The sequence below is a fragment of the Specibacter sp. NPDC078692 genome, assembly GCF_040686835.1.
GTDB lineage: Bacteria > Actinomycetota > Actinomycetes > Actinomycetales > Micrococcaceae > Specibacter.
Genome location: NZ_JBFBLV010000014.1, coordinates 1 through 57,671, shown reverse-complemented (window position 1 = coordinate 57,671; position 57,671 = coordinate 1). Strand labels below are relative to the sequence as shown.

Here is a 57,671-nt window from a genome sequence, read left to right as displayed (position 1 = left end):
TGGATCGCGCACGGTAGTGAGTTGTGCCACTTGCTCCTTGGGGGCCTCCCCCACCATGCTGCCGCGGAAAATGAACTCGGCATTGACAAAGCTTTCCTTGATGGCGGCGTTGCTCTTCCCGGGCCAGGGACAGCATGTGGCGTCAGTGCATTCAAGCGATCGCCAATGATCGGTGCCCACAAACCAAGCGTCCCGCACTGGGAGCCCCTGCGCTGCAAACTCCTGACGCAGGTGTCTGTAGAGCTTGGCGTGAGGAAATTTCTTGGGTCCGAGCCAGTCGCAGCGGCCAAAAATGGCGATGAGACAGCCGTCCGATTCCGTGTCGCAGGCCAACTGCGTTGCCGCAATGCTGGCAAAGTGGACCGTCTCCCTGCTGGTGGCATCATCGGGGGGAAGGTCCAACCGCATGGTGGCCCGAAGCTTTTTACCCTTCATGGCGATGCATACAATACTGGTCTCTGGCCAGTACCCCACCATATGGGGAATGAATGCCAGGAGGTCCTCACCGGCACTAACTTTGATCTTCTCTGGTTCTGTATTCATGTCCCAAGAGTGCTGCCCTCTCGCCCCGGAATCTAGAGCAATTTCCGTAAAAGGCGATATCTGTGGATAACGGGGGCCTGCATCCGCATGAAGAGGGTCAAAAACTTTCCTAGAGCCGGGCGGTCGTAGTCAGGGCAGCTCAGGGCCCAAGGGCCAGCAGAGCGCAGTCACAGCTGAAATTTATTGCCTTCGCTTAAGCTTTTCAGCGCGCAGCTCATCCCGGTATTGCTGCTGGCGCCGGCGTCTGTCCGAGAGGACATCGCGCAGCGGCAGAATCCCTTCACCCCGGGCGGCCATAGAGCCGCGAATAATACGCCGGGTCCTGATAACGGCGACAATCCCGATACCCAGAACCAGGAACTGGAAGCTGAACGCCACACGGAAGGCATCCAGTGAATACAGGCCCTCGGAAGAAAAGCCCGTTCCGTTCAGCAGGTCAAGCACCAGTCCAACCATGTACATGGTCACCAACGCGGCAAAGAATCCGCCCACGTTCACGATGCCGGTGGCTGTTCCTACCCGGTGGGAGGGGTTGAAGGTCCGCGCGAAATCAAAGCCGATCATTGAGGCAGGCCCGCCCAAGGCTAGGACTAAGACCAGCAGCGCCAACAACCAGAGCGGAGATGGCCCTGCCTGAACCAATACCGCTGCCCACGCCGCGACTATGGCAAAGGAAACGGCGAGCACCATGGTGGATCGTCGCAGCGGATGTTTGCCCACCCAGCTGCCAAGGAAAGGTCCACAGACGATTCCCACCACCACAAACATGCTCAACAAGAGACTCGCAGTGGAGCTATCTAAACCTTGACCGGAGACCAGAAAGGGGTAGCCCCACGTCAGCACAAAGACAGTTCCGGAGAATTGTGTGGCGAAGTGGCTCCACATGCCCAGCCGGGTTCCTGGTTGCCTCCACGCAGTAGCAAGGTCGGCGGCAGTTTCTTTCATGCCATGCCGCACCACGGGTGAGACTGAACCGGCGGGCGCATTTCGCAATAGCGCGGCGGACAAGACACAAGCCAGCACACCCAGCGCCGCAAGCCCCAAAAATCCTTGGCTCCAACCCTGATGGTGCAGCACCCACGCAAACGGGGCAATGCTGATGAGCTGGCCGATCTGGCCTAACTGCCCCGTCAACTGGGTCAGGACCGGAACCCTACGCGAAGGAAACCAGAGAGGGATGAGCCGGATCACGGCAATAAACGTCATGGCGTCGCCTGCGCCGACAAAAACGCGGCCCACTACACCGGCAGGGATGGAGGAAGCGGCCGCCAGTTGCAGCTGCCCCACGGCCATCAACCCGGCACCGGCGGCGATCATGAAGCGTGGACCGAATCGGTCTACGAGCATGCCCACAGGGATTTGCAGCGCCGCGTAAACAACAAGCTGGATGACGGTGAAAGCCGACAAAGCCGCCGCAGTGGCGCCAAAACGGTCGGTAGCTACCAGACCGGCAACACCAAAAGAGGTTCTCTGGGTGATAGCAATCAGATAGGCGAAGACACCGATACCCCAAACCAGCCATGCACGCTTACTATCCACCTGTTTAGCTTATGCCACCTTCAGGCTCGTTCTGGTTCTGGGCGCCGCTGTCACGGCTGGCCAGGTAAGCCTCAACGGCGGCACCGAGCTCATCGGCGTCGGGCAATTCATCGTTATCCCCTGCCAAGAGGGAGCGTCGAGCAACGCCGTCGGTGTGTTCGTCGTAGCGCTGCTCTAGGTTCGTCACGACCGAGGCCACCTCACTGGAGGCCGCCACCTGTTCAGTAATTTGACGTTCCACAGCCCGTCCGGCCTCACGCAGGCGTTCGCTGGGCAGCATCAGCGAGGCTGCTGCGCCCAGGTATTCCAGACCGGCGACGGCGGCGGGCGGGTACTCGGCGTCGGACAGGTAATGCGGGACGTGGATGGCGTAACCCACCACGTTGCGCCCTGCCGCAGCGAGCTTGACCTCAAGCACGTGACCAATCGCGGCCGGAATCTCCATGGTGGCCTTCCACGCCGAAATGCCCTCGATCAGATCCGGACGGTTGCCGTGTACCGTAGCCCCAATCGGGCGGGTGTGCGGCACCGGCATGGGCACCGAATGCACCCAAGCCACCAGATTCACATCGAAGCGTTCCACCAAACCCAAAACGGCATCACTGAACCGCTCCCACTGCAGATCGGGCTCGCTGCCGTTCAAGTACAAGAACGGTGTTCCCAGAGCATCGACCATGCGGTGCAACACTAGCGAGGGAGCTTGGTAGTCGCTGAGCCGGTCTTCGGTGAATGTCACCCGGGGCCGACGTGAACGGTAGTCAACAAGTTGGTCAATATCGAAAATGGCCACGGGCTCGTGGGCCAGATGATCATGCAATTCGCCGGCGATCTGAGTCACCACGTGGCCTGCGTCGGAGAATCCTGTGAAGGCCATGACCAGGTTGACGCCGCTGAGGTCTTCGGCGGCCAGCAACTCCTCATTCAGGGCGTAGAGGGACTCAGGGGCGTGAAACGGGGCGTACTCGAAATTTTTCATGGACTTCCTCAGCAGCTTATGACTCTAAACAGCACAACACCGCAGGCCCCCCGAAACATTCCGCGAACATCTTATGTGGCGCGTAATGCTGCGGACTCTTTGCAGTTCCGTGACGCTAGGACTTTACCTTGAGCGCCTCAACGGACCGAACCCTGCGGTAACGGATGGTGCGCAAGGTGAACCGAAAAAGCAGCCACTTCACTGGCGGTTGACACCAACCGGCAGGCAATCGATTTGCGTTGGGGCTACGATCGAAAGCAGCGACATAGTTCATCAACACCCCACAGTGAGGACAGTAATTCCGTGAGTGCAAAAGAAACCATCAGCTTCCGCGTCATCAACACCGACCTGGCGAAAGCCACCTCCGACGCTCTGGTGATAGCCGTGGCCAAGAGCGCCGACGGCCCCGTCATCCTCGACACGCCACTATCTCCGGCAACCCTCACCTCCTTGAAAGCCTCACTTTCCGCCCTCGGCGTGACAGGTGCAGCCGATCAAATTGTGCGCCTGCCTGGCCTTCCAGACACCGGCGCCAAGATCCTGGTCCTGGCCGGAGTAGGACCGGCCAAGGGCGCCACGGTCAGCGAAGAAGCCCTGCGCCGACTAGCTGGAGCCACTACCCGCCAGCTGGCCGGGACTAATCACGTGGTCTTCGCGGTACCTACGACGGCGGTCACTCACGTTGCCGCTTTGGCCGAGGGTGCCGCTCTGGGCGCCTACCAGTACGCCAGTATGCACACCAACACGGCAGCTAAGCAGGCCCCCGTGTCCAAGGTCACCATCTATTCAACACTGGCTAAAGATCCTGAACTGGCCGCAGCTTTGGAGCGGGCCTCTGTTGTAGCCAAGGCTGTCAACGCGACCCGCACTCTGGTCAATGAGCCGCCGAGTAAGTTGTTTCCGGCGACCTTTGCTGACGCGGCACGCGAACTGTCTAAGGGCTTGCCCGTCAAGGTCACCGTCTTCGATGAGAAGAAACTGCTCAAGGACGGCTGGGGCGGCATCATGGGTGTGGGCCAAGGCTCCTCTCGCCCTCCGCGCATGGTCAAGGTTGAGTACAAGTCCGAGCGTGCCGTAGCCAGCCTTGCCCTGGTGGGCAAGGGCATCACTTTCGATAGCGGTGGAATTTCGATCAAGCCCGGCGCCGGCATGGTCACCATGAAGTGTGACATGGCCGGGGCCGCCGCCGTACTCAACACGGTTTTGGCAGTCGCCGCGCTGGGGCTGCCGGTCAACGTCACCGGTTGGCTCTGTATTGCCGAAAACATGCCTTCCGGCACGGCAATCCGGCCCTCCGATGTCCTCACGATCCTTGGCGGCAAGACTGTGGAAGTGCTCAACACCGATGCCGAAGGTCGTTTGGTCATGGCCGATGGCCTCGTCGCCGCCTCCGCCGAATTCCCGGATGTGATCATCGATGTCGCTACCCTGACCGGCGCCCAAGTGGTGGCCCTGGGCCACCGCACCGCAGGTGTCATGGGCGATGAAGGCGTCAGCGCCGCACTGAAGGCTGCCGCTGATCGGGCCGGCGAACTGGTGTGGCCCATGCCGTTGCCGGAAGAACTGCGTCCTTCATTGGACTCGCCGGTGGCCGACATGGCGAACATTGGCGAACGGATGGGCGGCATGATGACCGCTGCCGTCTTCCTGCAGGAGTTCATCGGCAAGGGTAAGGATGGGGAAACCATCCCCTGGGCTCACCTCGACATCGCTGGCCCTGCCTTCAACGAAGGCGCACCGTACGGTTACACCCCCAAGCAGGGAACCGGAATGGCTGTCCGGACCTTGGTGAGCTACGTGGAAGACGTCGTGGCTCGCAGCGCCTAAGTTTTTTTCAGTCACCCCATCCTGCACCACCTCCACCGTCACAGCGGAAGTGAGTATGACCACATTCGCCATAGTGTGACAGCTGTGACGGTGCAGGGTGGGACAACTGACGTAAGGTAAATCCTGAAAGTATTTGTCTTTGACTTCGAAGAAGTCTGGGACGTTCCCAAAGAACTCTCAGACTTCTTTCAATAAATGATGAGATGACGCGACAAAGTGTGCGCGTCACCCGAACGCGAGGGAGCGTCTAAGTGGCCGAACAGGCAGCTGGGCAAGAATTCGATATTTTGGTTCTCGGCGGTGGCAGCGGCGGTTACGCAACTGCTCTGCGCGCAGTCCAATTGGGCATGACCGTTGGTCTTGTGGAGAAGGGCAAGTTGGGTGGCACCTGCCTGCACAACGGCTGTATCCCCACCAAGGCGCTGCTGCACGCAGCTGAGGTCGCTGATCACGCACGTGAAGGCGCCTCCATTGGTGTCAACAGCCAGCTCAACAGCATTGACCTGGTGGGCGTGAACAAGTACAAGGACGGCATCATTGCCGGCAAGTACAAGGGATTGCAGGGTCTCATCAAGGGCAAGGGCGTCACGGTCATCGAAGGTGAAGGCCGCCTGACCGCAGCTAACACCATCACCGTGAACGGCGTGAACTACACCGGCAAGAACATTGTTCTGGCCACTGGTTCATACTCCCGCAGCCTGCCCGGCTTGGAAATTGGTGGCAAGGTCATCACCTCAGACGAGGCACTGAGCATGACTGAACTGCCCAAGAGCGCAATCGTGCTCGGTGGCGGCGTCATCGGCGTCGAATTTGCTTCCGTTTGGAAGTCCTTCGGCGTAGAGGTCACCATCATCGAAGGCATGGCCTCACTGGTTCCCAACGAAGATGCCGCCATCATCAAGGTGCTTGAGCGCACCTTCCGTAAGCGTGGCATCAAGTTCAACACCGGTACCTTCTTCCAGGGCGTTGAGCAGAACAACGACGGCGTCAAGGCCACCTTGGTTGATGGCAAGACGTTCGAAGCTGACCTCATGCTCGTTGCTGTTGGCCGTGGCCCGTCCACCGCCGGCATGGGCTTTGAAGAAGCTGGCGTCACGATCGACCGCGGCTTCGTCATCACCAATGAGCGCCTCCACACCGGCGTTGGCAATATCTACGCAGTAGGCGACATTGTCCCCGGCGTTCAGTTGGCTCACCGCGGCTTCCAGCAGGGCATCTTTGTTGCTGAGGAAATTGCTGGCTTGAACCCGGTCATCGTCGAAGACATCAACATCCCCAAGGTCACCTTCTGTGACCCGGAGATTGCTTCCGTTGGTTTGAACGAGAAGCAGGCCAAGGAAAAGTTCGGCGACAGCAATGTCGAGACCACCGAGTACAACCTCGCTGGAAACGGCAAGAGCGCCATCCTGGGCACCGGCGGCATCATCAAGTTCGTCCGCGAAAAGGATGGCCCCGTGGTGGGTGTTCACATGATCGGCAGCCACATTGGCGAGCAGATTGGTGAAGCACAGCTCATCGTGAACTGGGAAGCCTACCCCGAGGACATCGCGGGTCTGATTCATGCACACCCCACGCAGAACGAAGCTTTGGGAGAAGCGGCAATGGCTTTGGCCGGACGCCCGCTCCACGGCTAGCAACAAAAAATGGTGCACCCGGCGTTCGCGCCGGGTGCACTAAGCTACAAATACGACCTATTTCTAAGAATTTCAGGGCCCTGCAGCATCGTGCAGGCCCAGACAAATGCAGCGCATTAGAAGGAGAACGGGGACGAAATGTCTGAATCCGTGAACTTGCCCGCCTTGGGTGAAAGCGTCACCGAAGGAACCGTCACACGATGGCTCAAGCAGGTTGGGGAACGCGTCGAAGTAGACGAGCCCTTGCTGGAAGTATCCACCGACAAGGTTGACACCGAGATCCCGTCGCCCTTCGCTGGCATTCTGGAAGAGATCCTCGTTCCCGAGGACGAGACCGCTGAAGTTGGCGCCACTTTGGCCCGCATCGGCACCGGCGAAGCAGGCAGCGCGCAAGCGCCTGCAGCCGCTGAGGCTCCGGCCGAGCCGGCTGCTGCACCTGCTGCTCCGGCCGAGCCGGCTGCTGCACCTGCTGCTCCTGCCGAAGCACCCGCAGCCGCACCGGCTGAATCAGCCGCTCCTGCTGGCGATGCCCACGAACTGGTTCTGCCGGCTCTCGGTGAGTCCGTCACCGAAGGTACCGTCACCCGCTGGCTCAAGGCCGTTGGCGACTCCATCGAGGTCGACGAGCCGCTACTGGAGGTTTCCACCGACAAGGTTGACACCGAGATCCCCTCCCCCGTGGCTGGTGTCTTGCTGGAAATCCGTGTCCCTGAAGACGAGACCGCTGAAGTAGGTGGCGTGCTGGCACTGATCGGCGCCGCTGGCGCAGCCGCTCCGGCTCCGGCCGCTGCTCCTGCTCCTGTTGCCGAAGCTGCAGCTCCCGTTGCTGCTCCGGCCCCGGTCGCCACCCCCGCTCCGGCTGCACCTACTGCCGCACCGGCCGCTCCGGCTCCCGTCGCTGCCCCTGCAGCTCCGGCCGCCGCACCTGCTGCTCCCGCGGCCGCTGCATCGGGAACAGAGTCCAACTACGTGACTCCCCTGGTTCGCAAGTTGGCCAAGCAGCACAACGTTGACATCGCCACCGTCACCGGTTCCGGTGTTGGTGGACGCATCCGCAAGGAAGATGTTGTCGCTGCCGCAGAAGCCGCCAAGGCTGCTGCAGCCCCGGCCCCGAGCGCATCCGCCGCTCCCGCTGCCAAGGCTGCCGCCGCCGTCGTACCGTCTTCATTGCGCGGCACCACTGTCAAGGCACCTCGCATCCGTCAGGTCATCGCCCGCCGCATGCGCGAGTCGCTGGAAGCTTCCACGCAGCTCACGCAGGTTCACGAGATCGACATGACGCGCATCGTCAAGCTGCGCGCCAAGGCCAAGAACCAGTTCCAGGCCACGAACGGCACCAAGCTGACCTACCTGCCCTTCATTGCCAAGGCAGTCACCGAAGCGCTCAAGGTGCACCCCTCGGTCAACGGTGAATACAACGAGGAAACTCAGCAGATCACCTACCATAACGCCGAGCACCTTGCGATCGCTGTGGACACCGATAAGGGCCTGCTGGTTCCTGTCATCTCCAACGCAGGCGATCTGAACCTTGCTGGCCTGGCCGGCAAGATCGCCGATGTTGCCGCACGCACCCGCAGCGGCAAGATCGGTCCGGACGAGCTCTCCGGTGGCACGTTCTCCATCACGAACATCGGTTCCGTTGGCGCCCTGTTCGACACCCCCATCATCAACCAGCCCAACGTTGCCATCCTGGGCACCGGAGCGATCGTCAAGCGCGCCGTGGTTGTTGCTGACGCTGACGGCAATGACAGCATCGCCATCCGTCACATGATGTACCTGTGCCTGACGTACGATCATCGCCTGGTGGACGGCGCGGACGCCGGCCGCTTCCTGCAGACCTTGAAGGCTCGCCTGGAAGAGGGCGCATTTGCGGCTGACCTGGGCCTTTAACACGTTCCTTTTATGAATGTTCGACGGCGGCCGGCGGCTTGGATTTTTCAAGTCGCCGGCCGCTGTTGTTGTGTCGGGCGGCGCTGTATGCCTGTCATGTTTTTGCCGCCGTGTCATATTTGCCACATAAGGCAGCCCTTGATAGACACTGTGTCAGTAAATTGCATAAGCTGGGGTCATGGACTTTTTACGCTTAGTGCTCGTGTTTTTGCATATTCTCGGTGCCGCTGCGATCGTTGGCGGTTGGCTAGCTGCGTTCAAGACGCCGACCGTGACTCAGTGGCAGTGGATTGGGGCGTTGACGCAGCTCATCACCGGAATTTTGCTGGTTGGCCTGGCCTCCATGGGAGATGGTGATGGCCCCAACAACACTAAGGTGGCCGTCAAGCTGATCATCGCCCTAGTTGTTGCTGTGGCAGCCTTCATTGGCCGCCGCAAGGCCAAGAACAACGAGGACGTCCCCAAGGGTCTGGCGCACGCAGTGGGTGGCATGGCGTTCATCAACATCGCTGTCGCTGTTTTCTGGGTCTAATCTTCACGCTTAAGTACGGCGCCTTTCGCCGTGAGCGCAGTTTCTTCACTGTTCTCACTGTGAAAGGCGCCGTGCGGCATTTAAAGCAATAGGGTGGAGGTGGATGTTCAGATGAATCCATCTGAACCCGTGGATTTGAATACACCTCAAGGAGTTAACATGGCAGCAACTCGTAACGCCCATGCAGGCTGGGTCGGCGACCTTCCCACAGGCAAGGGTCAAGTCACCTTGGACAGTTCAGAACTGGGCACCTTTGACATCACGTGGAGGGCTCGCACCGAAGCCTCCGAGGGCAAGACCAGCCCAGAAGAACTCATCGCCGCAGCACACTCATCGTGCTTTGCCATGGCCTTCTCGCATGAGCTGGCTGGCGCAGGCTTCGCCGCTGACTATGTCAACACCAGCGCCGCCGTCACGTTCGTCCCCGGCACCGGCATCACCGGCAGCCACCTGACGCTCGCAACGAAAATCCCGGGCATCACCCAGGAACAGTTCGACACCATTGCCAACGGCGCCAAGGCAGGCTGCCCCGTGTCAGCCGCACTGGCCGGCGTCGAGATCACCCTCGAGGCAACGCTGGAGGCATAAGCACCTCCCAGAACCACAGAACCTGAAGAGTAAAGGCATGGGCGGTAACTGCTATGGCGGTTGCCGCCCATACTTATGCCCGGCAAGTCTTCAGCGATGACGTCCTGCCGCACCTTACCCGTGCTGTACTTTATTGCCACTAGGCGTCACCGTTCATTGACCACCTCGGCAGGCAAGGGTGCGGCCTCGAGAACTTGCTGGATCTGCCAGCGGGAATCCACTCTGATGAGGAGAATGGTCAGCTCTTGGCGTTGCTCCGAAGGATAATTATGCACCAACAAACCATCAGCATCCTGTTCTGCAAAGGAACTTGTGAGGATAGTTGCCTGCAGGGTTGCTGTGCCGTTCCCGTCCACATCACCGCCAGCTAATGGAGACGCACTCGCGCTCCTGTGGACCTGCTCTACCGCAAACTCCAATCCCGTAAATCCATGTCCGTTGGCCGACAAGGCAGTCACAATAGCCGTATCTGCTGCCAACGCCGGCGAACCCTTCCCATTGATGTGGTCCAGCAGGCCCTGATCTACGTGGGACAGCGCAAAAGATCTGGCCCAGGCCAACGACCGAAAGGCTACCTCCGGTTCTGGCGCGAGCAGTCCCTGCTGGATTTCAGAGGGAAGCGCCCCAGCCCAGGGCAGTGACGCTCCATTGCTTTCTAGGGCTGGAAGTTCTCGTGCGGGAGCCGCCGATGACACTCCCTGGTGAAGCACTTCCGCTCCGTCAACGATTGGAGCAAGCCGCCCTCCGTTCATCACCACGACCCCTACTACGGCCGCTGCCAGTCCCAGCAGCGCTAACACCCACGCCACTGCCCGTCCCCGCGCTCGATCCCGCGCTCGGTCCCGGCTTTGTCCCCGCGCTCGGTCCCGTTCCCCGTCCCGGACACTGCCGGGGACGCGTGACGCTCCGGGCCCGCTTCTCGGTGCAACCCTCCGACCAGCCGCGGTAGCTTGGGTGCCAGATGGGATCCCCAACCGGGGTGGCGCCTCGGCGTTCCCCCATAGTGAATCGAGGCTCTTGATCTTCCTGCGACGAGAAAACCAGTGAGCACTCTTCATTGGCTCCCCATCGGCAAGACCGGCACCGCGTCGCCCCAGAACTCTAAGCCTCCTGCCATGCAGCGCCCGGCTAGGTGCTTTTCTTTTAACGTTCACAGCGCGCCGGGTGGGTAATTCTGGGAGCACACTGGGGTGCACGGCATGCGCTAACATCACAGATTCCGCTTTGGCACTTCGATACACCGCCTGGGCAAAAGCCGCGGCCGTGGGACGTTGCACGGGGTCTTCCTGCAACCCCGCTTCCAGGGCAGCCACCAGCTCGCCCGGAACAGTGGGAACCAGACTGGACAGTGGCGGACGATCCCTGGTTGGCGGAGGGGTCCGGCCGGTCAAAGCAAACCAGCCCACGGCGGAGAGCGCATACACGTCGGAGGCTTCATTCCGCTGCCCATCGGAGGGACAAAAATACCCGGGTGTCCCAGCTGGCTGCTCCGCCGCTTGACCCAACACCCGGCTAAAGCCAAAGTCCGCCAGGAAGGGCTTTCCGCTCGCGCTGAGCAAAACGTTACCGCTAGAAACATCGCCATGGATAGCTCCACGTCCATGCAAAAACGCCAATACCTGACCCATCGGCGTCAGGATGGTCACCACCTCCCCTACAGACAGCGGGCCGCGTGCCCGCACAATTTGGCTCAAGGAACCACCTGCCGCGAACTCCATGATCAAAACCAGTGAGCCGTTACTATCAGCCACGAGCCGGTGCATCGGAATGAGGTGTTCGTGTTTGAACTGTGCCAGTAGCCGCCATTCTTGCGTGATTTGGCTCTCATTGTGACGACCGGATTCGCTGGTGTGAGCTCCTCGTACGAGGGCCGCTTCAGTGGACAGGAACTTTGCCGCCACTGGGGCGGAACCATCATGCGCGGACATGAGCCACACCTGACACTGCGATCCACCGCCCAAACAGCGCACGGGGTCATAACCAGATATGCGGGGAGGCCGTTCCGGAATCTGTGGCTTGACGGGTTTGGCGATGGAGTCCATACATAAGTAGTAGTCCTCTTTCGAATTTCCTGCTCGAAGTTATCCACAGGGCTGCGCGTCATGAAGAATTCTGATTTAGGCGAATTTGCATCGTCCTCTAAAGTGACCACTATGAGTGTTGAGTTCACCGAAATTGGATTAGCCCCAAATTTTATTGACTACGCCAGTGCCTGGGATCTGCAGCGTAGCGTCCATGACGGCGTCGTTGCAGGCAACGTGCCAAACACGGCGCTGCTCTTGGAACATGCGCCGGTGTACACAGCCGGGAAACGGACCGAGGAGCATGAACGTCCCTTCGACGGCACCCCTGTGATCAATGTTGATCGCGGTGGCAAGCTCACCTGGCACGGCCCAGGCCAGCTCGTGATGTACCCGATCGTTCGCTTGGCCGATGCCCACAGCATCCGCGCTTATGTCCACGCCCTCGAGGACATCATCATCGAGGTTTTAGCTCATTTCACGATCGATGGCGTACGCGTCGAGGGACGCGCTGGTATCTGGCTTCTAGCAGATAACAAAGGCCCCACACGGAAAATTGCTGCGATCGGCATCCGCGTCCATGACGGAGTCACGATGCATGGCATTGCCATCAATGCCAACAACAGCCTTGAACCGTACAACCAGATCATCGCCTGCGGAATTCAGGACGCCGGCACCACCACAATGGCGGCCGAGACTGGCGAGGACATCACGCCCCGGGACCTGCTTTCCCATGTGCAGCTGGCCACTGAAAAATTCTTAGCACCACTTATCACCGAATTTGCGCCCCATGAGGCCACAACCGCCGATGCCGTTGACACGGCGCGGCCAGAAGGAGCATTGCCGTGACGTTGGCACCTGAGGGACGGAAGTTGTTGCGGATTGAGCAGCGTAATGCTGCGGTTCCGGTTGAGCGTAAGCCGGAGTGGATGAAGACGAAGGTCGAGATGGGGCCGGAGTTCATCGCGATGAAGAATCTGGTTAAGGGCCAGGGCCTGCACACGGTGTGTGAAGAGGCCGGGTGTCCGAACATTTTTGAGTGCTGGGAAGACCGTGAGGCCACGTTCCTCATTGGTGGCTCCGAGTGCACGCGCCGCTGTGATTTCTGCCAGATCGATACGGGCAAGCCTTCCCCGATTGACATGTTTGAGCCCACGAAGGTGGCCCGCTCAGTGGTGAAGATGAATCTGCGCTACGCCACGGTCACGGGTGTGGCTCGTGATGACCTGGCCGATGAGGGTGTGTGGTTGTACGCCGAAACGGTCCGGAAGATTCATGAATTGAACCCGAACACGGGTGTGGAATTGTTGATCCCGGACTTCTCGGGCAAGCCTGAACACATCACCGCGATCTGTGACTCCAAGCCTGAGGTGTTCGCGCATAATGTGGAGACCGTGCCGCGGATCTTCAAGCGCATCCGTCCGGCGTTCCGGTACGAGCGTTCCTTGGATGTGTTGACGCAGGGCCGGGATCAGGGCATGGTCACCAAGTCCAACCTGATCCTGGGGATGGGTGAGACGCGGGAGGAAATCTCGGTCGCGTTGCAGGATCTTCATGATGCTGGCACGGACCTGATCACCATCACCCAGTACTTGCGTCCTTCCGAGCGTCACCTTCCGGTGGATCGTTGGGTCAAGCCGCAGGAGTTCATGGAACTCTCCCAAGAAGCAGAGGAGATCGGCTTCCTGGGTGTCATGTCCGGACCGCTGGTGCGTTCTTCGTACCGTGCCGGTCGTCTCTGGGCCACTGCCATGCGCAAGAAGGGCTTGGACATTCCCGAACACCTCGCCCACATCGCTGAAGGTATCGAAGATTCCGGCCACACCCGCCAAGAAGCCGCCTCCCTGCTAGCCGCACAATAATTCCGTCAGAACCCGCTAGAATTGAATCACTATGGCCAAAACAGACTCCGCATCCAGTAGCACCGACGACACCAAGCGCTCCTTGTTCTCGCGCAAGCCCAAGGCTGAGAAGCCGAAAAAGAACAAGAAGCCCAGCCGCGTCAAGCAAATGGTGGACATCTTTAAGATGACCCGTAAGCATGACCCGATGGTTACTTGGCTGATGATTGGCGCATTCTTGCTGCCCATCGCCATCGCCCTCGGCATCGGTCTCTGGTTGGATAACTGGATCACCGGCTTGCTGATCGGTATTCCTTTGGGCTTGCTGTGTGCGCTATTGATCATGTCTCGTCGGGCCGAGCGTGCTGCTTACTCCCAGATTGAGGGCAAGGCTGGTGCCGCCGGTGCCGCGCTGAGCTCGCTGAAGAAGGGCTGGATCTTTGACGAACAGCCCGCCTCCGTGAACCCACGCACACAGGACGTTGTCTTCCGCGCCATTGGCAAGCCCGGCATCGTGCTGGTCACCGAAGGCCCTACTAACAGGGTCAAGGGTCTGGTCGATGCAGAACGACGCCGGCTGAGCCGCATCCTGCCCAATGTCACCATCACGGTGCTCGAAAGCGGACGCGGTGAAGGCCAGGTCCCCATTGCCCAGATCACCAAGAAGATGGGCAAGCTCAAGAAGGAACTGACCAAGGTTGAGGTCAGCGCCGTCAACAAGCGCATCACCTCGATGGGCAACAAGCTGCCCATCCCCAAGGGCATCGATCCGTACAAGGCTCGTCCTGACCGCAAGGCCTCACGCGGACGGTAAGTCAGTGCACATGTGAACTAGCAGTAAAACCAAGAAAGGGCCCGGCAGGATCAACTCCTGCCGGGCCCTTTCGTATCTGCCAAACCCTATCTGCCAAACTCACCCATCGCCATCGATCCGTGAGCTAAGGCTGTTTAGAACCTGCTAAGCAGCCTTAGCTCACGGATCGATGAAGTCAGCAGCGATGAAGTCAGGCGCGATGAAGTGATGAAGTGAAGTGCGGAGCCATGAAGGTAGCGTGTCGGTGAATGGAACAAAAGATCACGGTGACACGCCGAATCAGCGACGAATTAAAATTGACTTGATGGCCCGGTCGTGGAGTCCACGATGATCGGCGTCGACGATGATGACGGGGATCACCAAGCACACCAAGAGGGAGCGAATCACGCCGTCGAGCAAACTTGGCTGCCTGCCGTTGAGCTGAACCACCTCGATCCCCATGATTCGGTGACCCACGCTGTAACCCAGCATGCCTACCAGAAGCATTTGTTCGATCGCAAAAATAGCTAGAATAGCGTTCGGATTACCCCCGAAGAAGGCAGCCGCGATCAGATATGACAGCCCCCAGTCGATGCAGATGGCAAGGATGCGCCGCCCTGCTCGGGCCATTGATCCGGGGCCAGATTCAGGCTGCCCCAAACGCTCGCCCGGGAATTTGGATATATTAGAAGTGTCCGGCCCACTGAGCCATGAACCTATGTCTTTACGATCTACCACCCCTCCAGCCTACCGTTGCCGGGAAAAAGCCGGGCATCGGGCATCGCCAGACGGGTTGTAACATGCCGGAAACATTTCTGACACTGTTGAGTAATGGCGTGGTTCTAGGCTTATGCCAGTTAGACATGCACCACGGTCGCACCAAGCCGGCCAAAACCCCCAGCGCCAAGGAGCGTAGATGTTCAAGAACGCCGAAGAAGTACTCCAGTTCATCAAAGATGAAGACGTCAAGTTCGTCGACATCCGATTCACCGACCTGCCAGGAGTCCAGCAGCACTTCAATGTCCCGGCCAAGACCGTCGACCTTGACTTCTTCGTCAACGGCCAGCTGTTCGATGGCTCCTCCATCCGCGGGTTCCAGGGCATCGCCGAGTCGGATATGCAGCTGATCCCGGATCCCAAGACGGCATTCGTCGACGCTTTCCGCAAGGAAAAGACCCTGGCGTTGAACTTCTCCATCGTCAACCCGCGCACCGGGGACCCCTACCACCGCGATCCTCGCGGCGTGGCCGAAAAGGCCGAGGCCTACTTGGCTTCCACCGGCATTGCCGACACCGCCTTCTTCGGCGCCGAAGCCGAGTTCTTTGTCTTCGACAACATTCAGTACGAATCTTCCCCTCAGGGCTCCTTCTATAAGATCGACTCCGAAGAGGCCTACTGGAACACCGGGCGCAAGGAAGAAGGCGGCAACCTCGGCTACAAGACCCCTCAGAAGGGCGGCTACTTCCCGGTTGCCCCGATTGACCACCAGGCCGATCTGCGCGATGCCATGTGCCTTGAAATGGATGCAGTCGGCCTTGAGGTCGAGCGCTCCCACCACGAAGTTGGCGCGGCCGGTCAGGCAGAGATCAACTACAAGTTCAACACGCTCACACACGCGGCCGATGACATGCAGAAGTTCAAGTACGTCATCAAGAACACCGCCTGGGCCTGGGGTAAGTCAGTGACGTTCATGCCCAAGCCCGTCTTCGGCGACAACGGTTCCGGCATGCACTGCCACCAGTCACTGTGGACCGGCGGAGACCCGCTGTTCTACGACGAGAAGGGCTACGCAGGACTCTCTGACATGGCCCGCTGGTACATTGGCGGTCTGCTCAAGCACGCCGACGCCGTACTGGCTTTCACCAACCCGACGGTGAACTCCTACCGCCGTTTGGTCAAGGGCTTCGAAGCTCCCGTGAACATGGTCTACTCGCAGGGTAACCGCTCCGCCGGTATCCGCATCCCGATCACCGGTTCCAACCCGAAGGCCAAGCGCCTCGAGTTCCGCGCACCGGACCCCTCTTCCAACCCCTACTTGGCCTTCGCAGCTCAGCTGATGGCCGGCCTTGACGGCATCAAGAACCGGATCGAACCCCCGGCCCCCATCGACAAGGACCTCTACGAGCTGCCCCCGGAAGAGGCCAAGGACATCCCGAAGGCTCCGGAATCACTCGACGAGGCACTGATTGCCCTCGAAAACGACAACGAGTTCCTGCAGGCCGGCGGCGTCTTCACCCAGGACCTGATCGACACCTGGATCGAGTACAAGCGCGAGAACGAAATCAAGCCGCTGCAGCTGCGCCCGAACCCCTACGAGTTCGAGCTCTATTACGGCTGCTAGTCCCCACTCCCCGGATCCTGATAGACCGCTGAAGCGATGTATCAGGATCTGGGGCGTGTGGGCCCAACGCGTCAGCGTGTGCCCACCATCTGGACAAGCCACTCTTTAACTACTGCGGGGCCGGAACATTATGTTCCGGCCCCGCAGTAGTTAAACTCTGGTTCAAAAACTCATTGAGTTAGTTGCCGAAAACGTCCTTGGCAGCGTCCTTGACGTGCTCGCCGGCCTGCTTTGCCTTCGCAGCGGCCTGATCGGCTGCGCCCTCGGCCTGAAGCTTCTCGTTGTTCACAGCATCGCCAACGGCTTCCTTGGTCTTGCCAGTCATTTCCTGTGCCTTGTTGCTGATCTTATCTCCGAGTCCCATGAGGACCTCCTTCAATATGAATCCAACGGGTTACGTTTTTCACGCTACAAACATAAGCTGAGTGTTTCCTGAGAACCGCGACTACCGATGTACCACAAGCATCCATGCCCTAGAAGATGGACCAACCGGTCTTGGCAGTGAATTCATCCAGCGCCGCTATACCGGCCACGGAGTTACCGTTGGGACCCAGCGCCGGACCCCACACCGAGACAGAACAGCGGCCCGGGACGATGGCGACGATGCCACCACCTACACCGCTCTTACCCGGCAGACCCACCCGGTAGGCGAACTCCCCCGCAGCATCGTACGTACCGCAAGTGAGCATCACCGCGTTCACGCGCTTGCTCTGATTAGGACTCAAGAACGGTGACCCACCCGCTGCGACTCCGTGGCGGGCCAAGAAGAGCGAGGCTTTGGCCAGGTCCTCACAGCTCATCGCCAGGGCACACTGCTTGAAATAGCTCTCTAGCACCTCGTCAACAGGATTCTCGAGGTTCCCGTAGCTAGCCAAGAGATGCGCCATGGACGCGTTGCGATGACCGTGATCAGCCTCAGACTTTGCCACTTCCGCGTCAATATCAATGGTGGGGTTGCCAGACTCCAGACGCAGTAGACCACGAATGGAGGCTGCCGCGTCCCCCGTCAGTGTCAACAACCTGTCCGTAACCACCAGCGCACCGGCGTTGATGAACGGATTCCGGGGAATGCCACCGTCTGCCTCCAACTGCAGCATGGAGTTGAAGGGCGTTCCCGACGGTTCCCGGAAAACGCGCTTCCAGATTGAGTCGTAATCGTAAGACATGACCAAAGCAAGCGAGAATACCTTCGAAATACTCTGAATGGAAAACGACTTCTGCCAGTCCCCCGCCCCATAGACCTCACCGTCGGCCATGGCCACGCAAATGCCAAACTGTCTCGGGTCGACCTCACCCAAACTAGGAATGTACCCGGCCACTGAGCCCTGTCCGCTCAAGGGCGTCACATGCTCAACGATCTCATCCAGGATCCCCTGCATATCCTCCACCCGCGCTCCCAACTGTCGTGCCGCCGTCGTACTTCTGAGAAAAAATGTGCTCAAGGAAAAAGGGCGGCAGCTTCATAGCCGCCGCCCTTCCCACTGATAAAGCTAGAGAACCTTGGCGAGGAACTCTTGGAGTCGCGGCTGCTGCGCGTTGGTGAAGATGGCCTCCGGGGTGCCCTCTTCACAGATGTAGCCGGCGTCCATGAAGATCACACGGTCGGCTACCTCACGGGCGAAGCCCATCTCGTGCGTGACCACAACCATGGTCATGCCCTCGGCGGCGAGGTCGCGGATAACCTGCAACACCTCGCCCACCATCTCGGGGTCAAGGGCGCTGGTGGCCTCGTCAAAGAGCATGATGCCGGGGTTCATGGCCAGCGCGCGGGCAATGGCCACACGCTGCTTCTGACCACCCGAGAGCGACGCCGGACGGGCATCGGCCTTTTCCTCCAGGCCCACGCGCTTGAGCAGTTCCATACCCTTGGCTCGGGCACCAGCCTTGTCCAGTTTCTTCAGCTCAACCGGAGCCAACATGATGTTCTGGAGCACCGTCATGTGCGGGAACAAGTTGAAGTGCTGGAACACCATGCCAATGTTTTGGCGCACGGCGTTCAGATCCACCTTTGCATCGGTGAGGTCGAAGCCGTTGACGGTGACCGTTCCGGCGGTGATGTCCTCGAGCTTGTTCAGGCAGCGCAGGAACGTGGATTTACCCGAACCCGAGGGCCCAATGACACACACGACCTCGCCCTCGGCAACGTCCACGTCAAGGCCCTTGAGAACCTCATTGGAGCCGAAGGTTTTCTTCAGGTCGCGGACACTGATTTTCGCTTTTTTCACTTTTGCACTGGTTTCGCTCATTTGTTGAACTTCCTGTCAAGGACGTTGGAAAGCTGGGTCAAGATGGAGATCACGATGAAGTACAACGCCGCCACGATCAACAGTGTTTCACCCGTACGGAAGTTGGACGCGTAAATCTGCTGGCCTTGGTAGGTCAATTCCGCGAAGCCAATAACGGCCAGCAAGGAGGTGTCCTTCAAGGTGATGACGAACTGGTTGATGAACGACGGCGTCATGATCTTTACCGCTTGCGGCACCACTACACGGCGCATGGAGGTGACGTAGCTCAGGCCCAGGCTGCGGCTGGCTTCGAGCTGGCCGGTGTCCACGGACTGAATGCCGCCACGGACAATTTCAGTCATGTAGGCACCAGCGTTAAGGCTCAAGGTGATCACACCGGCGGTGAGGACGTCGAGCGGCTGACCCGTCATCTGCGGCAGACCGAAGTAGAAGAAGAACGCCTGAACCAGCAAGGGGGTGCCACGGAAGATGGCCACATAGGTGCTGGCAATCCCGCGTAGAAGCTTGTTTTCGGCGACCTTGAAGAAACCGAAGATGACGCCCAAGACAAGGGCGATAGCCAGTGAAAGGACGGTGGCGACCATGGTCAGCCAGAGGCCCTTCATGAGTGCGGGGAAGCTGTCCTTCACGAGCTGGAAGAAGCTTCCTTGCTCGACAGTTTCGGTCTTGGCTAGGTACTTATCCAGGATCGCGTCGTACTCGCCGTTGGCCTTGAGCTCAGCCAAACCGGTGTCAAAGGCGGCCAGCAGTTCTGCGTTCTGCCCCTTGTTGACGGCGAAGCCGTAGGAGCTACCCTGTTCCTTGTCGGTGACAATTTTCAGGCCGTTGTTCTGGCTCACGCCGTAGGCAAGCACCGGGTAATCGTCAAACACAGCAACCGAGTTGCCAGCCTTGACGTCGTCGTACATGGTGGCCGAATCGGCAAGGGCCTTAACCGTGAAACCGTACTCCGCCTTGATGGAGTTGGCGAAGGTTTCGCCTTCACTGCCGCGCTTGGCGGTGACGGTCCTGCCCTTGAGGTCGGCGTAGGTCTTGATCTCTTGATCGTTCTTAGCCACGGCCATTTGTACGCCGGAGTCAAAGTACGGGGCGGAGAAATCGAAGATGTTCTTGCGCTCATCGGTGATGGACATACCAGCGATGACCCCTGCCACCTGGTTTGACTGCAGAGCCTGCAGTGCCGCGTCAAAGCCGAGTGACTTGATGTCCACTTCGAAGCCCTGGTTCTTGGCGATGGCCTGGATCAAGTCCATATCAATGCCAACGAGGTTTCCGCTGCTATCGCGGAATTCGAATGGGGCAAAGGTGGTGTCCGTGGCAATCGCGAACTTCTTGCCGTTCACATCGGCGTGCTGAACTACGGAGTTCACGGAGGCCGGGCTGGGCACACTCAACGCTGAGGCGCCACCGATCCCGAACAACATGAACAAAACGGTAAAAAGGGCGGCGAGGGCGGCAAATTTGCCGCCACTGCGCCGCCGTAGGGGTGAAAGCCTGAGCATAGATTTCCCTCGCAACGGTGTCGCGCCCCTCTCGGGGCGTTTGAAGTACCTCTCGACGGTACAGCTTTTAGTCCAAGGATGCGAGATCAGTCACGATTGTGTATCAGTTCCAGCCGCAGAGCACCAATTCCAGATCACTCATTACGGCTCCAAGGCGGCTCCAAGGCGGCTCCAGGGCGGCTCCAATTAGCCGTAATACAGCCGCTCAAAAACCGCTCGGGCCCTGCGCGTCAGGCCAAGATAATCTTCCTCGAAGGCAGCAGCCTGGCCAGGTTCATAGCCGCACCATCGGGCCACCGCTTCCAAGTCATGCCGGGCAGACGGCAGTAGATCAGAATTCTTCCCCGTCCACATGACATTGGCGTTGCGGATTTTTCCAGCGAGGCGCCACGCGCCCTCCAAGACGGCTGCATCTTCATCCTCAACAAGCCCCAAGACGCGGGCTGCTTCCAGCGCTGGCAGTGTCTGAGTGGTCCTCAACGACTCATGTTCATGGGCGTGTTGGAGCTGCCAGAACTGCACCAACCACTCGACGTCGCTGAGCCCACCACGACCCAACTTCACGTGCCGAGCAGGATCGGCTCCGCGGGGCAGCCGTTCACCTTCCATGCGGGCCTTAATCCGTTTGATCTCGCGTTGATCCTCTTCGGAAAGTCTGACCGGGTAGCGAACCGGATCTGCCATGGCCACGAAATCCTCGGCTAGCTTGTCAGAGCCGGCGAGGGGACGTGCTCGCAGCAGGGCCTGTGCCTCCCACGCCGAAGACCAGCGGCTGTAGTACTCGGTGTAAGCATCCAGCGAACGGACCAGCGGCCCGTTGCGGCCTTCAGGGCGCAAGTCCGCATCAATGCTCAGGACACGTTCTGCCTGGATGGCTGGGCGGACCGGGGAGGTAAGCAGCGAGGTCAATTTCTGCACAATGGCCTTGGCCTGCTGATTCGCAGCATCCATGAGCTCATCGGCCAGGCCCGGTACCGGCTGGTGCACAAAGAGCACATCTGCGTCGGAGCCGTAGCCAATCTCTCGCCCACCTTGGCGCCCCATGGCCACCACAAGCACGTTGGTGAGCGGTTGGGAGTCCGCGTAGACGGCTGTCTCAGCGATCATCAGCGCACCCAGGACCGCGGCCCGATCGGCGTCGCTGAGGGCCTCCGAGACTTGGTCTTGTTCCAGCAGGCCCGAACTGTCGGCAATGCCAATGCGCAGAATCTCGCGCTGCCGCAGCAGACGCAGCAACCGAATCGCGTCACCGGAGTCACTATGGCGGCCCAATTTCGAGCGAATTTCCGTCCACTGAGCTTCAAAGCTCAACGGAACCAATTCCCGTGAGTTGCCCAACCAGGCAGTCGCCTCCGGGGAAACCTCTAACAAGTCACTGACCAACCGTGAACTTGAGAGCAGATGACACAGTCGTTCGGCTGCGGCTTGGTGGTCACGCAGCATGCCCAAGTACCAGTGGGAGGTGCCTAAAGCGTCACTGACGCGGCGGAAGGCGAGGAGTCCGGCGTCGGGGTCTACACCGTCAGCCAGCCAGCCGAGCAGGACAGGCAAGAGTTGGCGCTGCAGGGCAGCACGACGACTAACCCCCGCGGTGAGGGCTTCAATATGGCGCACGGCTCCAGCCGTATCCCGGTATCCGAGCGCGGCCAAACGCGCCCGGGCGGCGTCGGAGGTCAGAGCGGCATCCGCCGCGCTGAGATTAGCGGCCGTCGCCAGGATGGGGCGGTAGAAAATTTGTTCGTGCAGGGACCGTACAGATCGTTTGACCTTGCTCCAGTCGGCCTCGAGGGAATCGGCGCTGGGCCGCTTCATGCTCAAGGGCCCCTCCAAGGCTCTGGCGAGGGCTCGTAACTGCTCCGGCGCCGTTGGCATGGTGTGCGTGCGGCGCATCTGCACCAGCTGGATTCGGTGTTCAAGTACGCGCAAATACGTGTAGTGATTGAGTAGCAGCGCGGCATCGGTGCGGCCAATGTAGCCGGCCATGGTCAGCGCCTCGATCGCGTCCGTAGTGGCTCGCAACCGGACCGTGGGGTCAGTTTTCCCATGCACCAATTGCAAAAGCTGAACAGTAAATTCAACGTCACGCAGGCCGCCCTTGCCCAGTTTAATCTGGCGCTCGGCATCGGCGTCACGGATGCTCGCTGTCACGCGCCGGCGCATGGCCTGCACGGACTCTACAAAGCCGTCCCGTTCGGAGGAGTTCCAAATCAGAGGCTCCACAGCCTTCTCAAAATCCTGCCCCAGCGATCGATCCCCGGCAATGGCACGAGCCTTCAGCAGAGCCTGAAACTCCCAGCTTTGCGCCCATCGGTGATAGTAGGCCAAGTAGGAATCGAGCGTGCGCACCAGCTGACCATCTTTACCTTCGGGACGCAGATTGGCATCAACTTCCCACAGGCCAGGCTCCCTTTCGGGGGCATAGATGGTGCGAGAAATGGCTCCCGCCAAGGCATTGCCTATCCGAACAGCCTCGCCCTCATCCAAGCTGACGGCAGTGCTAGCGGCGGCCACTCTAGTGGCAGGGCCGCCGGCGGCACCTTCGGCACCTTCACCGGCGTCGGGCGCGTTCTGACTCTCAGGCAACGGCTCGGGCTCACTGTCCAGAGCCACCACGTACATGACGTCGACGTCGGAAATATAGTTCAGTTCCCGGGCCCCGCATTTACCCATCCCCAACACGGCTAGGCGCAACGCGGCAACTTTTTCCACCCCCATGCTCGCGCCAACTTCGCACCGAGCCACGGCCAGGGCGCCGTCAAGGGCGGCAGCGGCCAAATCGGCCAGCTCAGCACCGACCTGCGGCATCGCCGCCATGGGCGAGGGCGCAGCCAAGTCGCGTAACGCCAGCTCGCACAGATGCCTGCGGTATTGGGTGCGAAGCGCGATCCGCGCCTCGGTGCCGGTCACCGCCGCCACGGGACGGTTCGACGCCGGGTCCGCACCCACCGCGCGCAGCAGCGAGGCGCGCAGTTCCTCAGCTCCAGAGATTGCTGGACTGGACGCAGCCCCCGGATCCACCACCTCCAGATGCTCCGGGTGGCGCATCAAGAATTCTGCCAACGCCTCTGAGGCACCCAACAACCTAAACAGCGAATCGTTAGAGACCCGTGCACCCGTTTTTGGATCCGTTATCGCCAGCAGGCCCCGGCTGGCTGGAACTGCGCTCAGCAGGCGCACCAGCGATTGCAGGGCCATGTCCGGGTTGTCGGCAATGGCCAAGGCATCGAGCAACTCGGCTTGGTCCACGTCTGCAAGTTCGGTGAAACCTAGGAACCTCTCACAGGTTTCAAGGTCGGAGAAGCCACGGGAGATCAGGGTGCGCGTCAGGGAGCTCATAGCAGTTGGTTAGAGCACCCCCAGGTAGCGGTTGATTTCATAGGGTGTGACTTGGAGGCGGTATTCCTGCCACTCGGCGCGCTTGTTGCGGAGGAAGTTTTCAAACACCTGCTCGCCCAGGATCTCGGGCATGAACTCGGATTCTTCCATTTGACGCACGGCATCGTGGAGGCTGGAGGGTAGCGGATCGTGGCCCATCAGGCGGCGTTCTGCACTGGTCAGCGCGCTGATGTCCTCCACGGCTGCCGCGGGAAGTTCATAGCCTTCTTCAATGCCTTTGAGCCCGGCGCCGAGCAGCACCGCGTAGGCAAGGTACGGGTTGGCTGCCGAGTCGATGCCCCGGTATTCCAGCCGTGCGGCTTGGCCCTTACCCGGCTTGTACAGCGGCACCCGCATGAGAGCCGAGCGGTTGTTGTGACCCCAGGACACGTAGCTGGGGGCCTCTCCCCCACCCCAAAGGCGCTTGTAGGAGTTGACGAACTGGTTGGTCACGGCGGTGAATTCCGGCGCGTGCTTCAAGATTCCGGCCATGAACTGGCGGGCCGTTTGGGACAACTGGAATTCGGCGCTGGGATCGTAGAAAGCGTTCGTGTCGCCTTCAAAGAGGGAAAAGTGGGTGTGCATGCCGGAGCCGGGGTGGTCGGAGAACGGCTTCGGCATGAACGTGGCGTAGGTGCCCTGCTGGATGGCAACTTCCCGGATCACAGTGCGGAACGTCATGATGTTATCGGCAGTCTGCAACGCATCGGCGTAGCGCAGATCGATCTCATTCTGGCCGGGGCCGCCTTCGTGGTGGCTGAACTCGACGGAGATTCCCACGTCTTCGAGCATGGTGACAGCTGTGCGCCGGAAGTCCTGGGCAACGCCACCTGGGACGTGGTCAAAGTAGCCGGCCTGGTCCACGGGGACGGGAATGCCATCAGGTCCGGGCCGGTCAGACTTCAGTAGGTAGAACTCAATCTCAGGGTGGGTGTAGCACGTGAAGCCCATGTCAGAGGCTTTGGCCAAAGTGCGCTTGAGGACGTTGCGCGGATCGGCTGCGGATGGTTCGCCGTCGGGGGTGAGCACATCACAGAACATGCGTGAGGTCTGTTCCGATTTCCCGTTTCCACGCCACGGCAGGATCTGGAAGGTGGAGGGGTCCGGCTGCGCCAGCATGTCCGACTCAAAGATTCGTGCCAAGCCTTCGATGGCTGAGCCGTCAAAACCCAAGCCCTCTTCAAAGGCGCCTTCCACTTCGGCCGGGGCCAACGCCACTGATTTAAGGCTGCCCACCACGTCAGTGAACCACAGGCGCACAAACCGGACATCGCGCTCTTCAATGGTGCGCAGCACAAATTCCTGTTGACGGTTCATGTACGGGCCTCTTCCTATGACATCAACACCCCTGGCTCCATTTGAGGGCAGGCGGTGGACGGGATTGCGGCAGGTGTAGTGCCTGCAGAGTTCACTCTACTAACTAGTGTGGCGCGCTGTGCCCAACCCGCGCGTCGAATCGTAATAAGCTGGTGCCTATGTCACCCACAAGCAACCCTGACTCCCCCGTGTCCGCAGAGATCGCGGCCCCCTACGGTTCTGGCGCAGCTGCCCGGAGCGCAGCCATTGGCGGCGTTCCAGCCACTGCGGCCAAGGTCCGAACCCACCACCTGCTCGCGGCAAAACAGGCGGACCAAAAATTCGCCATGTTGACTGCCTATGACCAGTACACGGCACAAATTTTTGACGAAGCTGGCATTGAAGTGCTGCTCGTGGGCGACTCCGCCTCGAACAACGTCCTGGGCAACGAGACCTCTCTGCCCATAACGCTCGATGAGATGATCATCTTCTCCCGCGCCGTAACGGCCGGTGCTAAGCGTGCCTTGGTCGTGGCGGATCTTCCCTTCGGCAGCTACGAACAGTCCCCCGAACAGGCCATCGCCTCCTCGGTGCGCCTCATGAAGGAAGGTCTGGTGCACGCCGTCAAGATGGAAGGCGGCGCCTACTACGCTCCCACCGTGCGTGCCCTGACCCAGGCTGGCGTGCCGGTCATGGCGCACATAGGTTTCACCCCGCAGAGCGAACACATGCTGGGTGGCTACCGGGTTCAGGGCCGGGGCGAGATGGCCCAGACCATGATTGACGACGCCGTTGCCTTGGCTGAGGCCGGCGCGTTCTGTGTGTTGATGGAAATGGTCCCAGCCGACACGGCAGCCGCCGTGGAAGCCGCAGTTTCCGTGCCCACCATTGGTATTGGTGCAGGAAACTCCACCACGGGTCAGGTTTTGGTGTGGCAGGACATGGCCGGACTGCGCACCGGCAAGATGGCCAAGTTCGTCAAGCAGTACGCCCAGATACGCACTATTTTGGCCGATGCCGCCCGTGAATATGGTGAGGAAGTCCGTTCCGGCGTCTTCCCGGGGCCAGAGCACACCTTCTAGGCGGTCTGCACTCACGGACTCGGGTTTATGCGCACGGCGCCGAGCTACAGGTACGTATAAACACACTCGACTTTAATTATGCGGAGCTGGATGCGGCAGGGTTGCGGTGGAATGAAAGTATCGCAAGCCGCCCGGGCGTGTCGTGCGCATAAGTAAAGTGGCCACGTGGGTCCACCCAACATGAGTCAAACGGGTCCTGCCGACAGTGGGCCCGGACTACACAGCGGTGCAGCCGCGAGCAACACGAGGTGAGCTATTCGTCGTCGTCCTCATCGAGCGCATCGGCAACGGCGTTACGCTGCTGGACTTTCGCTAGGGCCTGCTGGGCTTCTTCGGCAGTTTCATAGGGACCGATCAGAGAGTTCCAGCCGGACTGTGGGCCCTTCTCTACCGTGTGGGTTTCGACGTTGTACCAATATTCCGCCATGACGGCCTCCAGGTTTTGTGGGTCAAATGTTGCAACTGCTGCCATCATAGAACTTTTCGGCAGGCAAAAACTTATAGGATGGTGGCATGTCTTCAACAGCAACCTCAGCACCCATTGGCAAGTTGGTCCCTGGCACTATCAGTGGGCAGTTAGCCGTCCCCGCCTCCATCCCCCGCCCCGAATACGTGGGCAAGGCCGGTCCGGCACCGTTCAAGGGCTCGGAAGTCAAGGACGCTGAAACGCTGGAAAAGATCCGCATCTCCAGCAAGATTGCCGCTCAGGCCATTGTAGAAGTCGGCAAGCACATTGTTCCCGGCGTAACTACCGATGCGTTGGACCGTGTGGGTCACGAATTTCTCTTGGACCACCAGGCCTACCCGTCCACACTGGGTTACCGCGGATTCCCGAAGTCATTGTGCTCCTCCATCAATGAAGTGATCTGCCACGGCATCCCGGACACCACGGTGGTGGAAGACGGCGACATCATCAACATTGACATCACCGCTTTCAAGAACGGCGTCCACGGTGACACGAACTGGACGTTCACGGTGGGCAATGTTGATGAGGAATCCCGGCTGCTGGTGGAACGCACTCAAGAATCACTTAACCGCGCCATCCGCGCCGTCGCACCAGGCCGTGAAATCAACGTCATTGGCCGCACCATCGCGTCCTACGCCAAGCGCTTTGGGTACGGGGTTGTGCGGGACTTTACCGGACACGGCGTGGGCGAGGCCTTCCACACCGGTCTGATTATTCCGCATTATGACGCGGCTCCGGCCTACAACACTGTGCTCGAAGAGGGAATGGTGTTTACTATCGAACCCATGCTCACCTTGGGAACCATCGACTGGGACATGTGGGCGGATGACTGGACTGTGGTCACGCGTGACCGTAAGCGTACCGCCCAGTTTGAACACACCATGGTTGTTACGCCCACGGGTGCAGAAGTTCTGACACTGCCGTAGCATTACCCGGTCACCATCTCTGCGCCAGCCGTGGCACTTGTACGCTAAAAATCAACTATCTTTGGAGCCTGCATGACTAAGAAGCACTCTTCCCGCACCACCGTCATTGGCATTGACATTGGCGGCACCGGCATCAAGGGCGGCATTGTCGACCTCGATACAGGTGAGGTTGTAGGTGACCGCTTCCGGATCCCGACCCCCAACCCGTCCACCCCGCAGGCGGTGGCCAAGGTAGTCAAGGAGATTGTTGATGAGCTCTCCGGACGCAAACACGCTCCCAGCAAGGACGCCCCGGTAGGCATCACGTTCCCGGCCATCGTTTCGCACGGAATCTCCCGTTCAGCAGCAAATGTGGACAAGTCCTGGATCGATGCCAATGTGGATGATATCTTCACCAAAGAATTGGGACGCGACGTCCAAGTCATGAACGACGCCGACGCTGCAGGCTTGGCTGAAGCCCGCTACGGCGCTGGCAAGGGCATCAAGGGCACCGTTCTGGTCATCACATTGGGCACCGGTATCGGTTCCGCGTTCATTTACAACGGCAAGCTCATCCCGAACGTGGAACTGGGCCATCTGGAGCTTGACGGCTTCGACGCCGAAACGAAGGCTTCGGCCAGCGCCCGTGAGCGTGACGACATCAGCTGGGACGAGTACGCCGTTCGTCTACAGCGCTACTTCTCCCATGTGGAGTTCTTGTTCTCCCCGGAACTGTTCATCATTGGTGGCGGCATCTCCAAGCGCAGCGAAGACTACTTGCCGCAGCTGGATCTGCGTACCAAGATCATCCCGGCCGAGCTGGCCAATAACGCCGGCATTGTGGGCGGCGCCTTGCAAGCCGCCGTGCACTTCAAACTGACGAAGTAGCCTCAGCACTGGCGAAGTAGCCTCGACTGGGTAGCTAGCGGCTCTGCAGCAGCTCCAAAACTATGGGTGTGTGCCCAATCTTCACGATTGGGCACACACCCATAGTTATTACGAAAAGACTATTAGCGCTATTGCTCGGTCGCGGCCGACTTCTCGGAAAGTTGCTGTTCTTCGCTGCGTAAGCTGGCAATGGACGCTTCAAAGTCTTCGAGTGATTCAAAGGCTTGATAAACACTGGCAAAGCGCAGATAGGCCACCAGATCCAGCCGGCGCAAGGGCGCCAGGATGGCCAAGCCGACGTCATTAGCGTCAATCTCAGCCGCACCGCTGGCACGGATTGACTCTTCCACTTCTTGAGCCAATTTGGCGAGGTCATCGTCGGTGACAGGCCGCCCCTGGCAGGCCTTGCGCACGCCACTGATGACCTTACTGCGGCTGAAGGGCTCTGCCACGCCGGAGCGTTTGCTCACGGAAAGACTGGCAGTTTCCATGGTGCTGAACCGCCGTCCGCACTCCGTGCATTGCCGCCGACGCCGAATGGAGGAGCCATCGTCGGACAGCCTGGAATCTACCACTCGGGAATCGGCATTACGGCAAAATGGACAATACATGCAACCCCCTTCAGGTCAGGATCATCTTCAGTCTAGTTTCTCGTCCGAACGAATTACAATCGTGTGATTACCACGGCGACAACCCCGCTGTCTAGAGCAATTCCCTAGGGAAAGCGAATGGCTACCGCGTCGCCGTGAGCCGGCAGACCCTCAGCCTGTGACAGCGTGATGACGTGAGTGGCAACTTCGGCCAGGGCATCCTTGTTGTAGTTGATGAGCTGCACGGCCCGTAGGAACGTGGTCACGTTCAACCCCGAGGAGAACGCTGCCGTGCCGCTGGTGGGCAACACGTGATTAGAGCCAGCGCAGTAGTCACCCAAACTCACAGGGCTGTAATCGCCCACGAAGATGGCCCCGGCATTGGTGATCTGCGCCGCCACCTCCGAGGCGTTCTCGGTGACAACTTCCAGGTGTTCGGCCGCGTAAGCGTTGCAGACCGCCACACCCTGAGCTAGACCATCCACGAGCACGATGCCCGACTGCACCCCGGCCAGTGCCGTTTCCACTCGCTCGCGGTGGGTTGTGCGGGCCACCTGATCCACCAATTCACGTTCGACGGCGTCCGCCAGCTCGGGCGATGTGGTCACCAATACCGAGGCGGCGTTGGGATCATGTTCGGCTTGGCTGATGAGGTCAGCGGCAACAAAAACAGGGTTGGCGGTGTGATCTGCCAAGACAGCAATTTCCGTGGCTCCGGCCTCAGAGTCGATGCCAACAACACCCTTGACCAGACGCTTAGCCGTAGCGACGAAGATGTTGCCGGGACCCGTGACAACATCAACTGGCTCGATGGCTTCTCCCCCGCCGTCAGCTGAACTGCCAGCTGCTACACCGTAGGCGAAGGCAGCAATGGCCTGGGCGCCACCCATGGCGTAGACCTCACCAATGCCCAGCAGTGCGGCGGCCGCCAAGATGGTTTTGTCCGGCAGGCCACCATTGTTCTGCTGCGGAGGCGAGGCCAGGGCAACAGAGGGAACACCTGCGGCAAGTGCAGGAACCGTATTCATGATGACTGAGGATGCGAGAGGGGCCAGGCCACCGGGCACATACATGCCCACACGTGTGACCGGCAGCCAGTGCTGGGAAACAACGGCGCCGTCGGCAATGGGGTAGTCAACGTTTGCGGGCTTCTGGGCCTGTGCGAAAATCTTGGCCCGAGCGATGGATTCTTCCAAAGCAGCACGCACAGCGGGATCCAAGTCGGCCAGCGCCTGCGTAAGGGCCGCGGTGGGGACTCGGGGATGTTCCTGACTCACGCCGTCGAACTTCAGAGCAAGATTGGCCAGGGCCGCATGGCCGTCACGACGAACATCGGCAATGATGGCCTTCACGGCGTCCTCGGCCGTGGTCACAGCGGACGCGGCGGTTCGAGGAACGGTGTTTTTCAGCTCGGCAAGACTCAAGGTTCGCCCGCGCAAATCGATGCGGCGCAGGGTCACGGAAGTTTCGCTGGGGGTGGAGGTTGTGGACGCTGAAGTTTCAAGATTGCTCACAACAATGAAGTTTACCCGTTGGTTAGCCGGTGGGTACGCCGTAACTACCGGGCTTCCACCTGCTGGACACCAACCGCAACGACGCTGGGCTGTTGGAGGTCAGGCGCATGGCCGGTGGATCCGTCGAGGGGGCGGGCAAAATAATAGCCGATGAAGTGGACCACAAACAGCACAGCAGCACTAGCCAAGGGCCACAACAAAAGCATCGACGGTGAACGGAGCGAGAAAATCATACTGGGGCTGGGCAGATTCTCAGGCACCGTTTGGAAGAGGTCCCCGGCGAAAACTCCGATCCGCCACGCAAGCACGGATCCGGCGAGCCCGCCGACGAGCAGAGCCAGCATTGGCGTTGCCGAAGCCCAGACACGCCGATTCTTGCCGCCCTGACGCAGTAGCAGCAACGCTGACAACACCCCGGCCACCAGCATGAGCGCCGCCAATGTGGCGTCCCGCGGGAACCAAGTGGCAAAGTCCGTGCCTTCTCCGTAGATGGCGCCACCGGGCGCCAGCACAAACCAGGCCGCACCCATTATGGCGCCCAGTGAAAGCGTCACCGCCAGCCACTTCCGCCAGATGACGGCTGTAGCGTTAGCCGCGACCGCTTCGGTCCCATTCTTGGTGCTAAGCGCTGCGCCTGTATCTGTGCTGCTTGTCTTGACTGCCTGGCGACGTCGATCGGCTCGCCGCCCCGAGGGAGCTGTGGTCGAGGGGCCAGCGCCCTCGGGGTCGGCGGCGGAAGACCCCGGGTAGCTGGGTAAGGTGGTGGCAGCGGGAACCGGAGGCGCCAGAGTCTTTGGCGCTGGCACGGGCACGGCCTCGGTGTTCGTGGGAGCTGTTGCAGCTTCGGCGTGGTCAGTCATTCTCAGCCTTCCAAGCAGTTGGGGCCTAGCAGCACCTTGAGATCACCGAAGAGCGATGGTGTGGGATTGACCCGGTGATGCAGTGGCAACTTCATAACCTTCATGGAACGGGTGCCGGCTAGGTGCATCTTCACTTCGGTGTTGCCCCGGTGATCGTTGAGAACTGATTTCAGCGCCTCGAGGACCTGTTCGTTGGCCTTATGCTCCGGCATGGAAATGACCAGCGGACCGGACATGCCTTCGGTGAGATCCGGGACAGTCATTTCCATGGCGTTCAAGGTGATGGCGCCGTCGTCGCGCTTTTGTAGACGTCCCTTCACCACCACAATCAAATCCTCCGCCAACACATTGGCGATGGGGCCGTAGGTCTGGCCGAAGAACATGACTTCCACCGAGCCACCCAGATCCTCGATCTCGCAGCGGGCGTAGGGATTGCCGCTGCTCTTGGCGATGCGGCGCTGGAGGTTGGTGATCATGCCGGAAATGGTCATGATGTGCCCGTCCTGGGGACCGTCGTCGCCCAAGAGCTGGGTGATGGACATGTCCGCGTTCTGGCTCAGAATCCCTTCCAACCCGCGCAGCGGGTGGTCAGAGACGTAGAGCCCCAGCATGTCGCGTTCAAACGCCAGCTTGTCCTTCTTTTCCCACTCGGGCAGATCCGGGATCTCTGTAATGAGAGCAGATTCGGGCTCTTCTTCCCCACCCAGGCCGGCAAAGAGGTCAAATTGGCCCACCGCCTCATTGCGTTTAATACCGATGACCGAGTCCACGGCCTCTTCGTGAATCATGGCCAGGGCACGCCGGGCGTGGCCCAGCGTGTCGAAGGCTCCGGCCTTGATGAGCGATTCAATGGTGCGCTTGTTACATACCACGGCGGGGACCTTCATGAGGAAGTCGGAGAAACTCTCAAAGCTCCCCTTCTCCTTACGGGCCTCTACCAAACCGTTGACCACGTTGGCGCCCACGTTGCGGATGGCGCCCATACCGAACCGTATGTCCTTGCCAATAGGGGTGAAGTTCAAGGCGGACTCATTGACGTCCGGGGCCAGAACGGTGATTCCCATACGGCGGCACTCATTGAGATACAGCGCCAGCTTGTCCTTGTCATCACCCACGCTGGTCAGCAGGGCGGCCATGTATTCTGCCGGGTGGTGGGCCTTCAAATAGGCAGTCCAGTAACTGATGACACCATAGGCTGCCGAGTGGGCCTTGTTGAAGGCGTAGTCGGAGAACGGGAGCAGGATGGCCCAGAGTGTTTGGACGGCGGCATCCGAATAGCCGTTGTCCAACATGCCCTGGTGGAAGCCCGCGTACTGCTTATCCAGCTCAGACTTTTTCTTCTTACCCATGGCACGGCGCAAAATATCGGCCCGGCCCAGCGAGTAGCCGGCCAGCTTCTGCGCAATGGACATCACCTGCTCCTGGTACACGATCAACCCGTAGGTACCGCCCAGAATTTCCGAGAGTGGCTCCTCCAACTCAGGGTGAATCGGTGTGATCGGCTGTAGACCGTTCTTACGCAACGCATAGTTCGTATGCGAGTCGGCACCCATGGGGCCGGGCCGGTACAGGGCCAGCACAGCGGAAATATCTTCAAAGTTATCGGGGCGCATGAGCTTGAGCAGACCGCGCATGGGTCCGCCGTCGAGCTGGAAAACGCCCAGCGTGTCGCCGCGCGCCATGAGCTCATAGGAGGGTGCGTCGTCGAGCTCCAGGCGTTCAAGGTCCAGGTCAATGCCCTTGTTGTCCTTGATGTTCTCCAACGCGTCGGTGATGATGGTGAGGTTTCGCAACCCCAAGAAGTCCATCTTGATCAGCCCCAGGCCTTCAGCGGTGGGGTAATCGAACTGGGTGATCACCTGACCGTCTTGGATACGGCGCATGATCGGGATGACATCGATGATGGGATCCGAGCTCATGATCACACCGGCGGCGTGGACACCCCACTGGCGCTTGAGCCCTTCCAAGCCCTTGGAGAGTTCGAAGACTTTGGCGGCTTCGGGATCGGTGTTGATCAGGTTACGGAAGTCTTGGGCCTCGCCGTAGCGCTTCGCTTCCGGGTTTTCGATGTCATTGAGGAGGATGTCCTTGGCCATGACGGCCGGTGGCAGCGCCTTGGTCAGCATTTCACCCATGCTGAAGGGGTGCCCCAGCACGCGTGAGGAGTCCTTCAGCGCCTGCTTGGTCTTGATCGAGCCGTAAGTGACGATCATGGCAACACGTTCGTCACCGTACTTTTCGGTCACATATTTGATGACCTCATGGCGGCGACGATCATCGAAGTCCACGTCAAAGTCAGGCATGGAGACACGTTCAGGGTTGAGGAATCGCTCAAAGATCAGGCCATGGCGCAGCGGGTCAAGGTCGGTGATGCGCATGGCGTATGCCACCATGGAACCGGCACCAGAACCACGGCCGGGGCCTACACGGATGCCCTGGCTCTTGGACCAGTTGATGAAGTCGGCCACCACGAGGAAGTAGCCGGGGAAGCCCATGCGAATGATGACGTCCAGCTCGTAGTCCGCCTGCTTGCGGACGTCATCGGGGATCCCGTTCGGGTAGCGGTAGCGCAGACCCTCATCCACTTCCTTGACCAGCCAGGAGGTCTCGTCCTCGCCTGGCGGGCAGGGGAACTTAGGCATGTAGTTGGCATCGGTGTTGAAGGACACCTCGCAACGTTCGGCAATCAGCAGCGTGTTATCGCACGCGTCCGGCAATTCGGAGAACAGCGAACGCATCTCTGCCGGCGATTTCAGGTAGTAGCCGCTACCGCTGAAGGCGAAGCGCTTGCCGCCCTGATCGTACGTGGGCTCGGTCAAGGTCGACGCCGATTGCAGGGCCAGCAGTGCCTCGTGGGCCTTGGCGTCATGTTCGTGTGTGTAGTGCAAATCGTTCGTGGCAACGAGGGGAATATCCAGTTCCTTCGCCAGCCGCAGCAGATCCTTGGTGACCCGGCGTTCAATATCGAGCCCATGATCCATGAGCTCGCAGAAGTAGTTTTCCTTGCCGAAGATGTCCTGGAATTCAGCGGCGGCAGCCTTAGCCTCGTTGTACTGGCCCAAGCGCAAGCGTGTTTGTACCTCACCGGAGGGGCAGCCCGTGGTCGCAATGAGGCCGGGGTGGTACTGGTTGAGCAGTTCCCGGTCCAGGCGCGGGTACTTGCCCATGGGCGAATCCAGTGAACCAATCGAGGAGGCCCGGAACAAGTTCCGCATGCCCTCATTGTTGTAGCTGAGCAGCGTCATGTGCGTGTAGAAACCACCGCCGGAGACGTCGTCCTTCCTTTGCGACTCCTCGGTACGCCACTTAACCCTGGACTTATCCGTGCGGGCCGTTCCCGGGGTGACGTAAGCTTCCACACCAATAATGGGCTTGATGCCGGCGTCGGTGGCCTTTTTCCAAAAGTCGAAAGCGCCAAACAAGTAACCGTGGTCCGTGGTGGCAAGAGCAGGCATTTGCAGCCGCTTGGCCTCGTCAAAGAGTTCGGTCAGGCGCGCTGCACCGTCCAGCATGGAGTATTCGGTATGCGTATGAAGATGAACAAAACTGTCAGTCGATGAGCTAGCCACCCATCTATTCTACGGTGCTTAAAGCTCGACGGCGGGAGGTCGACTCTCAGAGTCAGCCTCCCGCCGTCGAGCATGCTACAGCCGCTAGTGCTCGCCGCGGAGATGATCCAGCGCGTAGCTCAGATCCTGCGGATACGGGCTGGTGACACTGACCCACTCCCCCGTGGCGGGGTGCGTGAAGCCGAGCTTGTGGGCGTGCAGCCACTGGCGTGTCAGGCCCAATTCGGCCGCCAAGCTTGGATCGGCGCCGTACGTGAGGTCGCCGGCACAGGGGTGGCGAAGAGCGGAGAAGTGCACACGAATCTGGTGGGTGCGCCCCGTTTCCAGGTGCACCTCCACCAGCGAGGCCTTGCCAAACGCCTCCAACACCTCGTAGTGGGTGACGGAAGGGCGCCCGTCTTCGATCACGGCGAAGCGCCAATCGTGGCCAGGATGGCGACCAATGGGTGCGTCGATGGTGCCTTGCAAAGGATCGGGCAAACCCTGAACTACAGCGTGGTAAACCTTCTCCACGGTCCGCTCACGGAAGGCCTGCTTGAGCACGGTGTAGGCGTGCTCGGTTTTGGCCACCACCATGGCGCCGGAGGTGCCCACGTCCAGACGGTGCACAATACCCACGCGCTCCTGCGCTCCGGAGGTGGAGATACGGAAGCCGGCCGCTGCCAGCCCGCCCACAACAGTGGGACCAACCCAGCCAGGAGACGGGTGCGCGGCAACGCCTACCGGCTTGTCGACCACAACAAAGTGCTCGTCGTCCAACAGAATATTCAAACCGTCCACAGGCTCCACAATGACTTCCAACGGGTCACGCCGTTCCGGAATGGTGACCTGTACGCTGGCGCCGGCAAGGAATTTATCGCTTTTGCCCATGGCCGCACCATTTTGTAGCACGTTGCCCTCGGTGCACAGCAGGGCCGCAGCTGAACGGGAGATTCCCAACAAGGCGGCCAGTGCGGCGTCGGCCCGGTTGCCAGCAACGTGCTCGGGAACAAGGAAAGTCTCAGTCATTGCTATGCCTATCGTCGCTGTTCCCATGCTCGTTACTCTTCTCCACTGGTGCCTGCTCGGCTGAGGCCTTGCCCGATTCCGTCTTAGTACCGTCCATACCGATCCCCAATAGTGTCAGCAGACAAATCACGATCACGCCACCCACCACCGCCATGTCTGCCATGTTGAAGATGGCGAAGTTGGGGAAGGAGATGAAGTCCACCACGTGTCCCATGCCGAACGACGGCGGACGGAACAGCCGGTCTGTCAGGTTACCCAGGGCGCCGCCGAGAACCAAGCCCAGGCCGATCGACCACCAGACGGAGCCGATCTTGCGCGAGAAGACAATGATCGCGATGGATACGGCAGCCATGATGATGGTGAACACCCAAGTGAAGTTCTCACCGATGGAGAATGCCGCACCGGAATTGAGGATGTGGTACCACTGCAGGAGCCCATCGATGACGGGGGTCTTCTCACCAATTTCCATGGTGGAGCTCACCCACCATTTGGTCAGTTGATCGCAAAGGTAGGCAAAGGCTGCAACGCCGAGCCAGATCCACCAGAAGTGGCGGCGGCGGGGCTTGGCAGCGGTTGCCGGAGCCGGCAAAGAGTTCTCGCTCATGACGCTTTCAGTTGTTTGGGTGTTAAAGCACAAGGATAGTTTCAATCATAGGCGGCTATATCCGCTCTCCCGGACCCACTGTATTTCGGGGCGGAGGAACAAAGTTCAAAGGCCGGTTTAACGAACTAAAGCCGGTGGAACAAGTTTCCTTGCTCCACCGGCTTGTAGTTTTTTCACTTAGGACTCTAGAGCGCCTTCGGCGAAGTCCGGGGCTGCCACTGAGCCACGGGCATCCAAGTCACGCAGCTGGCCTTCGATGTAGCTCTTCAAGCGTGAACGGTAGTCGCGCTCGAAGCCGCGCAGCTGCTCGACCTTGCGCTCGAGTACTGAACGCTGCTGTTCCAGGGCACCAAGCGTCTTACGGCTCTTCTCCTGGGCATCGTTGACGAGCGTGCTGGCTTCGATCTGTGCCTCGGCAATGATCTTGTCGCGCTGCTCAACACCGGCGTTGACGTATTCGTCGTGCAGGCGCTCGGCCATGGCAAGAACGCCACTGGCTGATTGTGCGGAGGAGCTCGGCGCTGCCGGAGCAGGCGCTGCCTCTACCTTTTCTTCAACAACGGGTTCCGGAGCCTTGACGGGCTCCACAACCTCAGGCTCAACGACAACGGGCTCGGCCTTGGCCGGCTCGGGTTCCTTGGCGAGCACCGGGGCTGCGGGAGCCGCGGCTACTGCAGCGTCGGAGCCACCGTCTGCGAGCTGCTTGCGCAGCTCGTCGTTTTCCTGGTGGAGTCGGCGAAGCTCAACGACGATCTCGTCAAGAAAATCGTCGACTTCGTCCTGGTCATAGCCTTCACGAAACTTTGTCGGCTGGAACCGCTTGTTGACAACGTCTTCTGGCGTTAGCGCCATTTAGTCACCTCATTGGTCTTATGTGAGTCAGAAACCGGCCGAAACCTGCCCGGACTGCGGTACCGAATACAAATCTGGAGATCTGAACTGGGGTCTTTCGCTTTTACAATATAACTTTTCCTCGGTGAAAACTAACGACGCGACCCTAACCGACAAAACTTCTTGTGATACTCATCCCAATGCCGACGGAAACCAGCAACAAAAGGAAGCCGATATCGAGGGCTACGGCACCAATTCTCAGCGGCGGAATCATGGCTCGGAGCTTGCGCAGCGGCGGGTCCGTGAGTCGGTACACCAGCGAGGCACCCACCAGGGCCGCACCCTTAGGCCGCCAATCACGGGCAAAGACCTGAATCCAGTCAAAGACCATGCGTAACAGTAACGTCAGGAAGTACAGCAGCAGGAGCAGGTACAGGAGAGCAAAGACAATTGTCACGCGTGTGCACACAATCACTAGGTGGCGGAAAAGAACCGGCAGGAAAAGACGAGCCTTAAAACCAGAGTAAAGCAATCAGCTGGGGATTGACCCGACCCCACCGCTTCTTGCGGTCATCAGCTTAACGAACTGCCCGGACACTTTGTGCCCGGGCAGTTCGTTGAAAAACTTTTTATGTCGTTGTGCTACTAGCTCTGGTTGAAGAAGCTCGCCTGCGTGTCGGAGATCTTCTTGTCGTCGCCGAGCACCTCGATGTAGGACGGCGAGAGCAAGAACACCTTGTTGGTGACCCGCTCAATGGAGCCGCGCAGACCGAAGACCAGTCCGGCAGAGAAGTCCACCAGACGCTTGGCGTCGGCTTCACCCATGTCGGTGACGTTCATGATGACCGGAATACCATCCCGGAAGCTCTCCCCAATGATCTTTGCGTCATTGTAGGAACGAGGATGGACTGTGGTGATCTGGCGCAAACTTTCAGCCTCTTCCCGGGTAGATGCAGCACGCTTGATGGGGGTTACCGGAGCACGGTATTCGTCATCGCCGGCCTTGGGCGCCGAGGGTTCAGCTGCTGCGGCAGGAGCCGGGGCAGCGTCGCGCTCAAACACGTCTTCGTGGATGTCTTCTTTAGGCAACGGCGGAGCATGCTCCGCGTCATAGTGCTCGTCACCGTCGGCGAGCCCAAGAAAGATCATTGTCTTGCGCATAGCGCCAGCCATGGTTGCTCCTCATTAGTGTGCAAAGCTAGAAAACTCTGTATTCAGCGGGCGAACGGTATGCCTGCTGTTCTCAAAACGCTACAGCACCACCGGGCGGGGGCCGAGGATATCGGAACCGACACGCAGGTGTGTCGCCCCTGCTGCCATGGCCGCCTCCAAATCGTGGCTCATGCCCGCTGAAATAGCGGTGGCGTTTGGATGTGCAGCCACCAGCCGTGCCGATGCTGTTGCCAATAATTCAAACGCTGCCTCCGGCTCAAACCCCAGAGGCGCCACTGCCATGAGCCCGGCGAGACTGAGTCCCGGTGCACTAGCAATCTGATCGGCCAGCTCCATGATGGACGACGGCGCCGCCCCTCCCCTGCTGCTTGGCCCGCTGGCCGCCTGAGCGGCCGCGTCAGCGAGGCCTGCAGTCTCAGCGAGATCCGCGTAGGCACCGGAGAGATCTACTTGAATGAAACACTCCAACGGTGCCCGTCCGGTGGTGCCCAATTCCCTGGCCATGGCATTACCCAACGCCGTCACCAGAGAAGCTCTGTCAATGGATTGCACCGAATGTGCGTAGGCCGCCACGGACTTGGCTTTGTTCTTTTGCAACTGGCCAATGAAATGCCAGCGCAGTGGCGCAGCGCCTGCAGCGGCTACCTCCAACGCCTTGGACGCTGCCTCCTGGTCCCGGTTTTCGCCAACGTCAGCCACACCGAGGCTTTGAAGACGCAAGACATCTGCTGCTGGATGGAACTTGGTCACCACGATGAGCGTGGGTGTGCCCGAATCCGGCTGGCCTGTCCTCGACCGTGTCGAAGTGGACTGGGCAGCCGCAATTCGGGCCTTGACCGCGTCTAGACGTTCGGCGAGTTGAAGTGTACGGGGGTCCTGCGAATTCATGGGATCGGCGGCTTTCACTGCGCAATGGCTGCTGTTGGGGTTGATCTAAACGAAACGAACGCTGGCCTCAGGCTAAGGGGCCGAGACGACAAAGCCTATGAAGCGGCCCTCTGCCGAGCTGTCCCGAACGGCGCGGCGGTGAGAATGAAAGGCCGGGTTCTCAAGTGTGCACTCACCGCTGGGATGAGCTAGGACCTCAAGAGCGCGCAACTGCGCCACAACGGCGGCGGGCAGGTCCAGAGCCGGCGTTCCCCACGATGTGGTGGCGAACGATTCGGGCACCTGCGCAGCTACGGCGGCTCGCATGGACTCGGGAACTTCGTAGCAGCGACCGCAAATACTCGGTCCCAGCCACGCCTCGATCCGCTGCGCCCCTTCGGCCCGCATGCGCGCCACCACGGCTCCGATGACACCTGTCTCCACCCCGGGCCTGCCAGCATGAGCCACGGCCAGCGTCAGCCCGCCGTCGGCGTCTTCGGCTACTAAAACAACGGGAACACAATCGGCGACCATGACCGCCAGACCGGCACCCTTAGAGACCAAGGCATCGGCGGTTGGTGCCGGACCCGCAACCGCAACTGTCCCAGATTCCGAGCGCTCGGGAATTAGGGCTACCTCGTTTCCGTGAACTTGGCTCATATAGGCCAAGGACACCACAGCTCCGCTCAGCTCTGATAACTGAAGATTCAGCGCATCCCGGCGCAGGCTCACGTTGCCAGGATCATCCCCAACATGAAAGGCCAGGTTGCCTGTCTCCGTGCCGGTGAAACCGACCCATACTCCGGGGCGCACCTGCTGGACGGAAAACATCTATGCAACCTGACCATTCATCGTTGTTCTTCAAGGCTGGCAGCGATGGCTGCCGGCACTCAACCGCTTACTTGAGGAAGTCGGGGACATCCAGGTCATCGGAACGGTGGCCGGTGAGATCTGGTTCCACAATGGCTGGCAGTTCCACATCAAAACCGCCGTCGGCAGGAACGTGCGATGCCGACTGCTGGCCCCACTGGTTCAAATTGGTGACAGATGCGCTGCTGGGCACGGCCGCCGGAGCTGGCGGAACAGCAGCGGCAACAGGCTCGGCAACTTCCGGGGCAGAGTCAGGTGCGTCAAAACCGGCAGCAATGACAGTCACGCGAACTTCGTCACCTAGCGCATCGTCGATGACAGCACCGAAGATGATGTTGGCTTCGGGGTGGGCCACTTCCTGAACGAGACGTGCGGCCTCGTTGATCTCGAAGAGTCCCAGATCTGAACCACCCTGGACGGACAGCAGGACGCCGTGGGCGCCGTCGATCGAGGCTTCCAGCAGCGGGGACGCAATAGCGAGCTCGGCAGCCTTGACGGCACGGTCTTCACCGCGGGCCGAACCAATACCCATGAGTGCCGAACCGGCACCCTGCATGACTGACTTGACGTCAGCAAAGTCAAGGTTGATCAAGCCGGGAGTTGTGATGAGATCGGTAATGCCCTGGACGCCGGACAGCAGCACCTGATCGGCAGAACGGAAAGCGTCCATGACAGAGACGTTGCGGTCGCTGATGGAGAGCAAGCGATCGTTCGGGATGACGATGAGCGTGTCAACCTCGTCGCGCAGAGCCTCGATGCCGTTGTCGGCACTCGTGGCGCGGCGGCGGCCTTCGAAGGTGAAGGGACGGGTGACCACACCGATGGTCAAGGCGCCGAGCGAGCGAGCGATGCGAGCCACCACGGGAGCGCCACCGGTTCCGGTGCCGCCACCTTCGCCAGCGGTCACGAACACCATGTCGGCGCCGCGCAGGACTTCTTCGATCTCTTCCTGATGGTCCTCTGCTGCCTGACGGCCGACATCAGGGTTGGCGCCTGCGCCGAGACCGCGGGTTAGTTCGCGTCCCACATCAAGCTTGACGTCGGCGTCACTCATCAACAGCGCCTGGGCGTCAGTGTTGATGGCGATGAATTCGACGCCACGCAGACCCACGTCAATCATGCGGTTCACTGCATTTACGCCGCCGCCGCCGATGCCGACGACTTTGATGACTGCCAAGTAATTCTGGGGTGCTGCCACGTTACGTGTCCCTTGTTCGTATGTTGCTGAAAGATCAAAAAAGCGTGCCTTTGCTACCTAAAAAATCAATGCGCCTGCAAGCTGCCAGCATCAATCCTGGGAGCAACCTTGAAGCAATGCCTGAAGCTTTGGTAGCTTAACCTTCAACTTGAAGGTTATAGTTATGTCAACTAACTCTTGTCTGTGACGCTATGGTGCATCTGCGCCGCATGCAATTACCGCTGCCGCGTGTCGCCAGAATCCCCCAAAAAAACGTCTCAAACACCTCTATCCGTGTCGTTCCGTGTAGCTTCTGAAGGTTGCACAGCCACTTGGTGACTTGCAAGGCTAGTCACACGGTTACGTACAGCTGCCACCGTGCGATGGCCGCCACGCGCAAAACACCACCGGCACATCACCGCACCATCACCGCGTCACCGGATGGCGCGGGGCACTGACATCGAACACTTGAGCCGGCACGGGAGCTGGCTTGCCCGGCTGCGCCGTGGGCGTCGGAGCATTCAACAGCGATTCTAAAACCGTGGCCTTGAGCTCCATGTCACTGGCATTGCCCCACACCACACTGCGCCCATCAACCAGACGCAGTTCCACGGCGTCCGGGGACTTGGCCGTTGCGTTAGCCAGCTGGGTCAAGATGGATTTGGGCAGTGTCGCCAACACCGAAGTCATGGCCTGGAAGGTGTCCTTGCCGATTGCCGCATTGCCGCCATCAATGAGCGGCAGCGCTGCAGCGGCAGCATCCTTGGTAGTGCCGAGCTCAACACCGTCTTGGTCTACCAATGAATATGTTTCACCGTTCTGCAATAGCGCAACGGGTACCCGTTCCACGACGTGTACCACCAACGTGGACGGCGGCCGAGCTTCGATCCGGGAACTCTTGATCTGCACGACAGGTGCCAAAAGTGCCGAAACATCTTCGGCGGTCACCTGCGGCAGGGGGCGGGAGATGATCGGAGCCAAGGCCAGCCCTAAGGTGTCTTCGCTGACCAGCTTGTTACCCTCAAAGACCACTGTCTTCACCCCCAAAACCGGGGAGTAGAGGGCAACGCCCATGACCAAGGCCAGCACCGCCAAGACGCCGGCTGCCGTGAGCAAGAAGGCGCGTCGGCGGCGCTTGTAGCTCGGCATGGGAAAAGCCAGTACCTGTGCCCCTGTGTTGCCATCAGCTGCGGCATCTTCGGAAGCATCCGCCGCCGGTGCTGACGTGGCTGGTGCAGGCTTGGATGTAACTTTCTTGGTCGCTGCGGACTTCCCTGATCCACGCTTGGCCGAGCCTGCCTCAGCGGATCCTTCAGTGGCAGAACCAGACTTGGCTGCTTCGGGCGCGCGCGGCTTCACTCGGGCGCGTGGGCGCGGCACCCGGAGAAGATTCTTCGCCGCGTTTGTTACGACAGAGGGGTCTGCGCCTACAGAGGGGTCAGGGACTTCAACGGGCACCGGCAGCTTTGCCACCTTCTCGCTGGTTCCGCGCACCGTCCCAGAAAGCTGTGGGACGCCTGAAACAGCAGCAGCCTTCGCATCAGCACCGCTCGGGGCCGGATCCTTCGCCCCTGTTTTCTTAGGGTCTGATTTCTTCGGGTCAGCAGCCTTCGCAGCGCCGGTAGCTGCTGTGGTCTGCGCAGCGGTGGGGATGCGGGTGCGGATGACTCGAGGCTTACGTGGTTCAGCCATTGCCGCCCTCGCTGCCAGCAGATAGCGCCGCAACCAGAACCGGGCCGAACTCGGTGACATCTCCTGCGCCCACTGTCAAAATGATGTCTCCGGCAACAGCAGCACGGCACAAAGCAGCCACGGCCGCTGCGGGGTCCGGGGCGTACCCGAAGGGTTTGTTCAAGGCGACTGTGATCAGCTCACTGGTGATCCCGGGAACAGGATCTTCGCGGGCGGCATAAATATCAAGCACGGCGACGGTGTCTGCCAGATTCAATGCCTGTGCAAATTCGGTGGCGAATTCTGCGGTCCGGGAAAATAGGTGCGGCTGGAACAGTACGTGCACCTTGTGTGCCCCTGCCACGGTCCGGGCGGCTAGCAACGCGGCCCGGACTTCGGTGGGGTGATGGGCGTAGTCGTCAAAGACGGCCACCCCGCGGGCCTCCCCCTTGGCCTCAAAGCGCCGGGCTGCGCCAGCGAAAGTGCCCAAGGCAGTTAGCGCACTGTTAGCGTCAACGCCCAGTACCAGCGCAACGGCCACAGCGGCAGCTGCATTGCTGAGGTTATGGTCGCCGGGAACCTGTAGCCGTAGTTCCAACTGAGCCGCCCCTGCAGCGTCGGAAGAACCGGCACTGCCCCACTCGGCGCCTTGCAGCTGCACGGTCGCGGTGGTGAACAAGCCGTCGTGGTGTCCGGGAATCAGCCTCACATCAGCGTCTTTAGCAAAGCCGTAGCTGATGGTGCGTGTTCCTGACGCCTTGGCCTGGGCAGCCAAGGCGGCCGATCCGACGTCGTCCGCGCAGGCCACCAAGGTGCCACCGGGCGGGAGCAGTTCTACAAACTGTCCAAAGGCGGCGTAGACATTTTCGGCGGTGCCATAGTGGTCCAGATGGTCGGCTTCAAGGTTGGTGACCACGGCGATGTTCGGCCGGTAGTTGAGGAAGGAAGCATCGGATTCGTCGGCTTCGGCCACGAACACCCCTGCGGTGCCATGGGCCGCGTTGACGCCCAAGCCCTGGACTGTGCTGCCCACAGCGAAGGAGGCGTCCACTCCGGCACCGCGCAACATGACGGTGATCATCGAGGTCGTGGTGGTCTTCCCGTGGGTGCCGGCGACTGCAACCACCACATCTTCAGCCATGGCAGCGGCCAGCGCCTGTGAGCGGTGCAAAATGCGCAGTCCGGCCGCGCGTGCCGCGAGCAGTTCGGGGTTGTCCTCGCGGATGGCGGTGGAGATCACCACGGTGTCCACAGCAGCGATGTGCTCACCAGCCTGGCCCACGTGCACGATGGCGCCTAAGGTGGCCAATGCTCTCAGTCCGGCAGAGTCCTTGGCGTCAGAACCACTGACAGTGAGGCCCTGGCCCAGCATGATCCGGGCGATCGCCGACATTCCGGCCCCGCCCATCCCAATAAAATGGACCCGTCCCAGTTCGGCAAGTGTGGGTGGTGTGTACATCGTTGGGCTACCCTTATCCGTCATTTCCGTCTACTTCCCGCTCGCGGCGAACACCATAGCAGCCATACTCTCAGCCGCGTCACGAATGCCCAGTCCGGCGGCGCTGGCACCCATGCGTTCTAATCTGGGCGTATCCAGGCACAGCGGTATCAACTCCGAGCGAATCCAGGCCGCATCCAGTTCAGCGTCCGGCACCAGTAATGCCGCGCCAGCGTCAACGAGTCCGGCCGCGTTGCGCGCCTGTTCCCCGTTGCCGATGGGCAGGGGCACAAATACCGCAGCAAGTCCGACGGCGGCCACCTCCGACACTGTTCCGGCACCTGAGCGGCACAACAGTAGATCTGCCGCCGCGTACACGTCTTCCATCCGGTCCACGTATTCCACCTGACGGTAGCCCGGCGCAGCCAGCGGCTCGCCGTTGGCATCAAGCACTGTTTTTCCCTTGCCCGTGATGTGCAGGGTCTGGATACCGGCGTCGGCCAGTGCCTGGACGGAACCGGCAATGCCTTGGTTCAGTCGCAATGCGCCCAGCGAACCGCCGGTGACGATCAACGTGGGTTTGTGCTCCTCTAGTCCGAGGCGTTCCCGGGCCCCGGCCTGGGCGGAACCCCGTTGCAAGGTAGCAATTTCCTTGCGCATGGGCATGCCCACAAGATGAGCGTGCCGGATGGCTGTCGCTGCGAAAGCGGTCCCCACGTTGGTGGTGTAGCGTGCCCCGACTTTGTTGGCCAGACCAGCTGTGGTGTTGGCCTCGTGGATCACGATGGGAACACCGAGCGATTTTGCCGCCAAGTACATGGGCGTGCACACATAGCCGCCCACACCCACCAAAACATCTGCTTGGGCCTCTCGGAGAATCTTTTTGGCATCGCCAATGGCACGCACCATGCGCACTGGCAGCTTCACCAAATCCATGGAAGGTTTCCGTGGCAGCGGGATGCGTTGTACGAACGTCAGCTCAAAACCAGCCGCCGGCACCAGGGTGGCTTCCAGACCCGAGCTGGTTCCAACGGCCAAAATGGTGCTGTCCGGAGAGAACTCGCGGATGGCCGCCGCAATGGCCAGTAACGGGCTGACATGCCCTGCCGAGCCTCCTCCGGCCAGAACCACTAACAAGGGGGTTGGGTGGATCTGTGTCATGAAGTCTTCAAACTACTTTCTGGCTCTGTGCGGGAAAAGGAAAGGACAACTCCGACGGCGGCCAGCACCATGATCAGAGCTGTTCCACCATAGGAGATCAGCGGCAGTGGCACACCAATCACGGGAAGCAGGCCCACCACTACGGCGATATTGACCACTGCTTGGCCGATGATCCACGTCATGATCATGCCGCACACAACACGGGCGAAAGGATCATTGCGGGAGTTGATGACCCGGAAGATCGAGAAGGCGAGGATCACGTACAGCCCAACAATGACGAGGGTGCCTAGGAGACCGAACTCCTCGCCGATGATGGCGAAGATGAAGTCGTTGTGGGCCTCAGGAATCCAGTTCCATTTTTGCCGGCTCTGTCCCAGACCAACACCAAACCATCCTCCGGAGGCGAGGGCGTAAGCACCATTGATGTACTGATCGCAGGCACCTTCCACACTGCAGTCACCAAGCCAGGCGGCAAAACGGCCGGTCCTATTCGTGTCGGAGATGTTGGCAAGCACGGCAACGATGCCGGCCGCCACGACGGCTAGTGCCAGGTAACGCTTGGGCACCCCGCCAAACCAGAGACCCATCAGGACCATGAGGCCAATGATGATTGCGGTTCCTAGATCGCGGCCCAGCATGACCAGCAACAGGATCAGGCCGGCACCAATTCCCATCGGGATCAGAATATGCATGACCCGTCGAATCAGCGTCCCCTTGGCGGCGATGACTGCACCCATCCAGATGGCTAGGGCCAGTTTGGCAGCTTCCGAGGGCTGAAACTGGATGCCACCAATCCCCAACCAGTTCATGTTTCCGCCGGCGCTAACACCCAGGGGCGTAAAGACCAGAGCCAGCAGGAGGATCGCGATGCCGAGCAGAATCGGCGCAATTTTCTTCCACATGGTCGGTGGCACGCACGATAAGACGAACATCAGGACCAGCCCGAGCAAGGCAAAAGCGGATTCCTTCAGAAACAGATCATAGGGGTCCTGGCCCTTGGAGATGGTTTCTGCCGTGGATGCCGACAGGACAGTCATGCGCCCAATCAGGGTCAACGCCAGTGCGGTGCCCACGATCCAGTAGTAACCCGAAGTGGGGCGGCCGACCCGACCGTTGAAGGCATCCCGGAATCGTTGGAATCTTTTGTCCTTGCCGCCCGTAGCCGGAGCGGTCAACGGCGCCGCACCGGCTTTAGCTTTCGTCACATTCTTGGTGGCCGCGGTGGGCACGCCTTTGGCGGAGGTCTTTGGCTGTGCGGGCGTTTTGGCCACTATGACTCCTTGTTGGCGCTTGCCCGTGATTCCAGCAGCTCCCGAACAGATTCAATGAAGGCATTTCCTCGGTGGGCGTACGAGGTGAACTGATCCATGGATGCTGAGGCCGGCGCCATCAGCACCGTGTCGCCGTCAGTTGCCAATGATGAGGCTACGGCCACAGCTTCGGCCATGACGGCATCCCCTCGCAGCTCGGAGCTGCTGGAACGCCTGCCACCGCTGGCACGCGTGGCAATGACCTGCACTCCCGGAGCCAGCCGCTCCAAGGAGCTGGCCAAATCTGAACTGTCGGCCCCAATCAGCACCACTGCCTTGAGCCGTGCTGCGTGGTTGCGGACCAGTTCGTCATAGTCAACGCCCTTGGACAAACCGCCGGCAATCCAGATGACAGGTTTGAACGCAGCCAGTGACGCCGATGCAGCATGTGGGTTGGTGGCCTTTGAATCGTTGACCCAGAGGACACCCTCGGCGTTGGCAACGGCCTGGATTCGGTGGTCACCGTTCTGGTAGTTCACCAGACCTTTGCGTACGTCATCAGGGGTCAGACCGCAGGCCCGCACAAGTGCTGCAGCAGCCGCCGCGTTGGCGACAAGATGCCGGGGCACCAGCTCGCCAATGTCACTAACCTTGGCCAGCTCGGCTGCCGAATCCTTACGTTCTGCAATGAAAGCCCTGTCCACAAGCAGGCCTTCTACAACACCGACCATGCTGATGGCCGGGATGCCGGTGGTGAATCCTACAGCGCGGCAACCCTCTTGCACATCGGCTTCTTGGACCATGCGCTCGGTCTCAATTTGCTCGGCGTTGTAGACGCACGCAACTTCGGTATTGGCATAGATTTTTGCTTTGTCGGCGGCATAGGCTGCAAAGCTGCCGTGCCAGTCAACGTGATCTTCGGCCAGGTTCAGGCAGACGCTGGCGGCAGGTGCCAGCGATTCGGTCCAGTGGAGTTGGAAGGTGGAGAGCTCCACGGCCAGAAAATCCCAGCCCTCAGGATCACGGACGGCATCCAGAATGGGGGTGCCAATGTTTCCGGCGGCAATGGCGCGCAGACCTGCCGCCTGCAGCATGGATTCCACCATGGTGGTGGTGGTGGTTTTGCCGTTGGTACCGGTGATGGTGATCCAGCGGGCGGTCTTCCTGCCCTCGCGCTGGCGCACACGCCAGGCCAGTTCAACATCCCCCCAGATGGGGATGCCCGCGTCTGCCGCGGCAGCCAACAGGGGGTGAGATGGCTTGTATCCGGGGCTGGTGACCACTAGTTCGGCGGGCTCACCGTTGACCTGCGGCAACACGGTGGAACTGTCTTCACCCAAGATCACCTGGGTGACCCCCACAATCTTGAGGGTGTCGGCGTTGGCCCGGGCGTCGTCGTCGTCCGAGGCGGCGACGACCACCACCTGGGCACCGAGCTCAGCCAAGGTGTCTGCCACGGAGAAGCCGGTCTTGCTGATACCGGTGACAACCACGCGCAACCCTGCCCAGTCGGCGTCCCAGCTGGTCAGTGAATCAAGTCGGTTTTGCAATGCACTCACAGTCGAACAATCCATTCAGCGTAAAAAGCTCCCAGTCCCACGGCGACCATGAGTCCTGCCAGGATCCAGAACCGGACAACCACTGTGACTTCCTTCCAGCCCTTGAGCTCGAAGTGGTGCTGCAACGGTGCCATGAGGAAGACACGCTTGCCCTTGGATAGCTTGAAGAAGCCAACCTGGATGATGACGGAAGCGGAGATGAGCACGAACAGGCCACCAATGATGGGCAGCAGCAGTTGCGTGCGGGAGAGGATGGCGAAGCCGGCAATGGCGCCGCCGATGGCGAGGGATCCGGTGTCGCCCATGAAGATCTTGGCCGGGGAGGTGTTCCACCACAAGAAACCGATCAGGGCGGCAAACATGATGACCGAGATCAGGGACAGATCCAACGGGTCGCGGACTTGGTAGCAGACGGTCTCGGAGGGCACCTTGTGGGAGCCACAGCCTTGGCTGCTCTGCCACAAGCCCATGAGGGTGTACGCGCCGAAGACAAGAATGGCGGCACCTGTGGCCAGCCCGTCCAAACCATCGGTCAAGTTCACGCCGTTGGTGGCTGCGGTGATGATCAGGTTGGACCAGATCACAAACAGCACCACGCCCAGGCCCGCACCGGCAAAGGCGAGGTTCAAGGAGGGGATATCGCGAGCAAAGGAAATGAACGTACTGGCCGGGGTAAGGCCATCGTTATCCGGGAAACCCAAGGCCATAACGGCGAAGGAAATACCCACAACAGCCTGGCCCAGCAGTTTCCCCTTGGGGTTCAAGCCGGTGTTGTGTTGCTTGGTGATCTTCAGGAAATCATCGAGGAATCCGACCAGTCCCATGCCCACCATCAAATAGATCATGAGGAGCCCGGAGGCTGTGGGGCCGGTGGAATTATTGTTGACCAACCACACGATCAAGTGGGTGATGAAGTAGGCGGCCACCACGGAGCCGATCACCACGGTGCCGCCCATGGTGGGCGTCCCGCGCTTGATCTGGTGGGTGGTGGGCCCGTCTTCTCGAATGATCTGGCCATAACCCTGTTTGACCAGGAACCTGATGAACAGGGGTGTACCGATCATGGCAAAGGCCAAAGCCAAACCAGCTCCAATGAGCAATGCAATCATGGCTGGGCAGTCCTTTCGCCTGTTGTGTTCTCACGTGCTTGTGTGGGGCTAATCCCCGTGGGTAATGCTATCCGATCACCTAGGAACCGCAGCCCTGCGCCATTGGAAGACTTGAATAAAACAATGTCCCCGGGAGCCAACTCTGCTTCCAAAACGGCGGCAGCGGCGTCCGCATCGGCGAAGAACATGGATTCATCTCCCCACGAGCCCTCCATAACAGCGCCGACATGCATGGCACGGGCGCCCTGGCCTACCACGAGCAGTCGGGAAATGTTCAGCCGTACGGCGACACGGCCCACGGCATCGTGTTCTAGGACCGACTCCTCGCCGAGTTCGAGCATCTCCCCCAACACGGCCCAGGTGCGCCGCGCCCCGCTGCCGCCAAGCTCTGCCAACGTGCGCAACGCTGCCCTCATGGACTCCGGATTGGCGTTGTAGGCGTCATTGATGACGGTCACGCCATCGCTGCGGTCGGTGCGTTCCATCCGGTAGCGGCTGGCTGCGCGCTGCTCATTGAGCGAGGCGACAATCGTTTCCGGTGTGGCTCCGGCTGCGTAAGCTGCGGAGGCGGCTGCGAGCAGGTTCGTCACATGATGCAGCCCTAGAAGCTTGCTGCTCACGTGCAGAGGCTCGCTATGGCCGGGGAAAATAAGGCCGAATTCGGGTTGACCGTCGGCATTCGTGCGCACTGTGCGGGCCAGCACCATCTGCTGCTCTTGGGCAACGTTGGCGTCAGCACTGCTAAAGAAACGCACCGGTGCGCCGGAACGCGCAGCCATGGCCCGCACCCGGCTGTCGTCAAAGTTGAGCAACGCACAGCCAGTAGCTGACAACGCTTCGACGAGTTCGCCTTTAGCGACAGCAATGTTGTCGATGGAGCCAAACTCGCCCGCATGGGCACTTCCCACCCCCAACACCACGCCCAGATCGGGGCGCACCATCTCACCGAGGTACTTGATCTGGCCCATCTTCGTGGCGCCCATTTCAATGATCAAATAGCGGGTGTTCTCATCTGCACGGAAAACGGTCAGGGGCACACCCACTTCACCGTTATAGGAGCCCACGGGGGCCACGGTGGGACCCAGCGCAGACAAAATGCCCGCCAAAAGATCCTTAGTGGTGGTCTTGCCGGCGGAACCGGTGATCCCAATCACACTCAGCGGAGAATGGGCGCGGATCTCTCGCACCACCTCGGCCGCGATCGATCCCATGGCGAGCACGGAGTCGGCGACGATGACAGCTGGAAAGGGAGCTCCGGCGTCGTCCGCGGTTTCCCGCTCGGCAAGAGCCAACACGGCACCGGAAGCGAAGGCTGCTGTGATGAAGTTATGACCGTCGGCCGCTTCCCCGGCCTTGGCCACGTACACGCTCCCAGCCACAGCATCACGCGAATCGGTGACGATGGCGGCGACATCAATGAGCAGATCCGGGTCGGTGCCCGGTGTCAGGGTGCCCTGGGTGAGCTCGGCGATGTGGGCTGCTGTAATTTCAATCATTAGTTGGCGACTCTATCTTGCTTGCTCCGGTAAGGGGGAATCCGTGGGCCACGAGAGCGGCACGCAATTCAACCCGATCATCGAGGGAAATATTGACCCCTTTGACCTCTTGATAAACTTCATGGCCGCGTCCGGCGACCAGAATAACGTCTTGGGCCCGCGCTATTTCCACGGCTCGGGCGATGGCTTCGGCACGCGGGCCGATCTCCTCAATGACGCGCTGAAGACCGCCACTTTGCTGGGCTTCATAGGCTCCGGCTAGAACACCGGCCCGGATAGCCGCCGGGTCCTCGTCATGGGGGTCGTCATCGGTAATGATCACCACGTCAGCACCCTGGGCAACCACGGCGCCCATGATGGGGCGCTTGGTGACATCACGCTCCCCCGTGGCACCAAACACGGCAATGACGCGCGCACCCGGCGTGTCTGGCCGGACGGCGTCCAAGGCACGGGCCAGCGCATCGGGGTTGTGGGCGAAATCCACCACGGCAACAGGAGCCGTGCCGATCAACTGCATCCGGCCCGGCACCTCCACCGTGAAGGGGTCATGACTGTCCAGCACTTCCTGCAGGCGCCTCAGCACCGCATGGTCCTGGGCGCTACTGCTATCCCCAGTCCCCTGCAGACGCTGTGAACCTTCGACGCCGGAACCGTCGTCTGCGGGCTTCGCAAGCAGCTGTGTGGTGACCATGAGCAACGCCAGCGCCGCGTTGGAAACGTTGAAGCCGCCGGGCAGGCCGGTGTGAACATCCAGAACTGCGCCATCGGGGCCAACGAGCGTGAAGCGCGAACCAACACCATCTCGACGAACATCCCGGACTTGCCAGTCTGCTGCAGATGTGACGTCCAGGTTCGTGGCTAGGGTGACAGTGGGGAGGGTGGAGGCCGCAGCCATGCGCTGGCCCCAGTGATCATCAACGGTGATGACAGCGTGGCGAGCATGCTCGGGAGTAAATAGGGCTGCTTTGGTGTCAAAGTAGCCCTCCATGCCGCCATGGAGGTCCAGGTGGTCCTGGGTGAGGTTGGTGAATCCGGCAACATCAAAGACCACACCATCCACGCGGCCAAACGCCAGAGCATGTGAAGAAACTTCCATGGAGGCTGCGCTGAGGCCTTTTTCGGCCATCAGTGCCAGAAGGGCGTGAACATCTGTGGATTCGGGCGTGGTCAGTTTGCTGGGAATTGCTTCCTCACCGGCCAAGATTTCAATTGTTCCGATCAGGCCGGTGCCGTGCCCCAGTGCCTGTAGCAGCGAGTTCAGAAAATATGTTGTGGTGGTCTTGCCGTTGGTGCCTGTCAGGCCGAATAAATCCAGATGGTGTGTGGAAGCTGAAGCACCTGCGGTGCCGTACACGCGTGCGGCGAGTTTTCCAGCCACGGCGCGCGCGTCTGCCAACGTCAGAACAGGCACAGCGGGTGATTCCCCCATGAGGAGGGTGCCGGCGTCGTCCGTCATGATGGCGACGGCACCGGAGGCAATGGCCGCTGCGGCAAAGGAGGCCCCGTGACTGCGTGCACCGGGCAGGGCTAGGTACAAATCGCCTGGGTGGATGGCTCGTGAATCCAGGCTGACCCCGGTGATCCGCAGACTCGCATGGGCTTTCTGAGCGCTTGACCAAGCATCCGGGTTGATGCCCGCCAGAGTGGCCAGCTCTGCCAAGGTGGCACCGCTGTGGTGGCTGGGCCGCACGGTGCTGGCGGGGGTGTTCACAGGCACTTGTAGGGAATCCTTTTCTGCTCCACGATCGGTGGTGGCATGTTCTTTCTCCGCCATTACTTGTAGAACTTGGGGAGTTTGACGGGCGGGGTTGTTGACGGCGGAACATCGTTGCTACGAAGCACCTGGCCCATCACCTGATTAAACGTATACCCCTGAGTGACTCCATAGACGTTGCCCTGCGGCCGTTGGACAGTTATGCCCACCACATAGCGGGGATCATCCATGGGTGCCATGCCAATAAAGGAGGTGGTGTAGCCGTCAAAGCCCACACCGTTGTCCGCCGGAGCCTCGGCCGTGCCGGTCTTGCCGCCGGTGCGGTAACCGGGGATGTCAACAACCTTGTAGTCGGTCATGGTGACAACACCTTCGAGCATGTCGCGGGCATCCTTGGCCGTTTCCGGGCTGATGACCTTAACACCGTCAGCCTGAGGCACGGTTTCGACGGTTCCATCCGCGTGCGTGAAGGAGTCGATGATGGCGGGCTTGAGCCGGACGCCGTTGTTGGCGATGGTCTGGAAAACCATGGTGGTTTGGAGCGGAGTTTGGGCAACACCCTGGCCGAACAGGACGCTGTACCGCTGACGGCCGTCCCAGTTCTGCCAATCCGCCAAGATGCCAGGGCTCTCACCCGGCAGTGCAATGCCTGTCTTCTCCCCCACACCGAATTTGCGCATGTAGTCATACCGCTGCTGCAGACTCAGCCGCGAACCGGCCATGACGGTTCCGGTATTCATCGAATCGGTGATGATGCCTGAGAGAGTGCGCTTTTCTGTTCCGTGCGTGAACGAGTCGGAGAAGGTCTGTCCGTCTACTGTCAAAGTTGGCGGGACCAAGAACTCGCTCATGGGCGTGGCCAAGCCTTCTTCTACGAGGGCCGCTGCGGTCATGATCTTGCTCGTAGAGCCGGGTTCCACCACCGAGCTGACGCTTCGAGAACCAATGTTGGCCGTGTCAGAGGCCGCCACATTATTGGGATCGTAAGAGTCACTGTCGGCGATAGCCACAACTTTTCCGGTCTTGGCCTCAACGACGGTGATGCTGGCCCACTGGGCGCTGTACTGTTCCTTTTGCTGCTGAGCAGCCTGCTGTGCATAAAACTGGATGTCTTGGTCAATGGTGAGCGTCACTGTTTGCCCATCAACAGCTGGCACGGTGCGTACGGGGGCTGTGGGAATGATGATGCCATTCTTCCCGGCTTGGTACGTGCGGGTGCCGTTGGTTCCAGTCAGCTTGGCGTCCATGGTCTGTTCAATACCTGCCAGAGCCTTACCGTCACTGTCCAGGAATCCAACGATCGGTCCACCCACGGCTCCCATGGGGTAGACACGTTTGGTAACGGATTCGGAGTAGATGCCCGGAACGCGCAGTTCCGCAACTTCCTTCTCCACGAGGGGGCTGACATCCATGGCGACGTAGTTGTGGACCTTATCGCCGGTCACGCTCTTTTTGACGTCTTCGAAGGGTAGATCCAACACTTTGGCCAATTGCGCGATGCCTTCATCGGAGGTGAACGTCTCCACTTTCCACTTCCCAGTGGCTGGATCGATCACGGTTTCGCCGGTTTTTGGATCGAGGACCAGACGGTCGTACTCGGGGTATTCGGCAAAGTTAATCTGCGAGACGGTGATGTTGTAGCGAATGATGCTTTCGGCCAGAACTTTACCTTTGGCGTCCACGATTTTCCCGCGGACAGCCGGCAAAACTTGCTCCACCTTGCGCTGATTCTCAGCAGCCTCGGCCATATTTCCAACATCTAGGCCTTGGACCAGGACAAGTCTGCCGCCAATGATGAGCAGAATGGCCATCATGGCAATGAATCCCCAGCGGAGACGCACACGACCGATCTTATTCAGTTGCTGTGCAGTTGCACCGTGTACGTCTGGACTTGAGTTTTCTGCCACTGCTTGAATCCCTTGCATTCCTTGCTTCGCAAAATCGTGAAGCACTCAGTCCATCATAGAAAAGTTAGCTGTCCTTTTGTGCCGGGGCTGGAATCGTGCCGCCATTAAGGTCCGGGGCAACTACCACCGGCGGGACAGTTGCCGCCTCTTTAGCCTGATCCGCGGTCTTATCTGAGGCCGCGCCAGCCTGGTCCTTGGCTGCGCTAACTTCGGCTGCGGGGCTCAACGGAACCTCCGACGCGGGCTGGGACCGAGGCTTGTCGATGACCGCGGGCGCAATATTTACCAATCCCTTGGTATCAGCTGTGGCCGGGAGCGGCGAACCACTCACGGCCTTGGTGCGAACATCAATCTGTCCCGTTGTACCTGCCGGGACCATGCCCAGGGCTGCGGCTCGTGCTGCCAGCTCCTGAGGCGCCTGATGCGCAGCGATTTCCTGCTCCATGGTCTGGTTTGCCTTGATCAGCTCTGACTGCTGATTCTTCAGGCCCACCAACTCATACTGGCCCTTGGAGACGGAAATGCTCATGACCAAAACGACTGCCATGGCGGCCATAATCATCAGCGCCAAGGTGACGGCCAACGGTGAGCGTCCACGTCGCGGCGTTGAAACCACCAGCGACAATGATGCCCGTGACTTCTTGACTTTGGGTGCCGGAGGCGGCGCGGGCAAAGGCCCAGTCAGCACACGGGCGGTACTGCCCAGTGTGACAGGGATGGTCCGTGATGCGCTCGGGCTCATGCGGCACTCCTGACTCTGATCTTTTCCACGGCCCGCAAGCGTGCTGATGCAGCCCGCGGATTCTCTGCAATTTCCTGCTCAGTTGGTATTTCTGTGCCCTTTGTGAGGCGCTTCAAGGTGGCTTTGTGCTCTTCAAGTTCCACCGGGAATCCTGCGGGGGCCGAGGAACGTGAACCGGCAGCAAAGACAGCCTTGACGATCTTGTCTTCCAGCGAGTGGTAGGACATGACCACGGCCCGGCCATGGAGGGCAAGCGCGTCGACAGCAGCAGGAATGGCTTTTTCCAAAACGCTGAGTTCCTCGTTGACTTCAATACGTAACGCCTGGAAGGTGCGCTTGGCGGGATGCCCGCCAGTCTTGGCCGCTCCAGAGGGAACCACGTTGCGAATGATATCCACCAGTTCCCCGGTTCGGGTCAGAGGTGCCTTGTCACGAGCGGCGACGATGTGATTGGCAATGCGCCCGGCGAATTTCTCTTCGCCCCACTTGCGGATGATACGTACCAGCTCTTCCTCGGAGTAGCTGTTCAGGACATCGGCTGCGGTCTGGCCGCGGCTTGTGTCCATGCGCATATCCAAGGGAGCATCGAAGGAGTAGGCGAACCCGCGGTCCCGTTCGTCGAGTTGCAGGGATGAGACGCCAAGATCCATCAAGATCCCGTCAATGCTGGGTACTCCCAAATCTTCTAGCACCTCGCTGATTTGGTCATAGACGGCATGGACCAGATCGGTTCGGCCCTGGAAGGGGGCCAGCCGTTCCCCGGCCAAACCCAGTGCTTCGGTGTCACGGTCGATGCCAATCAGATGCAAATCTGGGTAGCGCTGCAACATTGCTTCACTGTGGCCGCCCATGCCCAAGGTGGCATCAATGACCACGGGGGTGCGCCCTGCGGCCCGGGCTACTTCGAAGGCCGGGGCTAGGAGGTTGATGCAACGATCTTTTAGTACAGGAGTGTGACGTTCGGACGTAGGTGGCGTGGGGGTTTCCGACGTCATCACGACTCCGTTTCTTTTTCGGTCATAACCGGCGGAGAACTGTTGTTCCCCCTGGCGTTGCAAACTGGCGATTCAAACATGTCACTGCTGGTGTAGCTCTGGTTTAGCCAACACCTGTGCGTCGTTGCACGGTGCCGACCCAAGACCTAGACGGTCTTAAACCAGATCCCCCTCCGCGCCAAGCCCCGTCCCGCCTGGCTCCGGGGAAGGTGAGCCAGGTTTGACGGTCTTGCTGGGCGGCTGGAGATCTCATTCAAGACCACCGTTGCTGCGGTATTACTGGTGCTAGCTGATGCCGGGAATACCCAACTCGTCTGTAGCCGAGAAGGCTGTTTCCTTGGCGGCCAAGTAGTCGTTCCAGGACTGTGCGTCCCAGATCTCCGCCCGGCTGCCGGCACCGATGACAACGAGTTCTTTTTCCAACCCTGCGTATGAACGCAAGGTAGCTGGAATAGTGACTCGTCCTTGCTTATCCGGAACCTCATCGGAGGCCCCTGATAGAAAGATTCGAATGTAGTCACGGGCCGCCATATTGGACAGTGGCGCATCCTGCATCTGTGTCAGCACTTTTTCAAATTCACGAGCACTAAATACATAGATGCAGTTTTCCTGCCCCTTGGTCAGGACCAGTCCGCTGGATAATTCCTCCCGGAATTTTGCGGGAAGGATGATCCGTCCCTTCTCATCAAGGCGCGGTGAGTGTGTTCCGAGAAACAACCCGTCACCGCCTTCATTGTTGAGAGCTTTTGACTAACTTAGCCCCATTCCCCTCTTACGTGCTCCACATTACTCCACAATCCTCCACCGTCAACTTCATTTTCCTAGATTTCATCTCCGTGTCGCCACCAAATTCCGCACCATTGCAAGGATCTTGCGGAGCCTCACGCCGTGGAGGGAAAAATCAACAGTGTCGCCGAGTGGGGGCGCCCAGGCACCACAGCACGGCACTTTGGCGTGTTTCTGGGGCGCGAGAGGGCACTCTGGGCTCCTGTGGAGGAAAAGGGAGTGCTTGCGTGGTTGGAAGTGGCGACTGCGCCGCCCGGGCAAATGTGGCGAAGGCAACTGGCTCGTTAAGCTGTTTGGCCACTCAGCGGCAGCGGTGACAGCGGCGACTCATAAGCGAGCCCAGAGGAGGTCTGCTGCGGAGGTTCAGAGATGAAAAAAGACGGCGTTCGTGGGGCAGCACAGTGACGCGCCTGGTCAACCGGCTGGAGGATCGCGGGCTACTCACGCGGATCCTGTGCGCCGATGACCGCCGTGGGATCTATACCGAGCTCACGC

At 60.1% G+C, this 57,671-nt stretch carries 49 protein-coding genes and 1 pseudogene (1 of these 50 running past the window's edge); 14 read left to right on the top strand and 36 right to left on the bottom strand.

Annotated features, from left to right (window positions below; all coding sequences use genetic code 11):
• The 3 genes from AB0O97_RS11390 to AB0O97_RS11380 form a co-directional block, all read right to left on the bottom strand.
• Positions 1–543, bottom strand: partial view of a DUF4192 domain-containing protein gene (locus AB0O97_RS11390; RefSeq protein ID WP_363882587.1) — the 5' portion only. It extends 801 nt beyond the left edge of the window; the window shows 543 of its 1,344 coding nt (coding positions 1–543); the start codon lies at positions 541–543; the stop codon falls past the left edge of the window.
• A gap of 180 nt (positions 544–723) precedes the next feature.
• Positions 724–2,082 (bottom strand): MFS transporter, encoded by a 1,359-nt coding sequence (locus tag AB0O97_RS11385; RefSeq protein ID WP_363841387.1) that lies wholly within the window; start codon positions 2,080–2,082, stop codon positions 724–726.
• 4 nt (positions 2,083–2,086) lie between these two features.
• Positions 2,087–3,058: a PAC2 family protein gene (locus tag AB0O97_RS11380; protein WP_363841390.1), complete on the bottom strand. Its 972-nt coding sequence runs from the start codon at positions 3,056–3,058 to the stop codon at positions 2,087–2,089.
• Positions 3,059–3,361: 303 nt separating this feature from the next.
• Here AB0O97_RS11380 and AB0O97_RS11375 point away from each other — a divergent pair, with 303 nt between their 5' ends.
• The 5 genes from AB0O97_RS11375 to AB0O97_RS11355 all read left to right on the top strand — a co-directional run bounded on the left by AB0O97_RS11375 (position 3,362) and on the right by AB0O97_RS11355 (position 9,529).
• On the top strand, positions 3,362–4,885 hold the full coding sequence (locus tag AB0O97_RS11375; protein ID WP_363882584.1) for a leucyl aminopeptidase: 1,524 nt from the start codon (positions 3,362–3,364) through the stop codon (positions 4,883–4,885).
• A 251-nt stretch (positions 4,886–5,136) separates the two neighbouring features.
• Positions 5,137–6,519, top strand: a complete 1,383-nt coding sequence (gene lpdA / locus AB0O97_RS11370; protein ID WP_363841396.1) for a dihydrolipoyl dehydrogenase — start codon at positions 5,137–5,139, stop codon at positions 6,517–6,519.
• Positions 6,520–6,657: 138 nt separating this feature from the next.
• Positions 6,658–8,409 carry a 2-oxoglutarate dehydrogenase, E2 component, dihydrolipoamide succinyltransferase gene (gene sucB, locus AB0O97_RS11365; protein ID WP_363882581.1) on the top strand — a complete coding sequence of 584 codons (1,752 nt, stop codon included), beginning with the start codon at positions 6,658–6,660 and terminating at the stop codon, positions 8,407–8,409.
• Between the two features lie 178 nt (positions 8,410–8,587).
• A complete protein-coding gene (locus tag AB0O97_RS11360; RefSeq protein WP_363882578.1) occupies positions 8,588–8,941 on the top strand; it encodes a hypothetical protein in 354 nt (117 codons plus the stop codon).
• 159 nt (positions 8,942–9,100) lie between these two features.
• A complete protein-coding gene (locus tag AB0O97_RS11355) occupies positions 9,101–9,529 on the top strand; it encodes an OsmC family peroxiredoxin (RefSeq protein ID WP_363841405.1) in 429 nt (142 codons plus the stop codon).
• 146 nt (positions 9,530–9,675) lie between these two features.
• On the opposite strand, the gene AB0O97_RS11350 is transcribed toward AB0O97_RS11355, so the two are convergent.
• Complete coding sequence (locus AB0O97_RS11350; RefSeq protein ID WP_363882575.1) at positions 9,676–11,571, bottom strand: serine/threonine-protein kinase; 1,896 nt, start codon at positions 11,569–11,571, stop codon at positions 9,676–9,678.
• Positions 11,572–11,631: 60 nt separating this feature from the next.
• On the opposite strand from AB0O97_RS11350, the gene lipB reads away from it, so the two are divergent.
• The 3 genes from lipB to AB0O97_RS11335 are packed head-to-tail and all read left to right on the top strand — an operon-like array spanning position 11,632 to position 14,205.
• Positions 11,632–12,399 carry a lipoyl(octanoyl) transferase LipB gene (lipB, locus tag AB0O97_RS11345; RefSeq protein WP_363841411.1) on the top strand — a complete coding sequence of 256 codons (768 nt, stop codon included), beginning with the start codon at positions 11,632–11,634 and terminating at the stop codon, positions 12,397–12,399.
• Positions 12,396–13,412 carry a lipoyl synthase gene (gene lipA / locus AB0O97_RS11340; protein WP_363882572.1) on the top strand — a complete coding sequence of 339 codons (1,017 nt, stop codon included), beginning with the start codon at positions 12,396–12,398 and terminating at the stop codon, positions 13,410–13,412. The genes lipB and lipA overlap by 4 nt, the downstream gene beginning before the upstream one ends.
• A gap of 31 nt (positions 13,413–13,443) precedes the next feature.
• The gene (locus AB0O97_RS11335; protein WP_363844529.1) at positions 13,444–14,205 is read left to right on the top strand and encodes a DUF4191 domain-containing protein; all 762 of its coding nucleotides are present in this window, start codon (positions 13,444–13,446) and stop codon (positions 14,203–14,205) included.
• 279 nt (positions 14,206–14,484) lie between these two features.
• On the opposite strand, the gene AB0O97_RS11330 is transcribed toward AB0O97_RS11335, so the two are convergent.
• On the bottom strand, positions 14,485–14,922 hold the full coding sequence (locus AB0O97_RS11330; protein ID WP_363844526.1) for an RDD family protein: 438 nt from the start codon (positions 14,920–14,922) through the stop codon (positions 14,485–14,487).
• Between the two features lie 178 nt (positions 14,923–15,100).
• On the opposite strand from AB0O97_RS11330, the gene glnA (AB0O97_RS11325) reads away from it, so the two are divergent.
• Entirely contained in the window at positions 15,101–16,525 is a 1,425-nt protein-coding gene (gene glnA, locus AB0O97_RS11325) for a type I glutamate--ammonia ligase (protein ID WP_363844523.1), read from the top strand.
• Positions 16,526–16,703: 178 nt separating this feature from the next.
• Here the strand turns inward: glnA (AB0O97_RS11325) and AB0O97_RS11320 are convergent, their stop codons facing one another.
• The 6 genes from AB0O97_RS11320 to glnA (AB0O97_RS11295) form a co-directional block, all read right to left on the bottom strand.
• Positions 16,704–16,889, bottom strand: a complete 186-nt coding sequence (locus tag AB0O97_RS11320; RefSeq protein WP_363882569.1) for a CsbD family protein — start codon at positions 16,887–16,889, stop codon at positions 16,704–16,706.
• Between the two features lie 109 nt (positions 16,890–16,998).
• Positions 16,999–17,904 carry a glutaminase gene (locus tag AB0O97_RS11315; RefSeq protein WP_363844541.1) on the bottom strand — a complete coding sequence of 302 codons (906 nt, stop codon included), beginning with the start codon at positions 17,902–17,904 and terminating at the stop codon, positions 16,999–17,001.
• Between the two features lie 111 nt (positions 17,905–18,015).
• Positions 18,016–18,771 carry an amino acid ABC transporter ATP-binding protein gene (locus tag AB0O97_RS11310; protein WP_363882566.1) on the bottom strand — a complete coding sequence of 252 codons (756 nt, stop codon included), beginning with the start codon at positions 18,769–18,771 and terminating at the stop codon, positions 18,016–18,018.
• Positions 18,768–20,195 carry an amino acid ABC transporter substrate-binding protein/permease gene (locus tag AB0O97_RS11305; protein WP_363882563.1) on the bottom strand — a complete coding sequence of 476 codons (1,428 nt, stop codon included), beginning with the start codon at positions 20,193–20,195 and terminating at the stop codon, positions 18,768–18,770. Before AB0O97_RS11305 ends, AB0O97_RS11310 begins: the two co-directional genes overlap by 4 nt.
• A gap of 264 nt (positions 20,196–20,459) precedes the next feature.
• Positions 20,460–23,609 (bottom strand): bifunctional [glutamine synthetase] adenylyltransferase/[glutamine synthetase]-adenylyl-L-tyrosine phosphorylase, encoded by a 3,150-nt coding sequence (locus tag AB0O97_RS11300; protein ID WP_363882560.1) that lies wholly within the window; start codon positions 23,607–23,609, stop codon positions 20,460–20,462.
• 9 nt (positions 23,610–23,618) lie between these two features.
• On the bottom strand, positions 23,619–24,965 hold the full coding sequence (glnA, locus tag AB0O97_RS11295) for a type I glutamate--ammonia ligase (protein ID WP_363882557.1): 1,347 nt from the start codon (positions 24,963–24,965) through the stop codon (positions 23,619–23,621).
• Between the two features lie 158 nt (positions 24,966–25,123).
• On the opposite strand from glnA (AB0O97_RS11295), the gene panB reads away from it, so the two are divergent.
• Positions 25,124–26,026: a 3-methyl-2-oxobutanoate hydroxymethyltransferase gene (gene panB, locus AB0O97_RS11290; RefSeq protein WP_363882554.1), complete on the top strand. Its 903-nt coding sequence runs from the start codon at positions 25,124–25,126 to the stop codon at positions 26,024–26,026.
• 253 nt (positions 26,027–26,279) lie between these two features.
• Here panB and AB0O97_RS11285 read toward each other — a convergent pair whose 3' ends face one another.
• Positions 26,280–26,498 (bottom strand): SPOR domain-containing protein, encoded by a 219-nt coding sequence (locus tag AB0O97_RS11285; protein ID WP_363882551.1) that lies wholly within the window; start codon positions 26,496–26,498, stop codon positions 26,280–26,282.
• A 41-nt stretch (positions 26,499–26,539) separates the two neighbouring features.
• Here AB0O97_RS11285 and map point away from each other — a divergent pair, with 41 nt between their 5' ends.
• Positions 26,540–27,418, top strand: coding sequence for a type I methionyl aminopeptidase (map, locus tag AB0O97_RS11280; RefSeq protein ID WP_363882548.1), 879 nt, complete (start codon positions 26,540–26,542; stop codon positions 27,416–27,418).
• Between the two features lie 72 nt (positions 27,419–27,490).
• Entirely contained in the window at positions 27,491–28,285 is a 795-nt protein-coding gene (gene ppgK / locus AB0O97_RS11275) for a polyphosphate--glucose phosphotransferase (protein ID WP_363844496.1), read from the top strand.
• A 128-nt stretch (positions 28,286–28,413) separates the two neighbouring features.
• On the opposite strand, the gene nrdR is transcribed toward ppgK, so the two are convergent.
• The 22 genes from nrdR to AB0O97_RS11165 form a co-directional block, all read right to left on the bottom strand.
• On the bottom strand, positions 28,414–28,896 hold the full coding sequence (nrdR, locus tag AB0O97_RS11270; RefSeq protein ID WP_363844493.1) for a transcriptional regulator NrdR: 483 nt from the start codon (positions 28,894–28,896) through the stop codon (positions 28,414–28,416).
• A gap of 104 nt (positions 28,897–29,000) precedes the next feature.
• Complete coding sequence (hisD, locus tag AB0O97_RS11265; protein ID WP_363882545.1) at positions 29,001–30,389, bottom strand: histidinol dehydrogenase; 1,389 nt, start codon at positions 30,387–30,389, stop codon at positions 29,001–29,003.
• A 44-nt stretch (positions 30,390–30,433) separates the two neighbouring features.
• Entirely contained in the window at positions 30,434–31,249 is an 816-nt protein-coding gene (locus AB0O97_RS11260) for a hypothetical protein (protein WP_363882543.1), read from the bottom strand.
• Between the two features lie 2 nt (positions 31,250–31,251).
• Complete coding sequence (gene dnaE, locus AB0O97_RS11255; protein WP_363882540.1) at positions 31,252–34,818, bottom strand: DNA polymerase III subunit alpha; 3,567 nt, start codon at positions 34,816–34,818, stop codon at positions 31,252–31,254.
• Positions 34,819–34,902: 84 nt separating this feature from the next.
• Positions 34,903–35,826 (bottom strand): RluA family pseudouridine synthase, encoded by a 924-nt coding sequence (locus AB0O97_RS11250; protein ID WP_363882537.1) that lies wholly within the window; start codon positions 35,824–35,826, stop codon positions 34,903–34,905.
• On the bottom strand, positions 35,819–36,430 hold the full coding sequence (gene lspA / locus AB0O97_RS11245; protein ID WP_363882534.1) for a signal peptidase II: 612 nt from the start codon (positions 36,428–36,430) through the stop codon (positions 35,819–35,821). The genes AB0O97_RS11250 and lspA overlap by 8 nt, the downstream gene beginning before the upstream one ends.
• A gap of 177 nt (positions 36,431–36,607) precedes the next feature.
• Complete coding sequence (locus AB0O97_RS11240; protein ID WP_363844476.1) at positions 36,608–37,282, bottom strand: DivIVA domain-containing protein; 675 nt, start codon at positions 37,280–37,282, stop codon at positions 36,608–36,610.
• Between the two features lie 145 nt (positions 37,283–37,427).
• Positions 37,428–37,718 carry a YggT family protein gene (locus AB0O97_RS11235; protein ID WP_363882531.1) on the bottom strand — a complete coding sequence of 97 codons (291 nt, stop codon included), beginning with the start codon at positions 37,716–37,718 and terminating at the stop codon, positions 37,428–37,430.
• A 188-nt stretch (positions 37,719–37,906) separates the two neighbouring features.
• Complete coding sequence (gene sepF / locus AB0O97_RS11230; RefSeq protein ID WP_363844470.1) at positions 37,907–38,434, bottom strand: cell division protein SepF; 528 nt, start codon at positions 38,432–38,434, stop codon at positions 37,907–37,909.
• 78 nt (positions 38,435–38,512) lie between these two features.
• Positions 38,513–39,322 carry a YggS family pyridoxal phosphate enzyme gene (locus AB0O97_RS11225; RefSeq protein ID WP_363882528.1) on the bottom strand — a complete coding sequence of 270 codons (810 nt, stop codon included), beginning with the start codon at positions 39,320–39,322 and terminating at the stop codon, positions 38,513–38,515.
• Between the two features lie 72 nt (positions 39,323–39,394).
• Positions 39,395–40,132, bottom strand: a complete 738-nt coding sequence (locus AB0O97_RS11220; protein ID WP_363844465.1) for a polyphenol oxidase family protein — start codon at positions 40,130–40,132, stop codon at positions 39,395–39,397.
• A gap of 67 nt (positions 40,133–40,199) precedes the next feature.
• Entirely contained in the window at positions 40,200–41,369 is a 1,170-nt protein-coding gene (gene ftsZ / locus AB0O97_RS11215) for a cell division protein FtsZ (RefSeq protein ID WP_363844462.1), read from the bottom strand.
• Positions 41,370–41,774: 405 nt separating this feature from the next.
• Positions 41,775–43,040 (bottom strand): cell division protein FtsQ/DivIB, encoded by a 1,266-nt coding sequence (locus AB0O97_RS11210; protein ID WP_363882525.1) that lies wholly within the window; start codon positions 43,038–43,040, stop codon positions 41,775–41,777.
• Positions 43,033–44,478, bottom strand: a complete 1,446-nt coding sequence (gene murC / locus AB0O97_RS11205; protein ID WP_363882522.1) for a UDP-N-acetylmuramate--L-alanine ligase — start codon at positions 44,476–44,478, stop codon at positions 43,033–43,035. The genes AB0O97_RS11210 and murC overlap by 8 nt, the downstream gene beginning before the upstream one ends.
• Before the next feature lie 30 nt (positions 44,479–44,508).
• On the bottom strand, positions 44,509–45,618 hold the full coding sequence (murG, locus tag AB0O97_RS11200; RefSeq protein ID WP_363882519.1) for an undecaprenyldiphospho-muramoylpentapeptide beta-N-acetylglucosaminyltransferase: 1,110 nt from the start codon (positions 45,616–45,618) through the stop codon (positions 44,509–44,511).
• Complete coding sequence (gene ftsW, locus AB0O97_RS11195) at positions 45,615–46,889, bottom strand: putative lipid II flippase FtsW (protein WP_363882516.1); 1,275 nt, start codon at positions 46,887–46,889, stop codon at positions 45,615–45,617. The genes murG and ftsW overlap by 4 nt, the downstream gene beginning before the upstream one ends.
• Positions 46,889–48,442: a UDP-N-acetylmuramoyl-L-alanine--D-glutamate ligase gene (gene murD / locus AB0O97_RS11190; protein WP_363844447.1), complete on the bottom strand. Its 1,554-nt coding sequence runs from the start codon at positions 48,440–48,442 to the stop codon at positions 46,889–46,891. Before murD ends, ftsW begins: the two co-directional genes overlap by 1 nt.
• Entirely contained in the window at positions 48,424–49,536 is a 1,113-nt protein-coding gene (gene mraY / locus AB0O97_RS11185) for a phospho-N-acetylmuramoyl-pentapeptide-transferase (protein WP_363844444.1), read from the bottom strand. Before mraY ends, murD begins: the two co-directional genes overlap by 19 nt.
• The gene (gene murF / locus AB0O97_RS11180; RefSeq protein ID WP_363882512.1) at positions 49,533–51,032 is read right to left on the bottom strand and encodes a UDP-N-acetylmuramoyl-tripeptide--D-alanyl-D-alanine ligase; all 1,500 of its coding nucleotides are present in this window, start codon (positions 51,030–51,032) and stop codon (positions 49,533–49,535) included. The genes mraY and murF overlap by 4 nt, the downstream gene beginning before the upstream one ends.
• Entirely contained in the window at positions 51,025–52,674 is a 1,650-nt protein-coding gene (locus tag AB0O97_RS11175) for a UDP-N-acetylmuramoyl-L-alanyl-D-glutamate--2,6-diaminopimelate ligase (RefSeq protein WP_363882648.1), read from the bottom strand. The genes murF and AB0O97_RS11175 overlap by 8 nt, the downstream gene beginning before the upstream one ends.
• Positions 52,675–52,805: 131 nt before the next feature.
• A complete protein-coding gene (locus tag AB0O97_RS11170; RefSeq protein ID WP_363882509.1) occupies positions 52,806–54,587 on the bottom strand; it encodes a penicillin-binding protein 2 in 1,782 nt (593 codons plus the stop codon).
• A gap of 130 nt (positions 54,588–54,717) precedes the next feature.
• Entirely contained in the window at positions 54,718–55,182 is a 465-nt protein-coding gene (locus tag AB0O97_RS11165; protein WP_363882506.1) for a hypothetical protein, read from the bottom strand.
• Here AB0O97_RS11165 and AB0O97_RS11160 point away from each other — a divergent pair.
• A complete protein-coding gene (locus AB0O97_RS11160) occupies positions 55,181–55,408 on the top strand; it encodes a hypothetical protein (RefSeq protein ID WP_363882503.1) in 228 nt (75 codons plus the stop codon). The two genes, AB0O97_RS11165 and AB0O97_RS11160, sit on opposite strands and share 2 nt — an antisense overlap.
• Here AB0O97_RS11160 and rsmH read toward each other — a convergent pair.
• Both rsmH and mraZ read right to left on the bottom strand, forming a co-directional pair.
• The gene (rsmH, locus tag AB0O97_RS11155; RefSeq protein WP_363844432.1) at positions 55,392–56,390 is read right to left on the bottom strand and encodes a 16S rRNA (cytosine(1402)-N(4))-methyltransferase RsmH; all 999 of its coding nucleotides are present in this window, start codon (positions 56,388–56,390) and stop codon (positions 55,392–55,394) included. The genes AB0O97_RS11160 and rsmH overlap by 17 nt on opposite strands.
• A 285-nt stretch (positions 56,391–56,675) precedes the next feature.
• A complete protein-coding gene (mraZ, locus tag AB0O97_RS11150) occupies positions 56,676–57,107 on the bottom strand; it encodes a division/cell wall cluster transcriptional repressor MraZ (protein WP_363844428.1) in 432 nt (143 codons plus the stop codon).
• A gap of 473 nt (positions 57,108–57,580) precedes the next feature.
• Here mraZ and AB0O97_RS11145 point away from each other — a divergent pair.
• A pseudogene (locus tag AB0O97_RS11145) lies at positions 57,581–57,671 on the top strand (MarR family transcriptional regulator); the annotation flags it as partial.

What these genes read in the sequence shown, in the direction of transcription:
- AB0O97_RS11380 (WP_363841390.1), bottom strand. Translation starts at nt 3,058, where the DNA reads ATGAAAAATTTCGAGTACGCCCCGTTTCACGCCCCTGAGTCCCTCTAC.
- sucB (WP_363882581.1), top strand. Translation starts at nt 6,658, where the DNA reads ATGTCTGAATCCGTGAACTTGCCCGCCTTGGGTGAAAGCGTCACCGAA.
- AB0O97_RS11360 (WP_363882578.1), top strand. Translation starts at nt 8,588, where the DNA reads ATGGACTTTTTACGCTTAGTGCTCGTGTTTTTGCATATTCTCGGTGCC.
- AB0O97_RS11355 (WP_363841405.1), top strand. Translation starts at nt 9,101, where the DNA reads ATGGCAGCAACTCGTAACGCCCATGCAGGCTGGGTCGGCGACCTTCCC.
- AB0O97_RS11350 (WP_363882575.1), bottom strand. Translation starts at nt 11,571, where the DNA reads ATGGACTCCATCGCCAAACCCGTCAAGCCACAGATTCCGGAACGGCCT.
- lipB (WP_363841411.1), top strand. Translation starts at nt 11,632, where the DNA reads ATGAAGAATTCTGATTTAGGCGAATTTGCATCGTCCTCTAAAGTGACC.
- AB0O97_RS11335 (WP_363844529.1), top strand. Translation starts at nt 13,444, where the DNA reads ATGGCCAAAACAGACTCCGCATCCAGTAGCACCGACGACACCAAGCGC.
- glnA (WP_363844523.1), top strand. Translation starts at nt 15,101, where the DNA reads ATGTTCAAGAACGCCGAAGAAGTACTCCAGTTCATCAAAGATGAAGAC.
- AB0O97_RS11320 (WP_363882569.1), bottom strand. Translation starts at nt 16,889, where the DNA reads ATGGGACTCGGAGATAAGATCAGCAACAAGGCACAGGAAATGACTGGC.
- AB0O97_RS11315 (WP_363844541.1), bottom strand. Translation starts at nt 17,904, where the DNA reads ATGCAGGGGATCCTGGATGAGATCGTTGAGCATGTGACGCCCTTGAGC.
- AB0O97_RS11310 (WP_363882566.1), bottom strand. Translation starts at nt 18,771, where the DNA reads ATGAGCGAAACCAGTGCAAAAGTGAAAAAAGCGAAAATCAGTGTCCGC.
- AB0O97_RS11305 (WP_363882563.1), bottom strand. Translation starts at nt 20,195, where the DNA reads ATGTTGTTCGGGATCGGTGGCGCCTCAGCGTTGAGTGTGCCCAGCCCG.
- AB0O97_RS11300 (WP_363882560.1), bottom strand. Translation starts at nt 23,609, where the DNA reads ATGAGCTCCCTGACGCGCACCCTGATCTCCCGTGGCTTCTCCGACCTT.
- glnA (WP_363882557.1), bottom strand. Translation starts at nt 24,965, where the DNA reads ATGAACCGTCAACAGGAATTTGTGCTGCGCACCATTGAAGAGCGCGAT.
- panB (WP_363882554.1), top strand. Translation starts at nt 25,124, where the DNA reads ATGTCACCCACAAGCAACCCTGACTCCCCCGTGTCCGCAGAGATCGCG.
- AB0O97_RS11285 (WP_363882551.1), bottom strand. Translation starts at nt 26,498, where the DNA reads ATGGCAGCAGTTGCAACATTTGACCCACAAAACCTGGAGGCCGTCATG.
- map (WP_363882548.1), top strand. Translation starts at nt 26,540, where the DNA reads ATGTCTTCAACAGCAACCTCAGCACCCATTGGCAAGTTGGTCCCTGGC.
- ppgK (WP_363844496.1), top strand. Translation starts at nt 27,491, where the DNA reads ATGACTAAGAAGCACTCTTCCCGCACCACCGTCATTGGCATTGACATT.
- nrdR (WP_363844493.1), bottom strand. Translation starts at nt 28,896, where the DNA reads ATGTATTGTCCATTTTGCCGTAATGCCGATTCCCGAGTGGTAGATTCC.
- AB0O97_RS11260 (WP_363882543.1), bottom strand. Translation starts at nt 31,249, where the DNA reads ATGACTGACCACGCCGAAGCTGCAACAGCTCCCACGAACACCGAGGCC.
- AB0O97_RS11250 (WP_363882537.1), bottom strand. Translation starts at nt 35,826, where the DNA reads ATGACTGAGACTTTCCTTGTTCCCGAGCACGTTGCTGGCAACCGGGCC.
- lspA (WP_363882534.1), bottom strand. Translation starts at nt 36,430, where the DNA reads ATGAGCGAGAACTCTTTGCCGGCTCCGGCAACCGCTGCCAAGCCCCGC.
- AB0O97_RS11240 (WP_363844476.1), bottom strand. Translation starts at nt 37,282, where the DNA reads ATGGCGCTAACGCCAGAAGACGTTGTCAACAAGCGGTTCCAGCCGACA.
- sepF (WP_363844470.1), bottom strand. Translation starts at nt 38,434, where the DNA reads ATGGCTGGCGCTATGCGCAAGACAATGATCTTTCTTGGGCTCGCCGAC.
- AB0O97_RS11225 (WP_363882528.1), bottom strand. Translation starts at nt 39,322, where the DNA reads ATGAATTCGCAGGACCCCCGTACACTTCAACTCGCCGAACGTCTAGAC.
- AB0O97_RS11220 (WP_363844465.1), bottom strand. Translation starts at nt 40,132, where the DNA reads ATGTTTTCCGTCCAGCAGGTGCGCCCCGGAGTATGGGTCGGTTTCACC.
- AB0O97_RS11210 (WP_363882525.1), bottom strand. Translation starts at nt 43,040, where the DNA reads ATGGCTGAACCACGTAAGCCTCGAGTCATCCGCACCCGCATCCCCACC.
- murC (WP_363882522.1), bottom strand. Translation starts at nt 44,478, where the DNA reads ATGTACACACCACCCACACTTGCCGAACTGGGACGGGTCCATTTTATT.
- murG (WP_363882519.1), bottom strand. Translation starts at nt 45,618, where the DNA reads ATGACACAGATCCACCCAACCCCCTTGTTAGTGGTTCTGGCCGGAGGA.
- murD (WP_363844447.1), bottom strand. Translation starts at nt 48,442, where the DNA reads ATGGATTGTTCGACTGTGAGTGCATTGCAAAACCGACTTGATTCACTG.
- mraY (WP_363844444.1), bottom strand. Translation starts at nt 49,536, where the DNA reads ATGATTGCATTGCTCATTGGAGCTGGTTTGGCTTTGGCCTTTGCCATG.
- murF (WP_363882512.1), bottom strand. Translation starts at nt 51,032, where the DNA reads ATGATTGAAATTACAGCAGCCCACATCGCCGAGCTCACCCAGGGCACC.
- AB0O97_RS11160 (WP_363882503.1), top strand. Translation starts at nt 55,181, where the DNA reads ATGACCAAAACGACTGCCATGGCGGCCATAATCATCAGCGCCAAGGTG.
- AB0O97_RS11165 (WP_363882506.1), bottom strand. Translation starts at nt 55,182, where the DNA reads ATGAGCATTTCCGTCTCCAAGGGCCAGTATGAGTTGGTGGGCCTGAAG.
- rsmH (WP_363844432.1), bottom strand. Translation starts at nt 56,390, where the DNA reads ATGACGTCGGAAACCCCCACGCCACCTACGTCCGAACGTCACACTCCT.